A 57,671-nucleotide genomic window follows, 5' to 3' on the forward strand; every position below is an offset into this window, starting at 1 on the left:
GATTCCGATGGTCTTGCTGCGGCCGGTCACCAGAGCACGAGCGGCGGTGTTGGGGCGGTATCCGAGCTCCGAGATCGCCCGATCCACTTTCGTTCGCGTCGCCTCGGTCACGTTGGGATGACCGTTGATGACGCGGGAGACGGTCTGGTGGGACACACCTGCGAGCCGGGCGACATCGGTCATGGCTGGTCCGCGTGTCGGCGTCATCGTCGTGCAGCTCCTCTCGCGTCGTCGAAGACAATCACAGCATGCCGGGTCCCTCGGCGCCCGCGAACATACACGTCAGGTGGGTGTGTTCACCGCCGTGCCGGTCGTGGTGGGCGCAGGCTTGCCCTGCTCGGCACCGGTGAACATCTCGGCGGGCACGGGCACACCGAGATAGCTGCTCGGGGGCGCGGCTTTGTCGCCCTTGTTGCCCTTGCCGCTCGCTGCTCGACGCTTGGTCCAGATGTCGAACGCAACCGCCGCGAGCAGGACCAGGCCCTTGACCAGCTGAACGCGCTCACTGGGCGAGCCGATGAGCGACATTCCACTGTTGATCACGGCGATGATCAGCCCACCGGTGAGTGCGCCGACGATGCGGCCGACGCCGCCCTGCACTGCCGCGCCGCCGATGAAGGCCGCCGCGATGGCGTCGAGCTCGAAGCCGTTGCCCGCGGTGGGTCCGGCCTGATTGAGTCGACCGGCGAAGATGATTCCGGCCAGAGCCGAGAGCACGCCCATGTTGACGAAGATCCAGAAGGTGACCGGCTTGACCTTGATTCCGGACAGCGAGGCAGCGTGGATGTTGCCGCCGATCGCGTACACGTGCCGACCGAACACCGTCTTGCCCGCGAGGGTGGAGTAGCCCATCACCAGCACGGCGAGCAGGATCAGTACGTACGGCAGGTTCTTGAACCGCGCCAGCTGCACCGCGATGGCGAGTACGAGAGCGGCAGCGAAGGCCATCTTGATCAGGAACAGCGGCAGTGCGTCCACGGTCTGGCCGTACTTCTGCCGACCCGTGCGAGATCGCCACTGGCTGAACACGATTCCGACGACGGCCACAATGGCGACGAGCAACGTGAAGATGTCGGCCCCACCCAGTGGTCCGAGTCCCACGTTGCCGAGGAAGCCGGGCAGGAAGCCGTTGGACAGTGTGCGTACCGGTCCGGGGAACGGCCCGATGCCCTGGTTGCCGAGAACGATGAGAGTGACTGCGCGGAAGACGAGCATGCCTGCCAGCGTCACGATGAACGCCGGTATGCCGAAGTACGCGACCCAATAGCCCTGCCAGGCACCGATCAGGCCGCCGACGATCAACGTGATGAGCACCGCCAGTGGCCACGGCACGTTCTGTTGAACCATGAGGACACCGGCGATGGCACCGGTGGCCGCGACGACCGAGCCGACGGACAGGTCGATGTGGCCCGCGATGATGATCACGACCATGCCGATGGCCAGGATGAGGATGTACGAGTTCTGCACCACCATGTTGCTGATGTTCTGCGGCACCAGAAGCTGACCGCCCGTCAACACGGTGAACAGCACGATGATCAGCGCGAAGGCGATGAAGATTCCGCTCTGGCGAAGGTTGCGCGTGAGCAACCCCCGCACGGTCGACAACTGATTCATCGAAGTACTCCTGTTCCACGGGTCATGAGATGCATGAGCGATTCCTGGGTCGCGTCCTCGCGAGTGACCTCACCGGTGATACGGCCTGCCGACAGTGCGTAGATCCGGTCGCACAGCCCGAGCAGTTCGGGGAGCTCGGAGGAGATCACCAGGACCGCCTTCCCGGCGTCGGCGAGATCGTTGATGATCGAATAGATTTCGAACTTCGCGCCGACGTCGATTCCTCGTGTCGGTTCGTCGAGAATGAGCACATCGGGATCGCTGAAGATCCATTTGCTCAACACGACCTTCTGCTGATTGCCGCCGGAGAGTTTGCCGACCACGGCGGCGACGTTCGGTGCCTTGATGTTCATGCTCTTGCGGAAACCCTCGGCGACCTTGAACTCCTGGTTGTCGTCGACGAAGCCGCCCGTCACCAGCTTGTCCAGGGCGGCGGTGGAGATGTTGCGCTTGATGTCGTCGATCAGATTGAGGCCATACCGCTTTCGGTCCTCGGTGGCGTAGGCGATCCCGTGATGGATGGCATCGTTGACCGACTTGACGTGAATTTCCTTGCCGTACTTGTACAGTCGCCCCGAGATGTCGATGCCGTAGCTTCGGCCGAAGACACTCATGGCCAACTCGGTGCGTCCGGCACCCATCAAGCCGGCAAGACCGACGATCTCCCCGCGGCGCAGACTGAGATTCGCCTTGTCGACAACGGTCCGGCCGTGTTGCGTCGGACTGTGCACGGTCCAGTCCTCGATACGCAGAACTTCCTCGCCCACGGTCGATTCGTGCGGCGGAAACCGGTGCTCGAGATCGCGGCCGACCATGAGCGAGATGATGCGATCCTCGGTGACGTCCGGGTCTCGCATATCCAGGGTCTTGATGGTCCGGCCGTCACGGATGATCGTCGTCCGGTCCGCGATGGCCGCGATCTCGTTGAGCTTGTGCGAGATGATCACGCACGTGATGCCCTCGTCCCGCAGACCGCGTAGCAGGTCGAGGAGGTGAGCGGAATCCGAATCATTCAGTGCCGCAGTCGGTTCGTCGAGAATCAGCAGCGTCACGTCCTTGGACAACGCCTTGGCGATCTCGACGAGCTGCTGCTTGCCGACACCGAGGTCGCTGACGACGCTGACGGGGTTCTCCCGCAGCCCTACCCGGTTCAGTAGGGCTGCGGCCTCGGAATTGGTGCGGTTCCAGTCGATGAACCCGCGCTTGGACCGCTCGTTGCCGAGAAAGATGTTCTCGGCGATCGAGAGGTACGGACTCAGTGCGAGTTCCTGATGGATGATGACGATGCCCTCGGCCTCGCTGCCCCGGATGTCGGAGAACTCGCACGGCTTACCGTCGAACACGATGTCGCCGTCGAAGGTGTCGTGTGGGTACACACCCGACAACACCTTCATGAGCGTCGACTTGCCTGCGCCGTTCTCGCCGCAGATCGCGTGGATTTCGCCGCGATTCACCGAGAGAGTGACGTCCTGTAGAGCCTTGACGCCGGGAAAGGTCTTGGTGATGCCACGCATCTCCAGGATCGGGCTCGTCATCGCCGAACTCACTTCAACTGATCCTCGGTGTAGTAGCCACCCTCGACCAGCAGCTTCTCGTAGTTGTCCTTGTAGACGATCTCCGGCTGCAGCAGGTACGCGGGAACGACCTTGTCGCCGTTGTCGTAATCGGTGGTGTTGTTGGTCTCGGGCGTCTGACCGTCGAGCATGGCCTGAGCCATCGCGATCGTGACCTCGGCCAGCTGACGGGTGTCCTTGTAGATCGTGGAGTACTGCTCACCGGCGATGATGGACTTCACGGACGGCACCTCGGCGTCCTGTCCGGTGACGATCGGGTACGGCTGCCCTGCTGTTCCGTATCCGTTGCTCTTGAGTGCGGAGAGGATGCCGATGGACAAGCCGTCGTACGGCGAGAGCACGCCCTGCACCTTCTGGCCGGAGGAATACGTTTTGGTGAGCAGATCCTCCATGCGCTTCTGGGCGGTGGCCGGATCCCAGCGCAGTGTCGCAGCCGTCTCGAAATCGGACTCGCCGCTGCCGATCTTCAGAGTTCCCTTGTCCAGGTACGGCTTCAGGGTGTCCATGGCACCGTCGAAGAAGAAGGTGGCGTTGTTGTCGTCGGGCGAACCGGCGAAGACCTCGATGTTCAACGGGCCGGCCGGGGCATCGGCCTTGTCGGTGCCGTCCTCGTTCTTCAGGCCGAGACCGACGAGAAGCGACGTGGCCTGGTCGACGCCGACCTTGTAGTTGTCGAACGTCGCGTAGTAGTCGACGTTGGGCGAGTTACGGATGAGGCGGTCGTAGGCGATGACGCCGATGCCGTTGTCCTTGGCTTCCTGCAGCTGGGTGGTGATGGCGGTGCCGTCCACTGAGGCCACGATGAGAAGCTTTGCGCCCTGGGTGATCTGGTTCTCGATCTGGTTCACCTGGGTGGGAATGTCGTTCTCGGCGTACTGCAGATCGACCTTGTAGCCCTGCCCCTCCAGCGCGCTCTTGAGGTTGTCGCCGTCGGCGATCCATCGAGCCGAGGACTTCGTCGGCATCGTGACGCCGATCAGGGCGCCCGCGGTGCTTCCGCCTTCGGCCGGAGCCTGGTCCGCGGTCTTGGTGCTCGATCCACACGCGCCGAGCGTGAGGGTGAGCGCCACCGCGGCTGCGGCGATGGATAGGTGTCGAAACTTCATCGTTTCTCCCTGCGTAGTGGAGTAGACCGTGAAGCGGGGTCCGCCGGGGTGTCCCGTGTGGTTCGCATCACATCAAGACGAAAGTGTGAGCGATAACATCGGCATTGTCAAAGATTTCTTTTGCGCACCCACGTGACCAGTGTGAGCGCTAACATCGGCCGACTCGAAAAAGCCAGGAACGTACCCATCGGACGGGTCAGTGCAGTTCGTGCACCGACTGCTTACCGCTCTTGAGCCACCGACTCGGAAGTCGCCCGACCAGCTCTCCCAGCGGATGGACCGCGGCCGAGAGGATCTCGACGGAATCCTGCAGGATGTCGATCGAGATGCTCATCCGCTCGATGTTGGGGGCCACCGACGTCAACGTCTCCGAGAGCTTGACCAACTGATCGAGCGGGCCACCTTTGGCGGTCAGACGCTCGATGGCTCCGTCCTCGGCGAGGAGCGTTTCGAGGATGCCCTCCTCGGCGATGGCGCGTTCGATGAGGCCGTCCTGACGCGTGAGCACCTCGAGCGGACCGTCCTTGGCCGTCAGTCGTTCCAGTGGTCCGTTGGTGGCGGTGATGCGGTCCAGCAGACCGCCCTCGGCGAGCAGTCGTTCGAGCGGTCCGTCTTCGGCGAGCAGCCGGTCCAGGGGTCCGCCGGGAGCCAGGATTCGCTCGACCGGGCCGCCAGGGGACAGCAGCCGCTCGAGGGTGCCGTCCTCGGAGGTGAGGCGGTCCACGACGCCACCCTGGGCGAGCAGGCGATCGAGTGGCCCGCCTTCCTTGAGGGCGTTGCCCAGGGCGCGGTCGTCGGAGGTGAGCTGGCCGAGCTGGGCCAGCAGTTGCATCGTGCCGCCGCGCGGGTTGGCGAGCGAGGCGACACCTGCGGTGCCCGACGCACCGGTGGCCAAGGCCATCCTGGTGGTCGCCAGAGCGACCTCCGCGACGCCGATCGCCTGTTCGGCGATGGCAATTCCGGCGCGCGCGGGCAGTGTGATCGCTGACACCCAGTTCATCGTTTTACTGTAACTGCTCGTAGCCCGGAAAATCAGTGAAGAACCTTCAGTCCGACGACGCATCCGACGATGCCGACCAGAAGCGCAACCTTGAGCAGCGAGGCGGATTCTGCACCGGTGATCATGGCGTACGTGACGGTGAGGGTGGCACCGATTCCCACCCAGACGGCGTAGGCGGTGCCGGTGGGCAACGATCGCATCGCGATCGCGAGGCCGATCATGCTGAGCACCACCGCGACGCCGAAGACGACGGACGGTCCGAGTTTGGTGAAGCCCTCGGACTTACCGAGTGCGGTTGCCCAGATCGCTTCGAGGACGCCGGAGACGACGAGAATCAGCCAAGCCATGAGAAATCACTCCTTGCACCGTCTTGTCGCTGTTCGGGTACGGTGCGCTCGTCCGATTGTCGGAAGTGACTTGTACGATCGTACCAATTCGTGTGCACGGTGGCCATGGCGTCAGTAGGCGTACGTGTTCGCCGGTGCCTCGATCCGCGCGACCGCCGACACCGTCATCGTGGGTGTGAACGACGTGTCCTCGGTCGCGGTCGCCGCGTCGACCGTCCCCGAGATCTCCAGCCAGGTGCCGTCCGGAATGTCGTCGAGAGCCGCGCTACCTGCGTCGAGATGGATGCGAACGGACCTGGCGTCGGCCGCGCAACAGATGATGAGAATGCGGGCGAGGTCGAGGCCCTCTCTCGTGCCGTCGGCGCGCGGCGAGCCTCCGTTCGCGGTGGCGACGGCGAATCCGGTGACGCGAATCTCCCGTCCGTCCAGGCTGCCTTCGGTGTCCCTGACCGCGCGTTGTACGACATCGAGCAGCGGAACCTCGGGCGCGTACTCGTCCGGCAGGGGTGGAAACGCCGTCCTCTGACGATCGGCCGCCGAGGTGACGGATCGGTCACCCACTGCCGAGACTCCCAGCGCGGGCGGTGCGACGAACAGGATGACCGCGAGCGGGACCAGGAGCAGCCAGTACGGTCGCGAATCATGGTCGTGTCCGTCGTCTCCGGGCCCACCGCGGCGGATGTCGGCGACGATCGACGCGATCGCCAGGGCGGCGATCAACACCCCGGCGGTCAGCAGATACGGATGCAGTGACGGTTTGACGTATCGCACAAAGCTTCCGTCCACCGAGATCTTGACCGTGGCTCCGCCGAGGAACAGCAGCAGCAGATTCTGTACCTCGCGTCTCATCGCACACCCAGGAACACGTAGCCGCTCACCGAGGCGCACACGATCGCCACGACGAAGGTCAGGGGAGCGAAGCGAGCCACGAAGCCGCGTCCGAAGCTGCCCGCCTGCATCGCCATCAGCTTCACGTCGACAGCTGGTCCCACCACCAGGAAGACCAGCCGCGGCAGCAGCGGCAGCATCGACATGCTCGCCGCGACGAACGCGTCGGCCTCCGAGCACAGCGCCAGGACCACCGCGAGGACGGCCATCACCAGGATCGACAGCAACAACTGGCCGGCGAGATGGGCGAACACCCAGTCGGGGACCACCAGATGGAGCAACGCGGCGGCCGCTGCTCCGAACACGAGAAAGGCTCCGGCCTGCAGCAGGTCCGCACGCGCGGACTCACGGAACGTCTCCCACTTCGAGGTGCCGTGCCGGTGTTCGCGATCGGCGAGGCGAGCGGTGATCCACTCGGCCTTGCCGAACCTTGTCCACAGCCGGCCCATCACCAGAGCGGTGGCGAGCGAGCCGAAGAACCGCGCGAGAACCATCGCCGGCTCGCCGGGAAAGGCCACCGCGGTGGAGACCAGGACGACGGGGTTGATCGCCGGTGCCGAGAGCAGAAACGCCAGGGCTGCAGACGTCGGAACACCCTGATCCATCAGCCGGCGCGAAACGGGAACGGCACCGCACTCGCAACCGGGCAACGCCATTCCCGCCAGTCCGCTCACTCCGACGGCAGCGGTGGCGTTCTTCGGCACCACCTTCTGCAGCACCGCGGGCGAGACGAACGCGGCGATGCCTCCGCTGACGAGCACTCCGAGCACCAGGAACGGCGTCGCCTGCACGAAGATCCCGGTGAACACCGTCGCTCCGGTCCGCAGTGCAGGGGACGAGTCGACCCACCGGGCCACGTCGGCACCGAACGCGATGCCCAACACGAGCAGAGTTGCGAATACGTGCATGGATGACACGAGAGGCCGAACCCTGGTGCGGGTGCCCGGGTTCGCGTCGACCATGGTGCTGCCATCATGCCTCCTCGTCGGGGGCTCACAGCAACCTCACAGCGAGAGTCCAGCGAACGGGCAGCATCTCGCGCGATGATGGACACCGTGAGCGAGACACCCGAGGCCCGAGTCCTGATCGTCGACGACGAACCGACGATCGTCGAACTGCTGTCGGTCAGCCTCAGGTACCAGGGATTCGAGGTGGCGACGGCGTCGTCCGGCCCCGAGGCATTGGACAAGGCCCGCAACTTCAGGCCCGAGGCTCTCATTCTCGACGTGATGATGCCCGGCATGGACGGCTTCGGTCTGCTGCGTCGGCTGCGGGCGGACGGAATCGATGCGCCCGCACTGTTCCTGACCGCACGAGACTCCGTGGAGGACAAGGTGACCGGGCTGACCCTCGGTGCGGACGACTACGTGACCAAGCCGTTCTCGCTCGAGGAGGTGGTGGCCCGACTCCGGGTGATCCTGCGCCGTTCGGGCAAGAGTGAGGACGCGCAGCCCTCCCGAGTTGCGTTCGCGGACATCGAACTCGACGACGACACCCACGAGGTCTGGAAGGCGGGCGAGCCGGTCTCGCTCTCGCCCACCGAATTCACACTGCTGCGGTACTTCATGGTGAACGCGGGAACGGTACTGAGCAAGCCGCGAATTCTCGATCACGTGTGGCACTACGACTTCGGCGGAGAAGTGGGAGTGGTGGAGTCGTACGTGTCCTATCTGCGCCGCAAGGTCGATACGGGCGACACCCGATTGATCCACACGTTGCGGGGCGTCGGCTACGTCATGCGCCAGCCACGGTGACCGGCATTCGAGGTCGGATTCGAAGTCTGCCGCTGCGCTTCACCTTGGTCGCCGCGCTGTTGCTCCTGGTCGGTCTCGGCCTGTTGGCGTCGGGGATTGCCGTGACCTCCTCGCTCGAGACGTCGTTGATGCGTCGCCTCGATCAACAACTGATCGAGGCGTCCCGTGGGTGGGCGCAGCCCGACGCTCGCCCGCTGCCACCGGTGGACGAGCCCAATCCCGGTCGACCTCCGTCCAACTTCTTCGTTCGCTCGGTGGCCAACGACGGTACCGTCCGGGGCCCGATCAACGATGTGGCAGAGGATGTTCCGGATCTGTCGGGCACGCCGTCGGCGACCCCGACGACCGTCGGTTCCGAGGGCGACCCGTCGAAGCAGTGGCGGGTGATCACGGTGACCAACAGCGAGGGTTCCACCACCGTCGGCATGTCGCTCAACGCCAATCAGCAGACCGTCAGCAGACTCGTGGTACTCCAGTTCTACATCGGCGCAGCCGTGTTGCTGGCACTGGCCGTGATCGCCTACTTCGTGGTGCGGCGCAGCCTGCGACCGTTGCGTGAGGTGGAGACCACCGCCGCGGCCATCGCCGCCGGAGACTTGCATCGTCGAGTTCCCGAGTGGAGTGAGAAGACCGAGGTGGGCCGGTTGTCGGCGGCCCTGAACGGCATGCTCTCGCAGATTCAGCGTGCGTTCGCGGCCACTGCCGCCTCCGAGGAGGCCGCGCGCGCATCCGAGGATCGAATGCGCCGCTTCGTCGCCGATGCCAGCCACGAATTACGAACACCGCTGACGACCATTCGCGGGTTCGCCGAGCTGTACCGGCAGGGTGCGATGAGTGACATCTCGCTGCTGATGAATCGAATCGAGGGCGAGTCGGCGCGCATGGGCCTGCTCGTCGAAGACCTGTTGATGCTCGCGCGCCTCGACGCGCAACGACCTCTGGACATGCGGCGCGTCGACCTGCTGACCGTCGCCGCCGATGCCGTGCACGACGCCAAGGCCGTCTCGCCCACGCGGGACATCTCGCTGAAAGTGTTGGCGGGGCCGGGAATACCCGAAGTCCGCGGCGACGACGCGCGGCTGCGTCAGGTGCTCGCGAACCTCGTCGGAAACGCCGTACGGCACACGCCGGAATCCGCGTCGATCACCGTGTGCGTCGGGACCACCCAGTCGTCGGTGCTGCTAGAAGTACAGGACACCGGACCCGGTCTGGGCAAGGAAGAGGCGGCGCACGTCTTCGAGCGCTTCTATCGAGCCGACTCCTCGCGCACACGCGAGAGCGGGGGCAGCGGGCTCGGTCTGTCGATCGTGGCGGCTCTGGTCGCGGCGCACAGCGGAACTGTGACAGTGCAGAGCGCCCCGGGGCAGGGCGCGACCTTCCGAGTCGAATTACCCCGCGCCGACGGTTGATTCGCGTGCCGTTGCGGCCTTCTTGCGTTCGGCCAGCTTCGTGTACGCGGCTGCGGCGAGTGGCGCGGCGACGAGCATCGACACCAACCGAATCACCTGAACGCACGCGACGAAGGTGACATCCGATCCGGTCGTCGCGGACACGGCCAGCACGGCGGCCAATCCACCGGGCGTGGTCGCGAGGTAGCCGGTGAGCATGCTGACTCCGGTGATCGCAGACAGTGCCCAGCCGAACAATGCGCAGATCACCCCGATCGATACGACCAGCAGTGCAGCCCACGGGAAGATCCGACCGATCGCCCGCAGACTGGAGACGGTGAAGGCGAGCCCCGCCTGCCATCCGATGACGATGAACGCCACCGGCAGCAGCACGGCGGGTACCGAGATGTCGACCGGCCAGCCGAGCAGTTCGCAGGTGCCGGCGACGATCAGTGGTCCGAGGGTGGCGGGCGCGGGCAGTCGGATGATCCGAGCGAGAACGATTCCGGCTATGACGGCAGCGATCAGAAAGGCGGTACCGATGTACCAGGGCGTCGTCGACTGCTCGGACGATGCTGTCCCACCACCGGTGTCGGTATGGAACGCGAACGTGACGATCAGCGGCATCGTGACCACCACGAGTGCGACGCGTAGGTACTGGACCACCGCGACGATGCGCTCGTCCCCGCCGAGTTCTCGGGCGATGGACACCAGACCCGTTGCGCCACCGGCAATCAGGGACAGCGCTCCGGTGACCGGGTCGACGTCGCGATGCAGAGCCAGCAGCGCGCCGCAGCCTGCACTGACGACCAGTGTCCCCGCACCGACGAGAACTGCGGGAATCCAGTTCTCGCCCAACGCACCCAGTGTGTCGGTGTCGAGCATCAACCCGATCGTCACCGCCAGTGTGCCCTGCGCCGCCATCGATGCCGGACGGGGGACGGCAGCCGGACCGAGGCCGGTGAGTGCGAAGACCACGGCGACGACAAGTGCGGCGAACAGTGACGGTGCCGTCAGACCCAGAGTCGCGAAAAGGGCCCAGCCCCCGACGGATACGGCCGCGAGGCCGATCCATCGGAGGCTGTACCCGAGTACTCGTCTCATCGGTGTGGGAGCACTCATGCTCCGGACTTGACCAGCAGAACCGGGACCGGGATCTCGAGGAGCAGACGCTGAATGGTCTGTCCCATCAGGAACTTTCCGACCGCCGAGCGGTGCCGCGAGCCCACCACCAGGATCTCCGACTTCTGTTCCTCCACCAGGGTCAGCAGTGTGTTGACGGCGTCGGGGTCGGGCCTACCCACTGCCACGGTCCAGGAGACCGCGTCGGCGTGGTCGATGTCGGTCAGAGCGGTCTCCACCGACGTGGACACGGCCTGCGTCTCGGCGGCCTCGGCGGACGGTTCGGCCGATCCGGAGAGTGCGTGCAGGACGACCAGGTCCGTCTCGCGGATGCGTGCTTCTCGAACGGCTGCCGCCAGTGCTGCGCGGCCCTCGGGTGAATTGTTGTGCAGTACGCCAACAGTCATGACGGTTTCTCCTACGCGAGATGGGGTGGGGGATCAGCCGAACGGGATCTGGCCGAGGACGATGCCGACGGCAAGCATCGCGAGGGAGACGACCACCGCTCGCCACAGCACCTTCTTGTGGTGATCGGCCAGTGACACTCCGGCGAGGGTGACCAGCAGCAGGATGGCCGGAACCAGCGGGCTCTGCAGGTGGACGGGCTGACCGGTGATCGAGGCACGGGCCATCTCGACCGGGTCGATGCCGTACTTGCCTGCGGTCTCGGTCAGCACCGGCAGGATGCCGAAGTAGAAGGCGTCGTTGGTCATGAAGAACGTCAGCGGGATGCTCAGGATGCCGGTGATGACGGCCAGGTACGGGCCCATGCCGGACGGAATGACGTTGAGCAGCCACTCCGCCATGGCCTCGACCATGCCGGTGCCCTGGAAGACGCCGGTCAGAATTGCCGCGGCGAGCACCATGGCGACCACCGAGACGATGGACGACGAGTGCCGTGCGATCGCGTCGCCCTGCTCCTTGACCTTGGGGAAGTTGACCGTCAGGGCAATGGAGGCAGCGATCATGAACAGCACCGGGATGGGCAGGATGTCCATGACGAGGATGACGAGGAGGATGACCGTCAGAGCAGCGTTGAACCACAGCAGCTTCGGGCGCAGGGTGTCGCGGTTGGGGTCGAGACCGTCGAAGAACTGACCCGATTCGCCGTCGTCCGATCCGCCGGTGCCTGCACCGCCGGTTGCCTTGCCACCCTTGCGGATACTGCCGCCGCCACCGGAGGCCACCAACTCGGGCTCGTAGATCAGCTTGCCGATGCGTCGGCGCTCCATGATGCCCAGGTGAACGGCGAAGAGCAGCACGATGATCAGGCCGACGATCATGGAAGGAACCATCGGAACGAAGACGTCGGACGGGGAGATGCCGAGAGCGGAAGCAGCGCGAACCGTCGGGCCGCCCCACGGAATGATGTTCATCGTGCCGTTGGCGAGACCGGCGACGACCGTCAGAATGACCGGGCTGACACCGAGTTTGAGATACAGCGGCAACAGGGCGGACGTGACGATGATGAACGTGGTGGAGCCGTCACCGTCGAGCGAGACGACCATGGCCAGAATGGCCGTTCCGACAACGAGTTTCATCGGATCGTTGCGCACCAGGCGCAGAATGCCGCGCACCAGTGGGTCGAACAGTCCGACGTCGATCATGATGCCGAAGAAGATGATGGCGAAGAACAGCAGGGCCGCGGTGGGGGCCAGCGACTTGATGCCGTCGGTGATCATGTCACCGATGCCGAGCCCTGCGCCGGCCAGCAGACCGAAGATGACGGGTACGAGGGTGAGTGCGACGACGGGCGTGGCTCTCTTGGTCAGGATCAAGAACATGAAGGCGGCTACCATGAGGAAGCCGAGTATCACCAACATCGTGCACTCCTTCTCGAATGTGTGAGGTGGGTCCGGTTGGACTGCGTGTGTGACTGAAGTTACGTAACCGGCATCACATGGTCGCCGTTGTGCGCACTACCCGCGCAAGCAACGTAAAGAGCCTTTTGCGCATTGTGCTCGAGCCCGCCCGACGCATAGCCTGAACGAGTGCGATTGAGGACCCAGGTGCTGTTGTTGCAGGCAGCGCTGGTGGCGGTGGCCCTGGCTGTGGCGTTCGGGGTGTTCGCGATCAGCAGCGGCAGGCAGGCGAGCGAGGAGTACGGCGAGCGCGCGCTCGCGGTCGCCCGGACGGTGGCGTCGGACCCGGAGGTGCGCTCGCTCGTCGAGCAGTTCTCGGCAGTCGACACCGCAGGCACCGACGCCGCGCCCGCGGGAGTGCTGGCGGGCGGGGCCTTGCAGCGCGCGGCCGAGGGCGCCCGCACCCGCACCGACGCCCTGTTCGTCGTCATCACCGACGATCGCGGTCTTCGCTTGGCGCACCCCGATCCGACGGTGTTGGGCCAGCGGGTGAGTACCGATCCATCCGGTGCGCTGGCGGGCAACGAGGTGGTCGAGCAGGAGCGCGGCACCCTCGGCGACTCCGTACGCGCGAAAGTGCCTGTGCTGGCGCTCGGTTCGACCGACGTGGTGGTCGGCGAAGTGAGCGTGGGCATATCGACCACGGCCGTGCGTACCGAGCTGGTGAAGGATCTGGTCAACGGCGGGTTGGTGACCGGTGCCGTGCTGTTGCTCGGGCTGGCCGGCTCGACCCTGTTGGCGCGCAGGTGGAAACGACTGACGCTGGGGCTCGAGCCGGAGGAGCTCGCCGAATTGGTGCGTGAACAGGAGGCCGTGCTGCACGGCATCGGCGAGGGCGTGGTCGCCATCGATCCGAACGGCGTCGTCACGGTCGTCAACGACGAAGCGCGCTCGTTGCTCTCGATCGACGGTAAGCCGGGGATGCGGATCGAGGACATCGGTCTGACTCCGAGACTGCTCGAGGTCATCGAATCTCCGACGGCCGAACCCGTACTCGCGGCGGTGAACGAGGTCGTGGTCGTCGCAGCCGCTCGAAAAGTGCTGCGTGACAATCGAAATCTGGGTACGGTGCTGACCGTGCGTGACCGAACGGACGTCGAGACGCTGACGCGTCAACTCGACGCGGTGCAGTCGATGTCCGCCGTACTGCGCGCCCAGCGCCACGAGTTCGCGAACCGAATGCATCTGGTCAGCGGACTGCTGCACGAGGGCCACCCGGATCGTGCGTCGCAGTACATCGACGAAATACTCGGCGTGGGGCCGAGATCGGAAACCGTCGAGGGTATCGATGCCCTCTCCGACGCCTATCTGCGGTCGTTCCTGACCGCGAAAGCCGCGCACGCGCGTGAGAGCGGGGTGCGAATGGTGTTGGGCGAGAACACCTGGGTCGGGGGAGAGGTCGCCGTTCCTGTCGACGTGACGACTGTGCTGGGCAACCTCGTCGACAATGCGATCGATGCTGCCAGGCTGGGAGTCCGCAGGCCCGCCGAGGTGGAAGTGGAACTGGTGCAGGACGGTTCGACCCTGCACATCGTGGTCGTCGATTCCGGCGACGGTGTGGATCTGGAAGTCGATCAGGTGTTCGTGGAGGGAGTCTCGACCAAGTCGACGGCGGACTCACCGGGCGGCCGAGGGGTGGGATTGGCGCTGAGTCGGCAGATCGCACGTACCCGCGGCGGCGACGTGACGCTGGCCGATGTCGGTGGGCAGATCACCGACGAGAACGAACGAGGAGGCGCAGTGTTCATCGCGTCGATCCCGGACGCACTACTGACCGACGAGGTGTCGCAATGAGAGTACTGGTGGTGGACGACGACTTCCGGGTCGCGGATCTACATGCGGCACTGGTGAATTCGCTAGCCGACTACGAGGTGGCCGCGGTGGCGACGAGCATCGCCCAGGCGCGGGAGTTGGCGTCGACGCAGGCGTTCGATCTGGCGCTGGTCGACGTCTATCTGCCCGACGGATCGGGAATCGACCTGGTACGCGAACTCGAGTGCGACGCCGTGGTGCTCTCCGCCGCGGCGGATCAGCAGACCGTTCGATCGGCGTTGGCCGCGGGTGCCTGGACGTATCTGATCAAACCGTTTCCGCGCTCGGCGTTGGTCGATCGCCTCACCGGATACCGGACGTACCGCGGCGCTCTCGACCGTTCGGACGAGCTGAGCCAGGCCGACATCGACAGCGGACTCGACGCGTTGCGCCCGCGCGCGGCGGCACCGCTGCCGTCCTCGCAGTCCGTCACCCGTGATCTGGTGCTCGACGCCGTGCGCGCGACCGCCGATCCGATGTCCGCGGGTGAAGTTGCTGCGGCCATCGGCATTTCACGTGCGACCGCGCAGCGTTACCTGGCCACCCTCGTGTCCAAGGGGCGACTGCGTATGCAGCTGCGCTATGGGTCGACCGGCAGGCCGGAGCAGGAGTACTCGTTACCGCCGGGAGCGTGAGACCGCCACGACCACGGCTCCGACCACGGAGATCGCCGCGGTGACCAGAGCTGCGGTGTTCCACCCTTCGGTCAGCGCAGTCGTGCTGTGGCTGCTGATCGATTGGGTCATTCCGCGGGCTCCACTGCCCGCAAATTGGGTCATTCCGCGGGCTCCACTCCCGCCGGCCGGAACGGCCACCACCGCAACGACGGTGACTCCGATGGCGGAGCCGACGTAGCGCGCGGTGTTGTTGGCACCGCTGCCCATGCCGCCGCGGCCGGTGGGCACGCTGGCCACGGCCTCGCGTCCGAGAGCGGCGTTGAGTACCCCGCTGGCGACTCCTGCCACGAGCAGTCCCGGCAGCAGTCGCGGCCAGGATGCGTTCTCGGACAACCCCGTGAGCATCACCATGCCGATCGCGACGCCGACCAGACCGACGGCAAGTTGCGTCCGACCGCTCATCGATGCGGGCAGCCTGCGGGCGAGCAAGGCGGTGACCACGGACGTGGCCGACCACCCGAACAGCAGCAGGGCGGCACCGAGCGCATCGATACCCAGCGCGGTTCCGAGGAATCCGGGCATGTACGACATCAGGGCGATGATGCCGCCGCCGGTGGCCAGCGCGGCGACCGTGGCGGCCAGAAATGGTGGGTGCCGGAAGAGTGTCAGATCGAGCATCGCAGTGGCACCGCGCAATTCGAGGACAACGAACGCGGACAGCAGCAGGGCCGCGAGGACGAAGAGCACGATCGGAGTGACGGCGATCCAGCCCTGCCTGCCCTCGACCAGCGCGGCCAGCAACGCGGCGACGCCCGTGGCCAACAGCAGCGCACCGACCGGATCGAGGCCACGCGGGGCGTCGGACCTGGATTCTTCGACGAGCACATGCGCGGCGACGGCCAATGCGACCGTGGCAACCGCGAGAACCACGTAGGCCTCCCGCCAACTCGCCCAGCGATCGAGTACGGCGGCGAGCAGCGGGCCGAGAGCGATGCCTGCACCCACGCTCGCGCCCCACACCCCGCTCGCCTTCGCGCGCACCGGACCGGCCGGGTGAGTGTGCGCGATGATCCCCAGGCTCGACGCGATGACGGCCGCGCCGCCGAGACCCTGCAGGATGCGGGCGAGGACGAAGATCAGAGTGTCGGGAGAGACGGCGCAGACGATCGCACCGACGGCCAGGACCGCCGCACCGAGTGCGAAGGTGCGTCGGCGGCCGAAGTCGTCGGCGACGGTACCGGTGGTGAGCAGGGCGGCAGCGAGGCCGATGCTCATCGAACTGAGAATCCAGGTGCGTCCTGCTGCGTCGGACATCAGGTCCGCGGCGGTGCTGTTGATCGTGGCGAGTGGTGCGGTGAACGCCATCAGAGTCAGCAGGGTGCCCAGCGCTGCGATGGTGAGCGCGCGGGTGCTGTTGTCGGTGCTGACGGGCGAGGGTGCAGCGTCGGTCATCGTCGTCCTTTTGGTCTGGTGATCGAACTGTAAACGCCCAATTTGGTTCGGTCAACAGACTGTACTATCGCGTCATGGCACTCGGAATCGACTACGCCCGCCAGGACTGCTCCCTGGCCCGTGCCCTCGAACTCGTCGGCGAGCGATGGACGATGCTCATCGTGCGCGATTGCTTCTTCGGGGTCCGACGCTTCGGTGATTTCCAGGTCCACCTCGACATCTCCAAGGCGGTCCTCGCGCAACGACTCGGCGCACTGGTCGAGGCCGGCCTGCTCGAACGACGAGCCCGCGCCGTCGAGGGCGGACGCGACGACTACGTCCCCACCGCCGCCCTCGAACGACTGTGGCCCGCCGTGTTCGCCCTGAGCTACTGGGGTGAGGAACAGACGGCGAAACCCGCAGGGAAGCGTCGACGATTCCTGCACGCGACCTGCGGAACCGACCTCGGACCGTTGGGGATCTGCCCCGAATGCGGACTCGCGCCCGGTCCGCACGACATCGACACCGATATCGGCCCGGGCTACGACCCCGACACCCGATCCGACGAGGTGTCGATGCACCTGAGGACGCGTCGACGCCTGCTCACGCCTCTGCGGTGAGCGAGGTGCGTCACTCCGGGACGTGAGCCGCGTGCCCGAGTTCACGCAACGCCGCGCGCAGCTTGGTCGCTGCCTCGTCCTGCGACTCCGCCGACGGATTCGGGTCGGCACCGGAGATGTCGAAGTTGCCCATGTCGTATGCCGGAAACACATGCAGATGCAGGTGCGGCACTTCGAGCCCGGCGATCAGCAGTCCGGCGCGGGGAGCGTCGAACGCGGTCCTGACCGCCTGGCCGATGATCTGGGCAACGGCAGTGATCTTCGCGAACGCGGCACCGTCGACGTCCTGCCACTGGTCGATCTCCTCGCGCGGAACCACCAGTGTGTGGCCCTGAGTGACCGGTGCGATCGTCAGAAACGCCACCACGTCGTCGTCCTGCCAGACGAAACGCCCCGGGATTTCGCCGGCGATGATCTTGCTGAAAATGGAAGCCATGGGAACAGGATGCCCTACCCGATTCGACCGGGGCCGTTCCACCGGTCGCGTCTCCCAGGTGATTGCCAGGTTCATCGCAGGGTGGGTCCAGCTCGGGGCCCGATTCTGGTCCACATGACAACGAATTCCCTCGCACGAGCAGGCCAGCGGCCCGGCTCGAACGCCACGGCCACTCTCGAGGTGGTCATCCCGGTATACAACGAAGAGGCGGATCTCGAACAGTGCATTCGTCGTCTACACGAGCATCTGGAAGACCGGATCCCGTTCCGGTCGCGCATCACCATCGCCGACAACGCCAGTACCGACGGCACCCTCGCAGTGGCACACCGGCTGGCCGACGAGATCGAGGGAGTCCGGGTTCATCACCTGGACGAGAAGGGCCGCGGACGGGCACTCAAAGCCGTCTGGCTCGCATCGGACGCCGATGTCGTGGCCTACATGGACGTCGATCTGTCGACCGACCTCAACGCTCTGATGCCGCTGATCGCGCCGTTGATGTCCGGTCACTCGGACCTCGCCATCGGATCACGACTCAACCGATCGTCCCGGGTGGTCCGCGGCGCGAAACGCGAATTCATCTCGCGCAGTTACAATCTCATTCTGCGCACATCGCTGCGCGCACGCTTCTCGGATGCGCAGTGCGGTTTCAAGGCCATGCGCACCGACGTCGCCCGACAGCTGTTGCCGCTCGTCGAGGACACCGGATGGTTCTTCGACACCGAATTGCTCGTCATCGCAGAGAAAGTCGGCCTGCGTATCCACGAGGTGCCCGTCGACTGGGTCGACGACCCGAACAGCAGCGTCAACATCGTCGACACCGCCGTCAAGGACCTGCAGGGATGCTGGCGCGTCGGCCGCGCCCTGGCCACCGGCGTACTGCCGGTCGCCGAACTGCGTCGAAGCCTGGGACGGGAGCCGCTCGTGCCCGGAGTGCCGCACGGAATGATCAGCCAGATGGTGCGATTCGGCATCATCGGCATCGCCAGCACCGTCGCGTACGCGTTGCTGTACCTGGTGCTGCACTCGTTGATCGGCGCGCAGGCCGCGAACTTCTTCGGACTACTGATCACCGCGGTACTCAACACCGCGGCCAACCGCGCCTTCACCTTCGGCGTCCGCGGATCGGACGGCGCAGGCAAGCATCAACTGCAGGGACTGGCGATCTTCGGTTTCGCTCTGCTCGTCACCAGCGGATCGCTCGCGGTACTGCATGCCTGGGTGCCCGATGTGTCTCGGCACGTCGAACTCGCCGTCCTCATCGTCGCCAATCTCGTTGCCACGGTGTGCCGATTCGTCGCACTGCGGTGGGTCTTCCGTAGCTCCACGTCGTCCGATTCCCAGTCCGCCGGTTCGGAGAAGAATCTGTGACGACGACGATCGAACGCCCCGCCGCGGACGCCTCGGCCGCGCCCGTCACCTCCCCGCGATGGGAGTGGATCGGTCTGGTCGCGTTGCTGGTCGGCACCGGCGTCGCCTACATCTGGGGACTCGGTGCCTCGGGTTGGGCCAACTCCTTCTATTCCGCTGCGGTGCAGGCGGGTTCGGTGTCGTGGAAGGCCTTCTTCTTCGGATCCTCCGACGCCGCCAACTCGATCACCGTCGACAAGCCCCCGATGTCGCTGTGGCTGATGTCGTTGTCGGTGCGCATCTTCGGCCTCAACACCTGGGCGATGCTGGTGCCGCAGGCGCTCCTCGGAGTCGCATCGGTGGCCCTGCTGCGCGCCACCGTCAAGCGTCGCTTCGGTGGCGCGGCCGGTCTGCTCGCAGGCCTGGTGCTGGCCGTGACTCCGGTCGCCGCACTGATGTTCCGGTTCAACAATCCCGACGCGCTGCTCGTGCTGCTGATGATCGCATCGGTGTGGGCACTGCTGCGCGGCGTCGAGACCGGAAAGACCAAGTGGCTGTTGATCACCGGCATGTTCGTCGGATTCGGCTTCCTCACCAAGCAGCTCCAGGTGATGCTCGTCGTACCGCCGCTGGCGTTGACCTACCTGATCGCCGGACCGCCGAAGTTTCTCACCCGGCTGATGCAGTTGTTCGGTGCACTCGGCGCGATGATCGTCTCGGCCGGATGGTGGATTCTGATCGTGGAATTCTGGCCGGCGTCGTCGCGGCCGTGGGTCGGCGGTTCGCAGAACAATTCGATCCTCGAACTCACGCTCGGCTACAACGGATTCGGTCGGCTCAGCGGTGACGAAACCGGAAGTGTCACCCCCGGCCGCGGCGGTATGGGCGGGGGTATGGGTGCCGACATGGCCGGGGGAATGCCCGGGGGCATGCCCGGTGGTATCTGGGGAGAGACCGGCATCCTCCGCATGTTCGACGCCTCCCAGGGCGGCCAGATCGCCTGGCTTCTCCCGGCCGCGTTGATCCTGTCCGTGGTCGGACTCGTGTTGCGCGGCAGAGCACCTCGAACCGACGGGCAGCGTGCGTCGCTGATCGTGTGGGGATCGTGGTTGCTCGTGACGGGGCTGACGTTCAGTTTCATGGCCGGAATCTTCCACGCGTACTACACCGTTGCTCTCGCACCTGCCGTCGCCGCACTGATCGGCATCGGCAGCGTGGTGCTGTGGCGTCGACGCGACACGTACTGGGTACGCATCGCGATGGCCGCCGCCGTGGCGTCCACCGTGGCGATGGCGTGGGTGTTGTTGCGCCGCAGTGAGAGTTTCGTGCCGTGGTTGAAGTGGGCGATTCTCGTGGTCGGAGTTGTGGCCGTCGTGACGCTGCTCGTACCCGCGCTGACCCGGGGCAGGCTGGCGGCGGCGTCGATCCTGGCGGTGATGTTCGCCGGACTCGCCGGGCCGACGGCCTACGCGGTCGACACGATCGGTACTTCGCACACCGGCGCCATCGTCTCGGCCGGCCCGAACACCGGTATGCGCGGGTTCGGCGGTATGGGCGAGGGCCGTCGCGGTCAGGGCGGTATGCCGGGCGGAATGCAGTTGCCGGCAGGCGTCCAGCTACCGGCCGGGATGCAGCCACCGGCGGGATTCCCGGGACAGGCCGGTGCTCCCGGCCAGATGCCGGGTGGTGCCGAGATGGGCGGCATGGGCGGCGCAATGGGCGGTCTTCTCGAGGGCAGCAAGCCGACCACCGCGATCACCGAGATGCTCGAGCAGGACGCCGACTCCTACACCTGGGTGGCAGCGGCCATCGGAGCCAACACGGCGGCCGGCTATCAATTGGCCACCGAGGAGCCCGTCATGCCCGTCGGCGGGTTCAACGGCACCGACCCGTCCCCGACTCTCGCCGAGTTCCAGCAGTACGTCGCCGAGGGACAGATCCACTACTTCATCGGCGGTGGAGGGATGCCGGGAATGGAGTCGGGTACCTCGGCGGAGATCTCCGCCTGGGTCACCGAGAACTTCACCGCGACCACGGTCGACAACGTGACGTTCTACGACCTCACGCAGTAACACCGAACCACCACGAAAGAGCCCCGCACCATGACAGGTGCGGGGCGCTTTCGCGTCGAGCAGATAGTCTGATGCACTGTGCGCGTACTAGTCATTGGTTCCGGTGCTCGTGAGCACGCCCTTCTACTTGCGTTGAAGGCCGATCCGTCGGTCGAGAAGCTGTTCGTGGCTCCCGGCAACGCAGGCACCGCGAAGCTCGCCGAGCAGCACGTGGTCGACGTCGCTTCCGGTGAGGCGGTGACCGCGCTGGCGAAGAAACTCGACGCCGACCTGGTCGTCATCGGACCGGAGGTGCCCCTGGTCCTCGGTGTGGCCGACGCACTCCGCGAGGCAGGCATCGCCGCATTCGGACCGTCCGCCGACGCCGCTCGCATCGAGGGATCCAAGGCCTTCGCCAAGGACGTGATGGCAGCAGCAGGTGTCCGCACCGCGCACAGCGAAATCGTCGACTCACCCGCCCTGCTCGACGCAGCCCTCGACCGCTTCGGCCCCAACTGGGTGGTCAAGGACGACGGCCTGGCTGCAGGCAAGGGAGTTGTCGTCACCACCGACCGCCTCGTCGCGCGCGATCACGCTGCCGAACTCCTCGAGAACGGCCACCCGGTGCTGCTCGAATCGTTCCTCGACGGACCCGAGGTGTCCCTGTTCTGCCTCGTCGACGGGGAGACCGTGGTGCCTCTGCTGCCCGCGCAGGACCACAAACGCGTCGGCGACGGCGACACCGGGCCCAATACCGGCGGCATGGGCGCATACACCCCGCTGCCGTGGTTGCCCGAGGGCGCAGTCGAGGAGATCGTCCGTGACGTCGTGAAACCCGTTGCCGCCGAGATGGTGCAGCGTGGCGTGCCGTTCTCCGGTCTGCTGTACGCCGGTCTGGCGATGGGTGCCGACGGCCCGGCGGTCGTCGAATTCAACTGCCGCTTCGGTGATCCCGAGACCCAGGCGGTGCTGGCGCTGCTCGATTCCCCTCTCGGTGAGGTGCTGAACGCGACGGCGACCGGCACGCTTGCCTCACTGCCGCCGTTGCGCTGGAAGGACGGTGCGGCCGTCACCGTCGTCATCGCCGCCGAGAACTACCCCGGTCGACCGCGCACCGGTGACGAGATCCTCGGCTCCGACGGGGAAGGCGTGCTGCACGCAGGCACCGCGGTGAAGGACGGCGCAGTCGTCTCCGCGGGCGGACGCGTGCTGAGCGTGGTCGGCACCGGATTCGACCTCACCGCCGCCCGCGACGACGCATACTCCCGTATCGCGGGAATCCGATTGCCGGGCAGTCACTTCCGCACCGACATCGGCCTGGCTGCGGTGGAGGGTCGCATCTCGCTGTAGGTGCGCCGCGTCGGCCGGGTTTGTCGAGGCCGGTCGTCGGGGGCAAACGCGCGCGCATTTGTCGGATGCGAGCGGAATCGCCTCCGAAACGACGCGATTTTGCGCGCACATGGCACATGCGCGCGCGTTTGCGAAGGCGTGAGGTACCGAGCGTCCCGGGATCAGTAGGGTCGAAACAATGCACAGTGAATCCCAGCGATCGATGGTCGAGCCGTTCCACGTGATGGATGTGTTCGCCGCGGCGGCCGAGCGGGCACGCACTCACGGCGACGTGCTCTCGCTTGCTGCAGGTCAGCCCTCGACGCGAGCGCCCGAGCCGGTACGGCGCGCCACCCGCGAGGCCCTGGACGCGCAGCTGCTCGGGTACACCGAGACGCTGGGCATTCTGCCGCTGCGTCGCGCGATTGCCGAGTACCACAGCGCGCGGTACGGCATCTCCGTCGACGCCGACGACGTGGTGATCACGACCGGGTCGTCGGGCGCATTCACGTTGCTGTTCCTCGCTGCGTTCGACGCGGGGGACACGGTCGTCATGGCCAGGCCGGGTTATCCGGCGTATCGAAACACGTTGGCGGCGTTGGGCTGTCGCGTCGTCGAACTGGATTGCGTCGACGAGACGCGGTTCCAACCGGCCGTCGCCATGCTCGAGGAACTGCCCGAGCCGCCCGCCGGGCTCATCATCGCGAGCCCGGCCAACCCCACCGGCACGATCATCGACCCCGACGAGCTCGCCGCGATCGCGCGCTGGTGCGACGAGCACGGAACTCTGCTGATCTCGGACGAGATCTACCACGGCATCGCCTACGGGGACGCGCGGACGTCCAGCGCCTGGGAGACCTCCAAGGAATCCGTCGCCATCGGATCGGTGTCGAAGTACTTCTCGATGACCGGATGGCGGCTGGGCTGGATGCTGCTGCCGACGCGTTTGCGCAGAGCCGTCGAACGATTGGCGTCGAACATGACGGTCTGCCCACCGGCGATCTCCCAGGTTGCCGCCATCGCGGCGTTCACCGAGGAGTCCCGCATCGAGCTGGATTCACATGTCGAGCGCTACGCCGTCAACCGCCGCATTCTGCTCGACGGCTTGCCGGCCATGGGGATCACCGACCTCGCACCGGCCGATGGTGCCTTCTACGTGTACGCCGACATCGCGCACCTGACCGACGATTCGCGAAGTTGGTGTGCGCGAGTGCTGTCCGAGACCGGGGTCGCATTGGCACCGGGCATCGATTTCGACACCGTACGCGGGAACCACACCGTGCGATTCTCGTTCGCAGGCACCACGGCCGACGTCGAGGAGGCGTTGGAGCGCCTTCGTCGCATGTGAGTGTTTCCTCGTAGCAGGTTACGAGGCAGGAGGGGGAGCCTGCGGAACGACGGGACGGCACGGGGCTCACATGCGGCGCAGCCGCTCCAGCGCCTCCGCGATATCGGCGGCATCGACGTCGCGGTGGGTCACGAAACGCACCTTGCCCGCGACGGTCACCGCGGCGATACCCGACTCGGCCAACTCGGTGACCGTCGATGCCGGGTCGGGAACCGTTGCGAGAACGATGTTCGTCTCCGGCTCGGTCACCTCCCAACCACGCTCGCGCAAACCGGACGCGAGGGTCGATGCGTTGGCGTGATCGACGGCCAGATCACCGATCCGATCCAACGCCACGAGCCCGGCCGCAGCCAGGATGCCGCCCTGACGGACGCCGCCGCCCAACATCTTTCGTACACGCCGAGCGTCGTGAATCCTCGCGGAATCCGAGACCAACATCGAACCGACCGGCGCGCCGAGGCCCTTGCTCAGGCACACCTGCACCGTGTCCGCACCGGCAGCGAGCGAGGCGATCGGAACATCCAGGGCCACAGCGGCATTCCACAGTCGCGCCCCGTCGAGGTGCACCTTCAGCCCGCAATCACGTCCGGCGGCAACGAGATCCGACCACTCGTCCGGTCCGAACACGGTACCGCCTGCGAAATTGTGGGTGTTCTCGAGCGACAGCAGCGTGGTCCGCAGCGCGAAGTACGGTCCGTCGCCGCCGGCTTTCGCGCGCACCGTCGACGCGAGGGGACGGCCGGGCCCACCGTCGTGGGGGAGGGCGTCGGGCATTCCGCCCGCCAACCATGCGGCGGTACCGAGCTCGGACCCCAGCACATGGGCGTGCTCGGGTGCCAGGAATCGATCGCCGCGCTGCAGATGCAGCATCAGCGCGATGATGTTGCCCATCGACCCCGACGGCACCCACAGTGCCGCCTCGAATCCGAGCAGACCTGCGACGGCTTCTTCCAGTGCCGCCATCGTCGGATCGTGATCGAGGACGTCGTCGCCCACTTCGGCGTCGGCCATGGCTTTTCGCATGACCGAATCGGGTCGGGTGATGGTGTCGGAGCGGAGGTCGATCGTTCGATGTGCCACGAATACTGACAATTCCATAGCGCGAAAGCAGTCCGACGAACGGCCTCGAGCTGGCACGATGACTTGAATGTCCGCAGGTCCGACCGAGTCGCAGCACAAGGTGTCGGGTGCGACTCCGAAGGGGGTGCGCCGCCGGCAGGCACTGGCGTCGGCCGCTGCGGACCTTCTCGTCGAAGGCGGATTCGACGCGGTGCGGCACCGTTCCGTGGCCGCACGAGCCGGGCTCCCTCTTGCGTCGACCACCTACTATTTCGAGTCCCTCGGAGACCTGGTGGCCGCGGCGGTCGACGTCGTGGGCACCCGTGAGATCGATGTGATGCGCGGCCGCATCGAGGACGAGGGCAAGTGCTCGAACGAAATGGAGTCGACGGTCGACCTCATCGTCGACCTGCTGATCGGACCCCAGGACGGACACGAGCAGCTGATCGCGAGATACGAACGCTTCATCGCCTCGGCACGCCATCCCGAGCTGCGAGAGGTTCAGCTGCGCCTACGCGCCCAGATCGACGACCTGCTCACCGACGTCCTGCGCCGGTCGGGTCGGACCGTGCAGGAAGAGCAGCTTCGACGACTCGTGGCGGTGGTGGACGGAGCCGTGGTGGGCGCGCTCAGCGAAGTGGACCCCGACCCCCGCCACATGGCCCGAAGCATGTTGCTGGCCGTCATCGACATCGTCGCACCGGCGGAACAGGTGCCGGCGGACTGACTGCTACCGAGCCGAGATGTTCGGCCCCGACTCGGCCCGGTCGGTCTCGCCGGAGTCTGCGTCGATCGGTGGCACCTCGCACACGCCGTCCGTGCAGACGAGGCCGTGGTCGTCGCCGACGATCTCCAGAGGACCGCTCATGAGCCGGCAGCGGCTTTCTGCAGGACGTCGGCGAACACCGACGGGTCCTGCGCGCCGGACACACCGAACCGTCCGTCGATCACGAAGAACGGCACACCGCTGATTCCGTAGGCGATGGCCTGCTCCTTGTCCGCGCGCACCGCCGGCAGGAATTCCTCGGACTTCAGCGCCTCGACCACCTCGTCACGGTCGAGGCCGACCTCCGTGGCCAGGTCGGCGAGGTCATCGGTGCGGCCGACATGGCGCCCCTCCTCGAAATAGGCCGCCAGCAGGCGCTCCTTCATCTCGACCTGCTTGCCCTTCGACTTGGCGAAATGCAGCAGCTCGTGCGCCTTGACTGTATTGGTGTGCTGCAGGGCGTCGAAGTCGTACGCGAGCCCCTCGCCTGCGGCCAGCTCGGTCATCTGCCCCAACATCTGCGTGACCTGGGCGGCCGGCATGCCTTTGTGGGAGACGAGAAAATCGACCTCGCTGCCGTCGAAGTCGACCGGTGTGTCGGGTGCCAGCTCGAACGAGTGGAACTCCACCTCGAGCGTCCCACCCCCGGCGGTGAATTCCGCGGCACCTGCCTCGAAACGGCGCTTACCGACGAAGCACCACGGGCATGCGATATCGGACCAGATGTCGACCTTCACTGTTCGGCTCACGACGCCTCCAACAGCGGAACGCGCTGCGGTTATTCCACGCGGCGTCGACTGACGAACGAGACGCGTGCACGAACGCGGGCGGTCGGTGGTGCAGTCCTCTACGAAAGAGTGCGGTCGTCTTCCGAGGCCGACAACTGCGCCACGTAAGCTGGGTGCTCGTGAGCATCCCGAATGTCCTGGCCACCCGTTACGCGAGTCCCGAACTGGTGGAGCTGTGGTCTCCGGAGCACAAGATCGCCCTGGAACGCCAACTGTGGATCGCTGTGCTGCGCGCGCAGTCTTCCCTGGGAGTCGACGTACCCAACGCTGCGATTGCCGACTACGAAGCCGTCGTGGACCAGGTCGATCTCGCGTCCATCGCCGAGCGTGAGCGCGTCACCCGGCACGACGTGAAGGCACGCATCGAGGAGTTCAACGCCCTCGCCGGCCACGAGCACATCCACAAGGGTCTCACCAGCCGCGACCTCACCGAGAACGTCGAGCAACTGCAGATTCTGCGTTCACTCGAACACGTGCACGCGCACGGTGTCGCCGTCGCGAAACGGTTGGCCGAGCGCGCTGCCGAATACTCCTCCCTGGTGATGGCCGGCCGCAGCCACAACGTCGCAGCTCAGGCCACGACGCTGGGCAAGCGTTTCGCGTCCGCGGCGGACGAGCTGCTGCTGGCTCTGGCCCGGGTGCAGGAGCTGATCGCTCGTTATCCGCTCCGCGGAATCAAGGGGCCGATGGGCACCTCGCAGGACATGCTCGATCTCTTCGGCGGCGACTCCGCCAAGCTCGTTGCGCTCGAACGCATCGTCGCCGACCACCTCGGTTTCCGGCACACGCTCACCAGTGTCGGCCAGGTCTACCCCCGTTCGCTCGACCACGAGGTCGTCTCCGCGCTGGTCCAGATCGGTGCCGGACCGTCCTCGTTCGCCCACACCGTTCGCCTGATGGCGGGCCACGAACTCGTCACCGAGGGCTTCCAGGCGGGACAGGTCGGCTCGTCGGCGATGCCGCACAAGATGAACACTCGCTCGTGCGAACGCGTCAACGGCCTGCAGGTGGTGCTGCGCGGCTACGGCTCGATGGCCGCCGAGCTCGCCGGAGCGCAGTGGAACGAGGGCGACGTCTTCTGTTCCGTCGTGCGCCGCGTGGCGCTGCCCGACGCCTTCTTCGCCATCGACGGACTCATCGAGACATTCCTGACGGTGCTCGACGAATTCGGCGCGTACCCGGCCGTCATCGCCAAGGAACTCGACCGCTACCTGCCGTTCCTCGCGACGACCAAGGTGCTGATGGCTGCCGTGCGCGCGGGCGTCGGACGCGAAACCGCACACGAGGCGATCAAAGAACACGCCGTCGCGGTGGCGCTGGCCATGCGTGAGCAGGGACTGGAACCGGACCTGCTCGACCGTCTGGCCGCCGACGATCGCCTGCCCCTCGATCGCGCTGCCCTCGATGCGGCGCTGGCCGACAAGACGGCCTTCATCGGGGCGGCCGATGCCCAGGTCGCTGCCGTCGTCTCGGCAGTGGAGCGGCTGATCGCGAAGTTCCCGGCCGGGGCGTCGTACACGCCGTCGCCGATTCTGTAGTCAGGAGAGGACGTCGGGCAGGTCGGCGACCGAGTCGATCACGTGGTCGGGTTCCATCGCGAACTCGTCCGTGATGCGTCGATCGAGCATGTCCTGACGGAACTTTCCGGTGCGCACGAGCACTCCCGTCATCCCGACGACCTGGGCGGCGAGTACGTCGTTGTCGAGATCGTCCCCGACCATGACGACGTCGTCCGGGTCGACGCCCATTCGCTCGGACGCCGTCCGGAATCCCAGTGGTGCAGGTTTACCGATGGCCTTCGCGGTGTGCCCCGACGCCTGCTCCATACCGCCGAGGTACATGCCGGTGTCGATGCGCAGCCCGGCACCGGTGCTCCACATCAGCGATCGATGCATCGCAACGACGGGTATGCCTCGGCACAGCCAGTCGTAGACGCGGCTGAGCCGCTCGTGCGTGAACTCCGGGCCTGCGCCGCCGACGACCACGACATCGGGATCATCGGACGTCTCGTCGACGAACTCGATTCCCGGCATGTCGCCTGCGATCTCGCCGTTGTTGATCAGCACCACCCGCGCGTCGGGATAGTTCTCCCGGAGATGGTCCGCAGTGAGTGACGCGGCCGTGACGATTTCGTCCGAGTGCACGTCCAGCCCCACCTCGCGCAGTGCCGTAGCGATCTGCTCACGCGTCTTCGACGTCGTATTGGTCAGAAACGCGCGCGCAATGTCCTTGCTGTCCAGGTACTTCAGAGTGTCCGCTGCCCCTGGCACCGCCTGCCACGACGACACCAGGACGCCGTCGATGTCGAAGAGAACCCCGCCGATGCTCATCGGCAAACAGTAGTCTTCGGGTCCGGGCCCCGCAGCGTCAGCAGTCGAGCGCCTACGCTCGGTGGCTGTGAACCCCTACACGATTTTCGCCGAGATCATTGCCGGTACGGCCGAGGCGTCGCGCGTCCACGAGGACGAGACAGCGGTTGCGTTCATGGACATTCGCCCGCTCACCAGCGGACATGTGTTGGTGGTGCCCCGGCAGCAGTTCCGGACATTGGCGGAGTTGCCACCCGAAATCGGGGCGCACCTGTTCGTGGTGGGGCAGAAGGTGGCCGCCGCTGTGCGAGCGAGCAACCCGCGTGTCGCGGGCGTCAACTTCTTTCTCGCCGACGGCACGGTGGCCGGTCAGGAAATCTTCCACGTGCACCTGCACGTCATCCCCCGCATGATCGGCGACGGCTTCGGCCTCCGTGCTCGACCGTCGTCGCCGCAGCGATCCGAACTGGACAGGCAGGCCGCCGAGATCGCCGCTGCACTGTAGAGCGAGGCGCATCACGGGACCACCGGCGGATGGGCACCGGTGGTCCCGTGTGTGGTCGTGTCTGCTACTCGGCGCTGACCTTCTTCGCCCTGGACAGTCCGTCGGGGGTCTGCCGGTCCGATGTCCTGGGCGGGTGGTGCAGGTCCGACCACTCCTCCGGGCGGACAGATGTTAGCCTGCTGAGGGTCGACTAAGCGAGGGTAGCCTTTCCTTATGCATCTGGGTGGCAAACCTCCTGGCCGCGACCGGTACGACGCACAGCAGCCGATCGAAGGGGATGCACCGAATGGATCAGCAGGGAACAGGGCTCGACGAACTGCGAACGTCGGTCGCAAAGCTGATCGGCTCCGAGCCCGACGCTGTGCCGGTCGATGCGAACCTGTTCGAGTTGGGGCTGGAATCGATCGTGCTGATGCGGTTGGTCGGTAGGTTTCGCAAACAGGGCAGTGCGGTGACGTTCGCCGACCTCGCGGCGCAGCCGACGATATCGGCGTGGTGCGAATTGGTCGGTGCCGCAGACGAACCGGCACCCCGGACTCCCGTCCCCGAGGCGGTAACGGCCGCGCGCACGCTCGACACGGACAGCTTCGATCTCGCTGTACTGCAGCATGCCTACTGGATCGGTCGCAGCGCTGAGCAGCGGTTCGGTGGCGTCTCGCCGCACCTCTACACCGAGTTCGACGGCAGCGCAGTCGATCCCGATCGACTGCGCGTAGCACTCGAAGCCGTGGCCCGCAGGCACGACATGCTGCGGGCTCGGATCACCGACAACGGACAGCAGGTGATCGAGTCCACGCCAGGGTGGCGCGGGTTGACGGTGCACGATCTGCGGAGCGAGGACGACGCAACGGACGAGCTGGAACGAACTCGTCAACGCCTGACGCACCAGATGCTCGACATCGAAGCCGGAGAGGTGTTCTCGGCCGATCTGTCGTTGCTCCCGGACGGTCGAACGCGACTGCATCTCGACATGGACATGATTGCGGGCGACGCCGTCAGCTTCAGAATCCTGGTCGCAGATCTGGCCAAGGCATACGACGGACAGGTGCTTCCCACCGTCGATTACAGCTATGCGCGCTACCTCGCCGACCGCCCGCAGGATCGCCGCGAGGCGCGAGCGCAGGCACAGCGATACTGGACCGATCGACTCGACGCGCTGCCCGGTGCACCCACTCTGCCTCTGCTGGAACATCATTCGGGATCTCCGTCGGCGACCAGGCGGTCGTTTCACCTCGATGCGCAGAACTATTCGCTGTTGCAGTCGCGGGCTCGCGCACATGGCGTCACCCCGGCGGTAGCGGTGGCATCGGCGTTCGCCGAGGTGGTCGGGGCCTGGTCACGTGAGCAGCGATTTCTGCTCAACGTTCCGATGTTCGACCGCGCCCCGACGCACCCCGCTGTCGGTGATCTCGTCGGCGACTTCTCGTCCTCGGTCATGCTGGACGTCGATCTGAGCGAGAACCTGTCGTTCGCCGAGCGGTCCCGGCAACTGAGGGCTCGACTGCACGAGGATGCCTCGCACGTCGACTACTCCGGAGTCGAGGTTCTCCGTGACCTCGGCCGTCGTCGGGGAGAACCGGTACTCGCGCCCGTGGTCTTCACCAGTGCGCTCGGGTTGGGCGAGTTGTTCGACGCCCGCGCGCGGGAGATTTTCGGGGACCCGGTGTGGATCATGTCGCAGGGACCGCAGGTCGTACTGGACGCCCAGATCACCGAGCTCGACGGCGGCGTGCTGGTCAACTGGGACATTCGCGAGAACGAGTTCCTACCTGGGGTTTCCGAGGCGATGTTCGACGCTTTCGAGGCGCTGGTTCGCGGACTCGTCGTCGACGGTGACGCCGTGTGGTCGGAACCGGTGGGTCGGCTGGTTCCGCCGCGTCAGCTGGTCTCACGAACTCCGTCGGCCGATGTACCCCGAACGGACGCGTCGCAGGCAGTCGGGAACGAGTCCCTGCACCGCGCCTTCTTCGATCGCGCGTCGCAGAATCCCGATGCGGTGGCGCTCGAGTGGGGCGAGAACGAGTCGATGACGTACGGCGATCTGTGTGACCGAGCGCTGAGAGTGGCTGCGACACTGAAGGATCGAGATGTGGCAGTGGGCGACACCGTAGGGGTGACGCTGCCGAAGGGGCCCGATCAAGTGGTCGCCGTTCTCGGTGTGCTCGCCGCGGGCGGGGTGTACGTCCCGATCGGCGTCGACCAACCGGCGAGTCGCGCTGCACTGATCGCGCGAAAAGCAGGGTTCGCGGTGACGATCGGAGGATCGGGTGGCGACGGCCTCGCGGTGTCCGACGCGGTCCTCGGTGACGCTCTGCCCGCCCCACATCTCGGACCCGACACCGCTCCCGCGTACATGATCTTCACCTCCGGTTCGACGGGGGAGCCCAAGGGTGTGGTCGTGTCGCATCGTGCGGCGATGAACACGATCGGCGACTTGGTCGACCGATTCGCGCTGGACGAGCGCTACCGCCCGTTGTGCCTGTCCGAGTTGGATTTCGACCTCTGCACGTTCGACCTGTTCTCGGTGTTCGCCGCCGGCGGCAGCGCCGTGCTCGTCCAGGAGCACGAGCGCAAGGATCCGCAGCGGTGGGCCGCTCTGATTCGTGCACATCGAGTCACGGTGATCAGCTGCGTACCGCCGCTGCTGGACATGATCCTCTCCGCCGGTGAGGATCTGGGTGACTCGCTGCAGGTCGTCATGCTCGGCGGCGACAAGGTCGGTGTCGATCTCTACCGCCGACTGAGGGCAGCCGTTCCGGAATGCCGATTCGCCGGACTCGGCGGCGCAACCGAAACGGCCATCCACAACAGCATCTGCGAGGTCGTCGAGGTCGATCCGCACTGGCGTACGGTGCCGTTCGGACTGCCGCTGCGTTCGATGGCGTTGCGGGTCGTCGATGCGCGCGGGTATCCGGTGCCGGACTGGGTGCCCGGCGAGCTGTGGGTGGCAGGAACAGGATTGGCCGACGGTTACCTGGACGACCCCGAGCGCACGAGCGAACGCTTCGTCGAGGTCGAGGGATATCGCTGGTACCGCACCGGCGACCTGGTTCGCTACGGCACGGACTCGATGGTGGAATTCATCGGCCGCGTCGACAATCAGATCAAGATCAACGGGTTTCGCATCGAGCTGGGAGAGATCGAGTCGGTCCTGGTCGGCGATCCCGACGTAGCCGCCGCCGCGGCAGTTGTCGATCGCTCGGGCGCTGCGGTAGTGATGGCAGCGGTGGTGCTCGGCGATTCCGACGCGGATTCCGACGAGACCGTCGCGGGCATCACCGCCAGGGTTGCCGACCGTTTGCCTGCCCACATGGTGCCGGACCGGATGGTGGCACTGCGAGCCCTGCCGCTGACCGTCAACGGGAAGATCGATTCGGCGGAAATCGTCCGACTGTGCCGGGCGGCAGGTGATACCGAGCGGGTCAGGGCTCGTGTCGCGCCTCGAACTCGACTCGAGGGTGCACTCGCCCTGATCTGGCAGAGCGTGCTCGGTGCCGAGGAGGTGGGAGTCACCGACACCCTGTTCGCGCTGGGCGGCGACTCCGTGCTCGCGACCACCATCGTCGCTCGAATCCGCGCGGCCTTCGACATCACCTCCGTCACGGTGAGGATGCTGTTCTCCGCGCCGACCGTGTCGGGTCTGGCGGAGTCGATGATCGCAGCCGAAGGTGACGCCGAACTGCTGGAGGCGACCGCAGAGATCTACGTATCGATCGAATCCATGACGGAGGACCAACTGCTGGCCGCACTCGACCACCAGCACACCCCCTGAATCGACATGCCCACCCACTCCTTCCACGATCGGGAATCCACAGTGCACCCAGTCATCGAGCACAACGCTGACTTCGTACCGTTCGACCGGGGCCGCTCCCGAACGTACCTCGACGCCGGACTCTGGCGCGAGACAACACTTCCCGACGTGTTCACCTCGTGGGTGCACCGCTTCGGCTCCAGACGCGCGGTAGTGGACGAATCCGAGGAGCTGACGTACGACGAGCTGTATTCGCGAGTACGAGCGACCGCAGCAGGGTTTGCCGACCGCGGCATCGGGCCGGGGGATCGAGTGGTGGTGCAACTACCCAATTCGGTGTCGTTCGCGGTGGTACTGCTGGCGTTGCTCGAGTGCGGCGCGGTCCCGGTACTGACTCTCCCCGCACATCGCCGACGCGAAATCATCCATCTGGCAGCCACATCGAAGGCCGTGGCGTACGTGATCGCCGACCGGGACGGACAGTTCGACTACCGTGCGCTCGCCGACGAGACAGTGGCGGCGGTACCGAGCATTCGGGACGTCTTCGTCGATGGATCGTGCGGCTCGCACAGTCCGTTGTCCGAGGTCGTCGGTACGCCACGGGATCTTCCGCGCGCGGCCCCTGCGGATATCGCGGTGCTGTTGGTATCCGGCGGAACGACGGGTCTGCCGAAGTTGATTCCGCGTACCCACAACGACTACGAGTACAACGCACGGGCCAGCGCGGAGGTCTGTGAGCTGACGGCCGAGGACGTGTATCTCGCGGTTCTGCCTGCCGCGCACAACTTTCCGCTGGCCTGTCCTGGTCTGCTCGGTGCTCTCGGGGTCGGAGCAACAGTGGTGTTCTCCCGTACCCCCAGTCCCGATCAGGTGTTCACGGTGATCGAGCGGCATCGGGTCACGGTCACCGCGCTGGTTCCGACGTTGACACATCTGTGGTGCGAGGCGACGGACTGGGAAGAGGCGGACCTGTCCAGCCTGCGCTTGTTGCAGGTCGGGGGAGCGAAGCTGACACCCGAGATCGCCAAGATCGTCGAACCGTCGCTCGGGTGCCGGTTGCAGCAGGTGTTCGGGATGGCCGAGGGGCTCTTGAACTACACACGGACCGACGACGCACCGGAGCTGGTGATCGGCACCCAAGGACGTCCCCTGTCCGAGCACGACGAGATCCGGATCGTCGACGCCGACGGTCACGACGTCCCAGCAGGGCAGACGGGCGAGCTGCTCACCCGCGGCCCGTACACCATCAACGGCTACTACGCTGCGGCAGAGCACAATACGACGGCCATCACCCCCGACGGTTTCTACCGCAGCGGAGATCAGGTTCGACGATTGCCTTCCGGTCACCTGGTCGTCACCGGCCGGATCAAGGACGTCATCACCCGCAACGGGGAGAACGTCGCGGCCGACGAGCTCGAGGATCTCCTGCTCACCCATCCCGGAGTCGCCCGAGCCGCGGTGATCGGAGTACCCGATCCCGATGTGGGTGAGAGCATCTGCGCCGTGATCGTGCCGAACGACAGTGCTCGGAACGACAGCGCTGGAAACGACAGCGCTCCGACCGTCGCCGAGGTGCGAGCATTCCTCACGGCCGCAGGCTGCGCGGGGTTCAAGCTGCCCGACCGCGTGGTGACCCGACCGTCGCTGCCCGTGACGGCAATCGGCAAAGTGGACAAGTCCTTGCTCGTCACGCAGTCCTCCGAACGGCAGGCGACTCGATGAAGGCGACGGATCTCGACGACATCAAGCGCCGGTTGCTGGCGGATCGGCTCCGGCGCGCCCGGGGTGGCGAGACCGCCGAGATCGAGCGCGGTCCTCTCGCCGACCTCGAATCGCCCGAATTCGGTGCGCTGAAAGCACGATTCGGCTCCGTCGACGATGTATGGCCGTTGTCTGCGCTGCAGCTCGGGCTGGTGTATCAGGTCGGCGTGGATGCGGACGCCACCGAGCTCTACACCGTTCGTACCGTGGTCGAGGTGAACCGGGTTCTGGACGGCGACAGGGTTCGTCGTGCCCTGCAGTCGGTGGTCGACTCCACTGCGGCGCTGCGCATGGCATTCGTCACTCCCGACGGCGGCATGCCGGTGCAAGTGGTTCTGTCGACGGTGCAGGCACCGTTGACGGTGGTGGACCTCGGTAGCTGCTCGGCGAGCGAGATCGACCAGCAGTGGAACCGGATACTCGCCGACGACCGGCAGCGGTCGTTCGACATCGTTGCGCCGCCACTGTTCCGGGTCACGCTCGTGCACTTTCCCGACGGTGTCGATCGCCTGTTGACGACCTACTGGTTCGGGTGTTTCGACGGCGGGTCCTCGGCGTTGTTGGTCTCGCGTGTCCTGGAGCAGTACGACGGCGCGAGCCCGAACCTCGATCACGGCTACCGGGAGTATCTGCGCTGGTTGGCCTCTCGCGACCGGGTCGAGTCCGAGCGGGCATGGCAGCGCTGGTTCGGCGATGTCGACACGCCCACACTGGTGGCCGAATCGGGTCAGGGCGGCGACGAGGCTCCTCGACGCGTCGAACGGAGACTGTCGCAGGCGGTCTCCGGACGACTGGATTCGATTGCGCGCGAATCCGGGTCGACGCTCTTCACCGTGTTGGCGGCCGCGTGGGCCGGCGTGCTCATGCGCATATCCGGTCGGTCCGACGTGGTGTTCGGTACCGCCGTTGCCGGGCGCCCGATGGAGGTGCCGGGCTCGGAGCATGCCATCGGCGCGTTCATCAGTACCGTTCCCCTCCGGGTCACGGCGGGCGGATCCGACACCGTCGCGGGCATCGCTGCGCGAGTGCAAGATCAGCGCCTGGATCTGATGGCACACGACACCCTCGGTCTCGGCGGAATTCAGAAGGCGATCGGTGCCGGTGCGCTGTTCGACACCCTGCTGGTGCTGCGCAACGCGGCCGGTCCTGCAGTCGACACCGGTGCTCCGTCGGAGCATCGGGTACGACACGTCTCGACCGTCGACGGCTCGGAGTTCCCGGTGTCGATTGCCGTCGACCCGGGTAGCGAGCTGAACCTGTCGGTGACGTACCTGCCCGACTCGGTGGACGACGATCGCGCACGGTATCTACTCGACTCCTTCGAGAACGCTCTGAAAACCGTTGCCGAGCAGCCCGATCTGCCGATATCGCAGTGGCCGTCACCGGCCGCCGAATCGGTGAGCATCGTGGACAACGGTTTCGACGACAGGCTCGAGCGACTGGGCGATTCCACGATCGCCGAGTTGCTCGCCGACCGGGCCGCATCCGTGCCCGACGCGACCGCGCTGGTGTTCGGGGCCGAACGAGTGACGTTCGGAGACTTGGACGCGCGCGTCGGTGCGTGCGCACGGGCACTCCTGCGCCGAGGTGCCGGTCCGGAACGCATCGTCGCCCTCGCGCTGCCGCGGTCGGTGGAGATGGTGGTGGCCCTGTTCGCGGTACTGCGCACCGGCTCGGCCTATCTGCCCCTCGAACTCGACTATCCGAGCGATCGCCTCGACCTGATGTTGGCCGACGCACGGCCCACGATCCTGGTGACGACCACCGAGACACAGGCCCGAGGACTGACGACCGACGCCACCGAGATGATCGTCGACGATCCCGCCGTGGCAGCCGAATTGGCGGAACGCATCGAGCCGTTGGAGTTCGACTCGGGGCCGTTCGCGCCGGGGACACCCGGCCGCCTCGAGCACCCGGCCTACGTCATCTACACCTCGGGCTCGACCGGCACGCCCAAAGGCGTCGTCACCCCGTACCGGGGTCTGACGAACATGCAGATCAACCACCGAGACGAGATCTTCGTTCCGACCATCGCCGCGGCCGGGGATCGGACGCTGCGGATCGCGCACACCGTTTCGTTCTCCTTCGACATGTCGTGGGAAGAGCTGCTGTGGCTGGTCGAGGGCCACGAGGTGCATGTCTGCGACGAGGAATTGCGCCGTGACGGTGAAGCATTGGCGCGATACTGCGAGCAGAACCTGATCGACGTGGTGAACGTGACGCCCACGTACGCCGGGCACCTGCTGGACCTGGGATTGCTGAACGAGCACGACGGACATCGGATTCCGCTGGTGCTCCTCGGCGGGGAAGCGGTACCCGATTCGTTGTGGCAGCAGCTCGGCGGTGTCGGCTACAACCTCTACGGACCTACCGAGTACACGATCAATGCGCTCGGTGCGGGTACCCGAGACAGTGACACCCCGTCGATCGGTGCACCGATCCTCGGAACTCGCGCGTACGTTCTGGATCAGTGGCTACGTCCCGTCCCCGTGGGATCTGTCGGTGAGCTGCATCTGTCGGGTGTGGGTCTGGCCCGCGGTTACCTGCACCGATACGCGCATACGGCAACCAGTTTCGTCGCCGATCCCTGGTCGCCGGGCGAGCGGATGTACCGCACCGGCGATCTGGTGCGGATCAGGCCCGATGGCCTGTTCGACTATCTGGGCCGTGCCGACGACCAGGTCAAGATCCGCGGATATCGCGTGGAGACCGCGGAAGTCGAGCGGGCAGTGACGAACTGCGACGCGGTTGCCGGTGCGGTGGTGCGAGCGGTGGAGATCGGCGCGGGTACCCGGGCGCTCGCCGCGTACGTGGTTCCCCGCGATGCCGCTGCTGGCGAGGACCATTCCGCGTTGTTCGGATCCATTCGGGACGAGCTTGCGGCCGTCCTGCCGGAGTACATGGTGCCCACGCTGTTCGCCGCTCTGGAACGCGTTCCGATGACGATCAACGGCAAGCTCGACGTACGAGCTCTGCCCGCCGTCGACGCCGCGGGCGGCGATACGTTCGTGCCGCCACGAACACCGGTGGAGACGATGTTGTGCGAGATCGTCGAGGCGGTTCTCGGGGTCGGCCGGGTGGGTATCGACGACGATTTCTTCGCCCTCGGCGGTGACAGCATCACCTCCCTCGCCGTGGCATCGCGGGCGCGCAAGGCCTCGATACCGCTGGCACCGCGTGAGGTGATGCGCAAGCGAACAGTGCGGATGTTCGGTGCGGAGCTCGTCACCGACGACTCCGCCCGGCCTGCGGTCTCTGCTGCGGCGGTCACCGTGGATCTGTCCCAGGACGAGCTCGACGAATTCGAAAGCAGTATCTGAGTGACCGAGACGACGACCGAGACCGCGGCTGCTCCGCAATCCAAGATCGCCGCTGTCCTCCCGCTGACGGCGCTGCAGACCGGCATGTACCTGCAGTCGAGTCTTGCTGCGGCGACACAGGACCCGTATCTGTCGCAGACAGTGCTCGACCTGTCTGCTCCGGTGGATCGCGGCCGTCTCACCCGCGCCCTCGAACACCTGCTCGAGCGTCATCCGAACATCAAAGCGCAGCTGCGCCAGCGCCGTAACGGCGACCTGGTGTGGGTGGTTCCGCGCGCATCGACACCGGAACCGACACCTGTCGTCGGAGAGTGGAACGATCATCTGGGCCGCGACAGGTCCGCCGGATTCGCGTTCTTCGAAGGTCCGTTGATCCGATTCGCGTACTCCACCGATCCTCGGTCGCCACGGGTACTGATCACCTACCATCACGCCCTGATGGACGGATGGTCCGAGGCCATCTTCGTTCGTGAATTGATCGCCCTCTACACATCGGTGGAGTCGGCTGCTCTGCCCCCTGCTCCGGACTTTTCCGACTACCTGGCCTGGACGGCCGGTCAGGATCGTGATGCGGCGCTGGCGCGGTGGGCGAAGTATCTCGACGGCTTCGATTCTCCGACCCTGATCGCAGACGGCGCACCGTCACAGGCGAATTCATCCTCCCGTATCGATCTCGACATCGACGACCGGCTGGGACGACGCGTCGCCGACTACGCGCGGAGCCGCGGAGCGACTACGAACGTGGTGGTGCAGGTGGCGTGGGCGTCGATGCTGGCGGCTCGCACCGGAGCAGTCGACGTGTCGTTCGGAATGGCGAGCTCCATCAGGCCGTTCGATCTGGACGGGGCCGAGGCGATGGTCGGTCTGCTGCTCAACACCGTGCCCGTGCGGCTTCGGTTCGATTCGACGTCGGCGGTCGCAGAGGTGGTCGACGGCCTACAGGCAGACCATCTCGACCTGGACGAGCACCGATTCCTCGGCCTGTCCGACATCGCCGGAACCGTCGGTGGCGGTGAATTGTTCGACACCATCGTCGTGTATCAGAACTATCCGGCACCGGTCCCGAATGCGAGCGAGCCGGCCGTCGAGCACCCCGTCGTGGACGAGGTCACGGTACTGGGCGCGCACATGAGTTTTCCGATGGCTCTGATCGTCGGGCCCGACCCGACGCTGTGGGCATTCGTCCTGCACGACGACTCAGCCGTCGATCATCGTTCGGCCACGGTGTGCGCCGAGACCTTCGTCGAGATGCTGGACCGACTGACGAGCCGTCCGGACGTCGATGTGCCGCAGCTCTTGTCGGCCCCGGACGGCCAGGGATACAGCATCGGGCCACACCGGTCGGTGCCGACGCTGGAAGCGGCCCTTGCAGACAGGTTCGCGCGGTCGAGCGAGGACATCGCGCTGGTGGTCGGCGACAATGAGACGACGTATGGCCGACTCCGGACTCGGGTGTCCGAGGTGTCGGCGCTCCTGCGCGCCCACGGCGTCGGGACCGAGAGCCGTGTCGCTATCGCCCTCGGCAGGGGTACGGACATGGTGGCCGCGCTGCTGGCGACCATCGACGTGGGTGCGGTGTTCGTTCCCATCGACATTCGCTACCCGCGCGAGCGTATCGACCACCTGTTGTCGGATTCGTGCCACGACATCCTGTTGGTCGACGACGCCACACCTGCCGCGCTGGCCGAACTCGAGACCGCGACGAGAACCCGTTCGAGTTCGGCTACGGGGGCGGTGGAAGAACCCTTCGCCCTGAGCATTCCGGGCGACTGCGGGGCATATCTCGTCTACACCTCGGGTTCGACAGGTACACCCAAGGGTGTGCTCGGCTCGAGGAACGCGCTCGCCAATCGCCTGCACTGGGCGACCGAGCGATGGGGCGGACCCACGAGTCGGATTGCCAAGAGCTCGCTGTCGTTCATCGACGGGGCCACGGAACTGCTCACCGGAATCCTCGCGGGTCAACGAGTGGTGTTGGCGCAGGACCACGAGTACGCCGACGCGGGCGCGTTGGCTGCGCTCCTCGAACGATCCGGTGCCGAGCAGATCACCGCCGTCGGGTCACTCGCTGCGGCATTGGCAACCACCTCGACGCCGGAATGCCGTTCGCTGACCGGTTGGATACTCAGCGGAGAGCCGTTGACCAGCAGCACGATCGACGCCATCGGACACGCCACGCCCCACGCCTCGGTACACAACTCCTACGGCTCGTCCGAGGTGGCCGGGGACGTCGCGGTGCATCGCGTCGCAGGTGATCCGACGGTCATCGGAACGGCAGTGAACAACACGGTCCTCGGGTTGCTCGACGGCCGCTTGCTCCCGGTACGGACGGGCGTCGGCGGCGACATCTACGTCTCGGGAGCCCAACTTGCCCGCGGGTACGCCGGCAGGCCTGCGGACACCGCGGCTCGCTTCGTCGCGGACCCTCGCGTCGACGGTGGGCGAATGTATCGCACCGGTGACCGCGCCCGCATCGTCGACGACGGAGCGCTGGAATTCCTGGGACGCGACGACAGGCAAGTCAAGGTCCGGGGACATCGCGTCGAGCTCGGTGAGGTCGAGAACCTCACGGCCGACAGCGAATCCGTGAACGAATGCGCGGTGGTGGCGGTGACGGACAGCGCAGGCGCGACCGTGCTCGTTGCTTACCTGACCCCCGAGAGTGTCGATACCGCGGCAGTACGCGACGCTCTGCGCGCCCGTGTACCCGACTACCTGGTGCCGACGTTTTGGGTGCCGCTCGACCGACTGCCGAACACTCCCAACGGCAAGACGGACCGGATCGCTCTGGTACAGAGAGGAATTCCGGACAGCGAACCCAGCCGCTCACGTGCAGCTGCCACCGACGACGAGCGTTGCCTCGTCGGCCTTTTCGTCGACGCCACTCGTGCGGGTGCCGAGTCCATCGGCGTCGACGACGACTTCTTCGCACTCGGCGGCGACAGCATCACCGCCATCACGCTCGTGTATCACGCGCGGGGAGCCGGGTTGGCCATCACCACGGCGGACGTTTTCGAATGCCGTACCGTCTCCGGACTCGTCCGACGAGCCCGACAGGCCGAATGTGCCGTCGGCGCAGCGGAACCCGACAGCACTACCCCGTTGCTCGATGCAGACGATCTGGCCGAACTGAGCCGACTCGGTGTCGACGCCGATCTCGCACGTCCGGCGACTCCGCTGCAGCAGGGTCTGGCATTCCAGTCCGTTGCCGCCGGGGACGGAGTCGAGGAGATCTACGTCATCGCCACCGAGTTCGAGGTGCGCGGCGAGCTACGCACCGATCGACTCGACGCCGCGCTGGACGCGCTGCTCGATCGTCATCCAGCTCTGCGCTCACGCTTTCTCACGCTGAGTACGGGGACCACCGTCGCCGTGCGTGATGCGGGTCGGGTGCAGGTCGTCAGGCACGCGGTGGACGATCCTAATTCGTACTCGGCGCGCGCATCGGTGCTCGACGATCGCCGTACCTTCGATATCGAGCACGATCCGCTCGTGCGAATTCTCGTGCTGGACTGCGGAGAACAGCTGCACCGAGTGGTGCTGACCGTGCACCATCTGCTCGTCGACGGGTGGTCCATGGGTACCGTCGGCACCGAGTTGTTCATGCTGTACCGAGGCCGAGATCTACCGGCTCCGGCTCCGTTCGACGACTACCTGCAGTGGCTGTCGCGTCGGGACGACTCGTCGATCGATGTATGGCGCGAGGCGCTCGGCCCGGACCTCGCTCCCACGACCATCGCGCCGTCCGCACCGCTGACCTCGAACGACCGGTCCGAGGTTCGGGAGATCGAGATCGGCTGGGATGCCGACGACACTGCTCGCCTCACCGACTCCGCCCGTCGGCGATCGGTGACGGCGAGCGAGCTGATCAATGCGGCATGGGCCGTGGTTCTGTCGTCCTTCACCGACAGCGAATCGGTCGTGTTCGGGTCGACGGTATCCGGCCGCCCGACGGACCTGGACCGTGTCGGGGACATGGTCGGGTTGTTCATCAACACCATCCCGGTGCGCGCCGAGGTCGGTCGCGATGCCACCCTGTCGTCGATTCTCGCAGGCCTGCGCGAGTTCTCCATCGCCGTTGCCGCGCATCATCACGTCGGCCTGTCGGACATCCAGAAGGCAGTCGGCCGGGGGACACTGTTCGACACCCTCGTGGTGTTCGAGAACTTCGCCACCGCCGAAACGAACGGTATCGACTCGGAGGACTTCTCGGTCTCGGTCGCCCGGTTCCATACGGTGACTCATTACCCACTGACGTTGACGGTGTTCCCCGGCGAAAGACTGCGGCTGGTGCTCGAATACCGCAGCGACGCCGTGTCGGCGGAGCGCGCACATGCGGTGGCGTCGGCCATGACGGCAGTGCTTCGAACGTTCGCCGAGCCGGGCGACCCGCCCATCGCATCGGTGTCCCTCGTGGACGAGTCGACGGCGGCTCGGCTGACCTCGGAGTGCGCCGGCATCGAGCGCGCCTACCCTGACGTAACAATGGTCGACCTGTTCACCGATCGTGTTGCGCAGCAGCCCGATTCGATCGCTGTTCAGGACGACACCACGGTGTGGACGTTCGCGGAGTTGGATCGCGTGTCCAATCGAATTGCACGATCGCTCATCGGATCCGGAATCGGCGCCGAGGACATCGTGGCCGTCGAGGCCCCGCGCACGGCGACGACGATGGCAGCGATCCTCGGCGTGATGAAGTCGGGGGCTGCCTACCTGCCGATGGATCCGAACTGGCCGGTCGAGCGTACTCGCCAGATCCTCGACGAAGCACAGCCGGTGGTCACCGTGACCACGGATTCCGTTGCGGCGCTGCAGCCGTCGTCCACGGATTCCGTCGCCGTGACCGATGCGGAGCGTCGGGCATCGTTGCATCCCGATCATCCGGTGTACACGATCTACACCTCCGGTACGACGGGTGTGCCCAAGGGCGTTCTGGTCTCGCATCGAGGCCTGGCCAATCTGTACCACTCGCACCGCGAGAACGTGCACACTCCGGCGATCGCTCGCGCGGGCAAGCCCACCCTGAACGTTGCGCACGCGTGGTCGATGGCCTTCGACGCGTCCTGGCAACCGCAGCTGTGGCTGTTCGGCGGTCACACACTTCATCTGATCGATCCGGGGACCGTCCTCGACCCGGTGGAACTGGCAGCCCGGCTGACGGAGCTGGCGGCGGACTTTGTCGAGGTCGTGCCGTCGTTGCTCGAGCAGATGATGCGAGTGGGATCGATCGACACGCTGTCCACGGTCGGGGTCGGCGGAGAAGCGGTATCTGCGGACTTGTGGAATCGACTGCGCACCAGCGAAACCCTGGTGGCATACAACTTCTACGGCCCGACCGAGGCGACGGTGGATGCGGTGTACACCTCCACCGAACTGGTGAGCGAGCCGGTGATCGGTAGGCCGGTGACCAACATGCGGGCATACGTGCTGGACCGCAACCTGCGGCTGGTCCCGCCCGGCGTGCTCGGCGAGCTCTACCTGGCCGGTCCCGGAGTCGCGCGGGGCTACCGACACGCACCGGGGCGTACGGCTCACCGCTTCGTTGCCGATCCCTTCGCTGCAGACGGCACGCGGTTGTACCGGACCGGAGATCTCGTGGCGTGGACCGAGAATGCTGCGCTGCGATACGGCGGCCGCTCGGACGATCAGGTCAAGATTCGTGGCCACCGAGTGGAGGTGGGGGAGGTCGAGGCTCGATTGCGCGACCTCGACGCAGTCGCCGACGCGCGAGTGGTGGTCCGAGGTGCCGATACCGGGAACGCCACGCTCGCCGGGTATCTGGTTGCGGCGTCGGATCGCGAGCTCGACACGAATCTTGCCCGTGCCCGGTTGCGGGGTCTGCTGCCGTCGTACATGGTGCCGGTGTCACTGACCGTGCTCGATGCTTTTCCGCTGTTGCCGAACGGCAAGGTCGATGCCTCCGCATTGCCCGAGCCCGTGTTCTCCACACGGACCGGGCGTGCTCCACGTACCGATGCCGAGCGGCGGATCTGCGCTGCCGTGGCCGAGGTGTTGCACCTGCCCCAGGTCGGTGCCGACGACGATTTCTTCGATCTGGGCGGCGACAGCATCATGGCGATGGAGCTGTCCGCGAGGCTCCGATCGGCCGGCGTCGGGGTGTCACCGCGGCACATCGTGTCGCTCCGTACGCCGGAAACCATTGCAGGTCAGCTCGAGTCGAGCGAACCGTCGAACGCAACCCCTGCTGTCGGCCCCTACGGGGACGTTCCGCTGACACCGATCGTCCGGTGGATGGACGCACTCGACGGGCCCATCGACGAGATCTCGCAGGCGGTGTTGCTCGATGCTCCGGCGTCGCTCACCGAGGACTCGCTGACGCAGCTCCTCGTCCGCCTCGTTGCTCGGCATCCGATTCTGCATTCTCGATTCCAGCGGAGCCCGGGTTCGGAGTCCAGCTTCACGGTGTTGCCGGACGGCACCGCCGATGTGACCGAGTGGATTCGCATCGAGGATTGCGACGGAACGACCGAGTCCGAGCCGGCGGATCGGGTCGCTGCCGAATCACGTTCTGCACGTGCGCGATTGAATCCGGCCGCGGCGAGGATGGTCGATGTCGTGTGGCTGCGGCACGGACGCGATCCCGCGTCGTCGGGAGAGCTGCTGATCACGCTGCATCACCTCGTGGTCGACGGAGTGAGTTGGCGGATACTGTTGCCCGATCTGGTCGGTTGCTGGACGCAGGCCGCCGTCGAGCGAAACCCCGTCGGTCCGTCGATGCGGCAGTGGGCGTACGAGATGCGCAGTCTCGCAGACTCGCCCGAGGTGCTCGCCGATCTCGACTACTGGGCGAGCATCGGTGACGGAGCGGCGCAGATTCCGTCGACGCGGCCACTCGACCCGTCGATCGACACCGGTGCCCGCGTGCGTACCACTCTCTTCGCCCTGTCGCAGGACGAGAGTGCAGGGCTGATATCGGCGGCTCGTACTCACCTCGGGGTCTCCGTCGAACACCTGCTGTTGGCGACTTTCGCTGCGGCAGCGGCACACTGGACGAATCCCGATGCGGTGGACCCGCAGTCGTTCGTCGTCGATGTCGAAGGTCACGGACGCTCGGGAGCGGCCTCCGACCGAGTGGACGGCTCGGCCGTGGTCGGATGGCTCACTGCGGTGTTCCCGCTCCGTCTGACCGCGAAGCCTCGGGATCACCGCACGTTGACCGCGCACGAGGGGAATCTCCCTGCGGCAGAGTCCGTTCTGCGTGAACTGACAACCGCCGCCAAGGCGTCCAGGGACTCGGTGCCGGGAGACGGATCGACCTATGGACTGTTGCGGTGGATGGGCGGCGACGCCGGCGAGACTCTGCGCGGAACACCCGGTGCAGACATCGAATTCAACTACCTCGGTCGTTTCGACGCGACAACCGACGGGCCGTTCGGTGCCAGTCGGCTGCGCAGCAGCCTCGACTCGACCCCCGGGGTGAACACCCCCTGCGGCTACGCCTTGATCGTGGACAGTTACATCAACGACCTCCGTGGCTCGTCCGTGCTGGGTGTGACGATGAGCTGGCCGGAGGGGGTGCTGTCCGGTGTCGAGGAACTCGCAGGGCTGTGGCACGACGCGTTGTCGGCCACGTGCCGAATACTCGCTGCCGGCGCTCCTAGTGAGGCAAGGGTTACCTCATAAGTGTTACCTTGTCAGTCGCCTCACCCGGTCGGGTGTTGGACGCCGAAGCGCGTGGTCGAGTCGAGAGGTACCGAGCAACGATGAAGGTTCGTACGAAGTGGATGAGGAGCGCCGCGTCGATCGCGCTCGCCGGAGGGCTGACCATCGCCCTCGCCGCCGGGTGCAGCAGTGGTACCGACGAGGCACCCACAGCCGAATCCACGACTGCTGCGCAGGAATCGGCATTCCCGGTCACCATCGATTCCGCACTCGGATCCGCGACGATCCCCGAGGCACCCGAGCGGATCGCCACCTGGGGTTGGTCCAACCAGGACGCCATTCTCGCCCTCGGTGTCGTGCCCGTCGCCATGCCGACCTTCGACGGCGCTCAGTACGGCGCGGACGACCGCGGCATTCTGCAGTGGGACGCGAAGGCGCTCGCCGACCTGGGCGGCGAAACACCCACGCTGCTCTCCGGTGACGGAACCGGCGCGGTCCCGGTCGAGCAGTTCGCCGCCGCCGCCCCCGATCTCATCTTCGCTCCGTACTCGGGACTGACTCAGGAGGAGTTCGACCAGCTCTCCGACATCGCGCCGGTCGTCGCCTACCCCGACGAGCAGTGGACGACGTCGTGGGAGGACCAGCTGACCATTGCGGGCAAGGCCCTGGGCAAGGAGAAGGAGGCTGCCGATCTGGTGTCCGGAGTCGAGGGTTCCATCGCCGACGCGGCTGCGAAATATCCGGCGCTGAAGGGTAAGACGGTCACCATCGCGCTGCCCAACGCTCCGGGCACGTTCGCGGTCAGCAAGGACGACGACGTGCGCGTCGAGTTCCTCGAACAGCTCGGTCTGGTCAACGAGCCCACCATCCAGGAAGCCGACCCGGTCGAGGATCCCGATGCCGTGTACTTCGAGCTCAGCCTCGAGCAGGCCTCGCTGCTGAAGTCGGATGTGTTGTTCGTCGTCGCCTACGACAAGGAATCGCTGGGTGCCTTCCTCGTCGAACCGGCCGTGGCCTCGCAGCCCGTGCTGGCACAGGGGCGCACTGCATCGACCGAGAACCTCAGTGCAGACAAGAACTTCGCGTTCGGCGGCCTGACGGTGCTCACCATTCCGTACATCCTCGACGACGTGGCATCGGCGCTGAACACCGCCGCCGAGAACGTCCAGGGCTGATCCGAGCGCAGGCCCACCCGACGCACCGCAGACGTGCATTCATCCGAGAAGGAGCGTGTTTCACCGTGGCAAGGTCCCACCGACTTCAGGTCGTCTTTCCCGAAGTCATCCGTACGGCCACCGTGATCGACACGCGGCAACTCGGTCCTGGAATGCGCAGGATCGTGTTGGGTGGGCCGCAGCTGCGTGAGTTCACGCGTGACGGATTCGAGTTCCCGGCGCTGCGCAGTGAAGGATTCGACGATTTCGTTCGCCTGTTCTTTCCCCTCGACGACATGGGCACGATGGCGCTGCCCGTCCAGCACGAGCGCGCGGTGGAGTGGCCGCGCGACCCGCGGCCGGTTACTCGCAACTACACCGTGCGCAGCGTCGATACCGACAGTGCGGAACTGACGCTCGATTTCGTCACCCACGACACCGGAATTGCATCGACGTGGGGGCGTCGCTGCTCGGTGGGTGACTCCATCCCGCTGCTCGGTCCGGTGCGGTCGGGTCATGCACCCGCCGAGGTGGATTGGGTGTTGCTCGTCGGCGACGAGACAGCGTTGCCTGCCGTTGCTCGCTATCTCGACGAGGCCGCGGCGGGGGAGCGAATCCGGGTGTTCGTCGAGGTGGCCGACGCCGAGCGAGAACTACCGCTGCCGACGGCCGCCGACGCCGAGATCACCTGGGTCCACCGCGACGGCGCAGTTGCAGGCACCGGGGATCTGCTCGAAACGGCCGTGCGCAGAGCACCCTGGTGGGACGGAACCGTGTTCGCCTGGGTCGCAGGCGAATCCACAGCGCTCAAGGGCATCAGGCGATACCTGCGGGAGGATCGCGCCCTGCCGCCCGAAATGGTCGAGGTCACCGGATACTGGCGTCGCGCAGAGGTACTCACTCGCACGGACGATCCGGAAGTTCCCGATCTGACCGCCCGCGAATCCGAGCCGTTCGACAGGCTCGCCGAACGTGCGGAGTTGTTCTCGCCCTTCGCAATCAGAGCGGCCAACACGTTGCGCATTCCGCTGCATGTCTCGCGCGGCGTACGCACCGTTGGTGAACTGGCGACGGTCACCGGCACCGACGTGCGAGCCTTGGCAAAATTCGTCCGCTATCTGCGGGCCGTCGACGTGCTCGGCGTGGACTCGGACGGCGGTGTGGTCCTCGCCGATATCGGTGAGGCCATGCTCGGTGACGACTGGATCTCGCATTGGCTGGATCTCGAGGGAATCGAGGCGCGAGTGGAACTGTCGATCACCGGCCTCGTGGAGAGCCTGCGCACCGGCGGTGCCAGCGCCAGCCTGCTCACCGGCAGGACGTTGAGTGAGGACCTCGCAGGTTCGCCGCGGCTGACCGAACTGCATCACAACCACATCGCCGACGAGGCTGCGTTCCTCGGTCCGGCCCTCGTGCAGGACTATTCGTTCGACGACGTGTCGACGTTGGCGGTGACCGGTGCGGCCTCCGGTGTGGTGCTCGGCTCGATCCTGACGGCCCACGACGCGATGTCGGCAACCGTTCTCGGATTGCCCAGCGAGCTCGACCTCGTCCGACGTGATCTGCAGACGAGGCCGGAACTTCCGGCGCGTGTGACCGAGTGCGCTCAGAGCGTCGTGTCCGAACCGCGTACGACCCCGGCCGGTGGATTCGACGCGTATCTGTTGCTCGAGGTCACCGGGCACTACCGCGACGACGATCTGGCGTTGCTGCTGGCGAGTGCCGCATCGGGCGTCTCCGAGAGCGGTAAACTGATTGTGGTGGAACGGCTGTCGGACGAGCAGTCGATCAACGAGGACCAGGCCGAGTTCGATCTGCTGATGCTGTGCATGCACGGCAGCGGAGTGCGAACCAGAGCCGAGTTCGACTCGGTGGCAGCCGCAGCGGGACTGACGGTGACCGCGTCTCGACTGGTCGGTTGGGGTATCGCCGTACTCGACCTGCGGCGTGCGTCCGAAGCCGTTGTGCGCGAGGTCTAGTTAGGTTAGCGTTGCCTACTGAAGGCGCGCGGCGATGCTCTCGGCATGTCGGTTGCGCGCGATGCGCGGTCTCGGACCGATTCACCGTCAGGAGTGCACATACACATGACCGTTGTCGAAGAAACGGTGTCGGGCACGGCCGATACCACCATCCTGCAGCGCGGGTTGCAGACGGTGGTCACGTTGGCAGAGTCCGGCTTGTTCGACGAGTACGTCGTGTACGAGGACAGAGGACGCTGGGTGTTCGCGGGTGGCGTGGTCGCTCGCATCGTTCTGCAGCCGGATGTCGTCACGACAACGTGGGGGAGCGGCGTGCCGACGGTGCGTCGGTGGTCCGGCAACCCGGCGGCGGCGTTGCGTGAGGCCTGCGACGGTCTCACTTGCGAATCCTGGAATGCGTACGGCTACGTCGGATTCGGGTTCGCAGCCCACCTGCACAACGCCGTCGCCGAGTCCGAGTCCGACGAGGTGCTCGCCCACTTGGTCGTGCCGCGAGTCGAGGTCCGATTCGGACATGACTGCGACGACATCGAGGTCACCGGGACCGAGGAGGACCGCGCCGCGGTGTTCGCCGTACTCACCGCCGCCTCCGTTGACGAGCCACCGACGGTCCACCCGCTCGATGTCGGCGGCGACCTCGACGACTATCGCGGTCGGGTGGCGCAAGCTGTTGCAGAGATTCACCGAGGTGAGTACGCTAAGGTCATTCTCTCTCGCACGGTGCGTATTCCGTTCGATCTGGACATGCCGGGTACCTACCGGGCGGGGCGAGCAGCGAACACTCCGGCTCGCTCGTTCCTTCTGCACCTCGGTGACCTACGTGCCTCGGGTTTCAGCCCGGAGCTGGTTGCGTCCGTCGACGCACGTGGTGTGGTCACCACCGAACCGTTGGCAGGCACGCGGGCCTTCGGCTTGGGTTCCGATGCCGACTCCGCAGCGAAAACCGATCTCGAGCAGGATCCCAAGGAAATCACCGAACACGCTGTGTCCGTTCGTACCTCGTTCGAGGAGCTGGAATCGATCGCACGACCCGGGTCGACCGCCGTGTCGGACTTCATGAGTGTGCGAGAGCGCGGAAGCGTCCAGCACCTCGCGTCGACCGTGCGGGCACGCCTGCGTGACGACCTGTCCTGCTGGGACGCTTTCGGGGCCCTGTTCCCGGCCGTCACGGCATCGGGCATTCCCAAACGTGAGGCCATCGAGGCGATAGGGCGGCTCGACGACCCGCCTCGCGGCCTGTACTCGGGGGCCGTCGTGAAGGCGTCGTCCACGGGGGAACTCGAAGCGGCGCTCGTGCTTCGAGCTGTGTACGAACAGCGCGGATCGGCATGGCTGCGTGCCGGTGCCGGCATCGTCGGCCAGTCGACTCCCGATCGTGAATTCGACGAAACCTGCGAGAAACTCGGCAGCGTCGCCCCGTATCTCGTCCGTAAGAAGGAGGAAGACGCCTGATGCATCGCACCATGTTGGGTGGAAAGATCCACCGCGCCACTGTCACTCACGCCGACCTGCACTACGTCGGTTCGATCACCATCGACTCCACTTTGATGCACGCCGCCGACCTGATCGAGGGCGAACAGGTTCACGTCGTCGACATCACCAACGGAGCGCGCCTGGTGACGTATGTGATCGAAGGGCACCCCGGTTCCGGTGCCATCGGAATCAACGGCGCAGCAGCGCATCTGGTGTCCCCAGGTGATCTGGTGATCATCATGTCGTTCCGACAGGTGGAAGACTCCGAGCTGTCCTCGCACACCCCGTCGGTGGTGCACGTCGATTCTGCCAACGAGATCGTCGCTCTCGGAGTCGACCCGTCCGAGCCGGTTCCGGGTGCCGTCGATCAGATGTCGGGGGCGAGCGTTCGATGACGTCGCACGAGAACTACGACATCGTCGGCGTCGGATTCGGGCCCTCCAATCTGGGACTGGCCATCGCGATCGAGGAGCACAACCGAACCTGCGCTCCCACAGAACGGTTGACGGCCTGCTTCGTCGAGTCCAAGGACGAGTTCGCCTGGCACCCCGGCATGCTGTTGCCGGGGACGACGATGCAGATCTCGTTTCTCAAGGACCTGGCGACCCAGCGCAATGCAGGCAGCGAGTACACCTTTCTGGCGTACCTGTCGGAGCACGGTCGACTCAATCACTTCATCAACCTGCAGACGTTCTTCCCCAGCAGGCTCGAGTTCCACGACTACCTGACGTGGGCTGCCGGAAAGGTCGACGCGACGGTGCACTACGGCACCCGGGCAGTGGACGTCGTCGACACCGGTGACGGTTACGGCGTCCGAACCGAGGGACGACGAACCGGGACCGTGCGGGGTCGCAACATCGTGCTCGCCGGCGGTTTGACGGCCACCCTGCCGGACGGGGTGACGGCGTCGGCGCGGCAGTTCCACAACCACGATCTCCTCGGGCACCTGGACCGCCTGCCGTCGCGGACGCATCGCACGTTCGTCGTCGTCGGTGCCGGGCAGAGCGCGGCCGAGGTGGTGGACTACCTGCACTCGTCTTACGGCGATTCCTCCGTGCACGCGGTGCTGCGCAAGTACGGGTACAGCCCGGCCGACGACAGCCCCTATGCCAATCGCATCTTCGATCCGACGGCCGTCGACGACTTCTATTCGTCGTCCCACACGCTGCGCGAGCAGCTGCTGCAGTATCACCGCGGTACCAATTACTCCGCCGTCGACCTGCCCCTGATCGAGGAGCTGTACTCGCGCGAGTACGCGGAGCGGGTCAGCGGGCAGCGCAGGCTGTTCGTGCACGGTGCATCTCGAGTGGTCGACGCCGTCGAGGAGCCGTCCGGCGTCCGGGTCGCCGTCGAGCACGGCCCGACGGGTCTGGCCGAGGACATACTGTGCGACGCTGTCGTCTATGCCACCGGCTTCACGTCCCTCGATCTACCCGAGATCCTCGGTCCGCTGTTCGACGCCGTCGAATACGACTCCCGCGGTCCTCGCGTGACGCGGGACTACCGACTCGTGACGCGCGAACCGAGTGCGGGTTCGATCTACCTGCAGGGCGGCACCGAGCACACGCACGGTCTGACCTCGTCGTTGCTGTCGAACATCGCTGTTCGCAGCGGTGAGATCGTGAAGTCCGCAGTGAGCGCGAGGGTGCGATCGGTGGTGTGAATCGGGTGAGTGCGAGCGTGGGCGACGAGCCGGAACAGCGAGATGTTCCGGCCGAAGTCGGTGGTCTCGCTCGCACCGATGCGCGTCGGGCCGCAGGGTTGTTCGTCGTCCTGGGTGTTCTGGCAGCGCTGTGCTTGGTGAGCATTTCGGTGGGCACCGAGTACATCCCGATCGGTCGGGTGTGGCACGGGCTGCTGCAGGCCGACGGATCCACCGAATCCGTGATCGTCCGCGAACTGCGGCTTCCGCGTACGGTTCTGGGTTTGCTCGTCGGACTCGCCCTCGGGGTCGCCGGTGCGCTGATTCAGGCGATGACGCGAAATCCGCTGGCCGACCCGGGGATTCTCGGCGTCAACGCCGGGGCGGCGTTCTTCGTCGCGATCGCCGTCGGCGTGTTCGGTTTCACCGGAATTGGCTCGTACATCTGGTTCGCGTTCGCCGGGGCGGTGTTCGCAACGATCGTGGTGTACGCGCTGGGGTCACTGGGGCGCGCCGGAGCCACTCCGATTCGCTTGACGCTCTCCGGAATTGCGCTCGGTGCGGTACTGGGCGGCGTCACCTCGGGCATGCTGCTGCTCGATCCGGATGCCTTCGACAGGATGAGGTTATGGGGCGCGGGGTCGTTGGCCGGTCGAGGCCTGGACATCGCGTCCGAGGTTGCCCCGTTCATCGCGCTCGGAGTCTTTCTGGCGGCCCTGATCGCTCGTCCCCTCAATGCGATATCGCTTGGCGACGATCTGGCCCGGTCACTGGGAGCGAACGTGGTTCGGACGCGAATCGTCGGCGTCGTCGCTGTGACTCTGCTCGCCGGAGCCGCGACGGCGGCGGCCGGGCCCATCGGATTCGTCGGACTGATGATCCCGCACATGGTGCGTTGGATCGTCGGACCGGACCAGCGTTGGATTCTGATCTACACGGTGTTCGCGGCACCGGGATTGCTGCTGCTCTCGGACGTGGTCGGCCGCATCGTGATCAGGCCGGGGGAGTTGCAGGTCGGTATCGTCACCGCGTTCGTCGGCGCACCGGTGCTGATCGTGCTGGTTCGCCGGAAGAAGGCGAGCGGACTGTGATCGGTGAGCAACGCGGCGGGAACATCGATTTCGGCCGAAAGTTGTGGGTCGTGCGAGTGCGGGATCGAGTGGACGGCCGCATCGGCATCCGAACGGTGGGCGTCTGCGCGGCCCTGCTTGCCGTGACGGCGGTGGTCTCCATCGTCGCCGTCGGGACCGGCGACCTCTACATTCCGCCGAACGAGGTGCTCGCCGCAGTGTTCGGCGATGCTCCACGCCTGACCGAGATCGTGGTGATGGAGTGGCGGTTTCCCCGAGTGGCACTGGCCTTCCTGTTCGGTGCCGCCCTCGGTGTATCGGGCGCGGTCTTTCAATCCTTGACGCGAAATCCGTTGGGCAGCCCGGACATCATCGGGTTCGGTACCGGTTCCTACACCGGCGCGCTCGTCGTCATCCTCACTCTCGGTGGTGGCTACTACCGGACCGGAGCAGGCGCGCTCGTCGGCGGACTCGCAACGGCCGTCGTGGTCTACCTGCTCGCGTACCGGCGCGGGGTGCAGGGCTTTCGGTTGATCATCGTCGGGATCGCGGTCAGCGCCGTGCTGGCCTCCGTCAACACCTGGCTGGTGATCAGGGCCGATCTGGACGACGCCATCGCGGCCGCCGTGTGGGGTGCGGGCACCCTGAACGGGCTGGGGTGGTCGCAGGTGGGGCCTGTACTGGCAGTGTCGGTCGTCATCGCGTCGTGCTCGGCGGTGCTCTCGCGTCGGCTGCCGATGTTGGAGATGGGGGACGACGCGGCGAGGGCGCTCGGCGTGCGCGCCGAGCCGACCCGTCTGATGCTGGTGTTTCTGGGTGTCGCGTTGATCGCGATGGTCACCGCGGCCGCGGGACCCATCTCCTTCATCGCGCTCGCTGCGCCGCAGTTGGCTCGCCGCCTCACCGGCACATCGTCGGTGGCGCTGATGCCTGCCGCGTGCATGGGAGCGCTGCTGCTGGTCGTGAGCGACGTTGTCGCGCAGCGCGTGTTCGCTCCCACCCAGCTGCCGGTGGGTGTGGTGACCGTATCGGTCGGCGGCGCATACTTCGTGTGGTTGTTGGCGCGAGAAGGCAGGAAGCAGTGACGAAGCCTCGATTGCACACCGACGAGATCACGGTCGGATACGACAGCAGCGTCATCAGCGAGAACCTGACCGTCGAGATTCCCGACGGCAAGTTCACCGTCGTCGTGGGACCGAATGCCTGTGGTAAGTCGACTCTGCTGCGGGCGCTCTCGCGGCTGCTGAAGCCGACGCACGGAACCGTTCTGCTGGATGGGAAGGCGATCTCGTCGTATCCCGCGAAAGAAGTTGCCCGACGCCTCGGCCTGCTTCCGCAGACCTCCATCGCGCCCGACGGGATCTCGGTGGCCGATCTCGTTGCGCGGGGCCGTTATCCGCATCAGAAGTTGATCCGGCAGTGGTCGGCGGTGGACGAGGCTGCGGTGATCGAGGCCATGAACGCAACGGCAGTGACATCGCTGTCGGCTCGTCCGGTGGACGAACTGTCCGGCGGACAGCAGCAACGCGTCTGGGTGGCAATGGTTCTGGCGCAGCAGACACCGCTGCTGCTGTTGGACGAACCGACCACCTTTCTCGACATCGCCCACCAGATCGAACTGCTCGACCTGTTGGCCACTCTGAACCGCGAGAACGGCCGCACTCTCGTCGCCGTGCTGCACGACCTCAACCACGCCTGCCGGTACGCCGACCACATCATCGCGATGAAGGACGGCGCAGTGGTCACCGAGGGCGCGCCCGCCGACGTCGTCACCGCCGAGCTGGTCGAGGCGGTCTTCGGGCTGCCGTGCCGCATCATCGACGATCCGGAATCGCACACTCCGCTGGTGATCCCCAAGGTGGTCGGTCGCAGGCTAGGCAAGGCTTAGTTTAAAGTTGAGGGAGAACGGCCCCGAGTCGGCCCTGAGGGTTTCTCGCAGGAGTGACGTCGAGATATGTATCGAGGACGAAGATGAGTGAACAACCGCGTGGCTTCCACTACGCCGACGTCGTTGCGGTGGAACGACTCACGGTGCACATGGTGCGTGTGACCTTCGGCGGCGAGCACGTCGCCGGCTACCGCACGCTCGGGGTGCCCGACGAATGCGTCGGAGTCTATTTCCCCAGGGCAGGCGAGGTGATCCCGCCGCCGATGACCGAGGTCGACGGTCTCTGGTGGTTCCACGGTCTCGACGACGCTCCCGAAGGTCGCAACTACACCATTCGCCGCCTCGACGAGGAGCGCGGTGAGCTGACCATCGACTTCTTCGCACACGAGGGCGGTGTCGCATCGACCTGGGCCCAGCAGGCCGCCCCGGGGCAGACGGTGCTGTTCACCCGCCCGCGCTCCTGGTACTCACCGCCCGCCGACGTCGAATGGCTGCTGTTGGTCGCGGACATGACCGGGTTGCCCGCACTCGGTCGTCTCGTCGAGCAGTTGCCCGCCGGAACGCGTGCGCACGCGATCGTCGAGGTGCTCGAGCGCGGCGACATCCAATCCTTCGAGACCCCCGCCGACGTGACGTTCGATTGGCGTATCGGATCCGGAAACGGCGACAGCGCAAGCGTTCTCGACGACGCGGTGTTGGCGTACCCATTGCCCGAGGGGCGTGGCTACGTGTGGTTCGCCGGCGAGGCGTCGTCCTCGCGTCGGGTGCGCAAGCACTTCCGCAAGGAATTGGGCTACGACATCGCGTATTTCGACATCATCGGATACTGGCGCGCCGACTCCGAGAAGTGGCTCGAGAAGTACAAGCAATACCAGGAGGAGGCGCTGGCGGTGTACAACGGCGTCATCGAATCCGGCCGCTCGGAGCAGGAAGCCAGCGAGGCCTTCGATGCGCTGCTGGAACGTGTCGGACTGTAGGTGAGCAGAACTTCGTAGCAGGGGTCGAATTACCGCTCACGTGGGGCTGCGTCGAACTCGTAATCCGGCAGCTCTAGCGTCGCCGCGTCGGGACCGAGGAACTTGCTGGTCACGGCCTGTACAGGCTTGGATCCGGCCAGGCGAAGTACGGTGCGGAATGCAGCGACTCCTGCCGAGGTCTTCGGATGCGCGACGCGAGGCACGCCGGGTGGGAGTTTCTGCGCCTGCTCGACGAACGGACGCATACGCGCCTCGAAGGCCTCGAATCCGGCGCGATGATCATTCGCCCGCGCGAGCTCGCCCGCGAGCACGTACGCGCCGGTGACCGACAACGTTGTTCCCATGCCGCTCAACGGCGTTGCGCACCAGGCGGCATCGCCGAGCATGCCGATTCTGCCGTCGGACCAGCGCGGGGCCTTCACCTGCGCCAGGTAGTCGACGTACAGTTCCGAGTCCGGTCCCAGCGAGTCCAGGATCCGGGGCACTTCCCAACCGACATCGGCGAATGTCGAACGCAGGGCGGCGATGACGCGTTCGGTGGACGCCCCCTCGTAGCCGCTGTCGTCGGACACCCAGGACAGGCTGAATCGCGTCGTGCCGAGGTTGTCCGGTCGTAGATTCGCCACGCGAGATCCGGGGGCGTTGTACCAGCGCCACCAGCCGTCGTCGCTCGGTCCCTTCGGCAGTACGCCGTAGGCGGTGTACAGGCCGACGGGTGTGGTCTCGGCCTCCCCGGAGAACACCAGTTCCCTGCTGCTGGAACGTATTCCGTCGGCGAAGAGAACGAGGTCGAACCTTTCCGCTGCGCCCGTTGCGAATGTCACATCGACTCCGTCGGCATCCTGGACCACGCCGACGACGCGATCGCCGTAGCGATACTCGGTCCGTGGTCCGGCGGACTCGACGAGGATCCGTGCGAACTCGCCGCGCAGAATCTCCAACTCCGCCGTCGGCCCGTCATGGGTTCCGTCGCCGGCCGGGAAGGCCGCGATGGTGGCGTCGGCGTCGTCGACGAATCGGGTGCCCTTCTCGGTGGTGCCGTTCGCGAGGAGGGTCGCGTCCAGGCCCATGCGCTGCAGCACCTTGCGGCCGGAGCCGCGAACGTCGATGTTCTGGCCGCCGAGTCGCAGTTGCGGTGAGCGTTCGAGGACGGTGACCTCGAAGCCGGCTCGGTCCAGCCAGAACGCCACGGTGGGACCGGCGATGCTGGCACCGGTGACGAGAACACGAGAAGTCATGGGGCGCGCATGCCCGGGCGGCCGGTCGTTCAATCCCGGAGGGAAAGTAGCTGAGCCTCACCTTTGTGGTGTACTTTCATCGAATTGTCTTCAATGTCCCGTTTTCGTCAGGAGAACCGTGTTCACCGTTCGCCGTCTGGCGCTGCTCTCGATCAGCGCAACCCTCGCCCTCGGTCTCATCGCATGCAGCTCGGACGGCTCGTCCGACGACGGCACGTCCACCTCCGAGTCCGCCTCCGCTGAGTCTGCCCTCGTGGTCTACTCCGGCCGCGGTGAAGAGCTCGTCGACCCCCTGATCGAGCGCATCGGCGGCGGTATCGAGGTCGATTACTCCGGCAACACCAACGCCCAGGCCGCAAAGATCCTCGAAGAGGGCGACGCGACCCCGGCGGACGTCTTCTACGGACAGGACGCAGGAGCACTCGGTGCCCTCGACGAGGCGGGCGCTCTCGCACCGCTGCCCGAGGACATCCTCTCCCTGGTCCCCGAGCAGTACCGCGGTGCCGACGGCACCTGGGTCGCCACCTCCGCGCGGGCTCGTGTGCTGGCCTACAACTCCGATTCGGTGCAGGCAGCCGACCTGCCCACCGGCATCGACGGACTGCTCGACCCACGCTGGCGCGGACAAATCGGCTACGCACCGACCAACGCCTCGTTCCAGGCCTTCGTCACCGCCCTGCGCGTGCAGCGCGGCGAGGACGGTGCCCGCACCTGGCTCGAGG

At 66.1% G+C, this 57,671-nt stretch carries 44 protein-coding genes and 1 riboswitch (2 of these 45 running past the window's edge); of the genes, 26 read left to right on the forward strand and 18 right to left on the reverse strand.

The window, feature by feature from the left end; all coding sequences use genetic code 11:
• From CH274_RS00750 to CH274_RS00785, 8 genes are all read right to left on the reverse strand, one after another.
• On the reverse strand, nt 1–207 hold the start of the coding sequence (locus CH274_RS00750) for a LacI family DNA-binding transcriptional regulator (protein WP_094656526.1). 804 nt of this gene lie to the left of the window's left edge; the window shows 207 of its 1,011 coding nt (coding positions 1–207); the start codon lies at nt 205–207; its stop codon lies beyond the left edge, outside the window.
• 75 nt (nt 208–282) lie between these two features.
• Nucleotides 283–1,614, reverse strand: a complete 1,332-nt coding sequence (mmsB, locus tag CH274_RS00755; protein WP_094656527.1) for a multiple monosaccharide ABC transporter permease — start codon at nt 1,612–1,614, stop codon at nt 283–285.
• A complete protein-coding gene (mmsA, locus tag CH274_RS00760; RefSeq protein WP_094645844.1) occupies nt 1,611–3,149 on the reverse strand; it encodes a multiple monosaccharide ABC transporter ATP-binding protein in 1,539 nt (512 codons plus the stop codon). Before mmsA ends, mmsB begins: the two co-directional genes overlap by 4 nt.
• An 8-nt stretch (nt 3,150–3,157) precedes the next feature.
• Nucleotides 3,158–4,294 (reverse strand): multiple monosaccharide ABC transporter substrate-binding protein, encoded by a 1,137-nt coding sequence (gene chvE / locus CH274_RS00765; RefSeq protein WP_032395966.1) that lies wholly within the window; start codon nt 4,292–4,294, stop codon nt 3,158–3,160.
• Nucleotides 4,295–4,490: 196 nt separating this feature from the next.
• On the reverse strand, nt 4,491–5,294 hold the full coding sequence (locus CH274_RS00770) for a hypothetical protein (RefSeq protein WP_037194493.1): 804 nt from the start codon (nt 5,292–5,294) through the stop codon (nt 4,491–4,493).
• Between the two features lie 32 nt (nt 5,295–5,326).
• Nucleotides 5,327–5,641: a DMT family transporter gene (locus CH274_RS00775; RefSeq protein WP_032395964.1), complete on the reverse strand. Its 315-nt coding sequence runs from the start codon at nt 5,639–5,641 to the stop codon at nt 5,327–5,329.
• Between the two features lie 12 nt (nt 5,642–5,653).
• Nucleotides 5,654–5,716: riboswitch (guanidine-III (ykkC-III) riboswitch) on the reverse strand.
• 36 nt (nt 5,717–5,752) lie between these two features.
• The gene (locus tag CH274_RS00780) at nt 5,753–6,490 is read right to left on the reverse strand and encodes a TIGR03943 family putative permease subunit (protein ID WP_094656528.1); all 738 of its coding nucleotides are present in this window, start codon (nt 6,488–6,490) and stop codon (nt 5,753–5,755) included.
• Nucleotides 6,487–7,437: a permease gene (locus tag CH274_RS00785; protein ID WP_256981029.1), complete on the reverse strand. Its 951-nt coding sequence runs from the start codon at nt 7,435–7,437 to the stop codon at nt 6,487–6,489. The genes CH274_RS00780 and CH274_RS00785 overlap by 4 nt, the downstream gene beginning before the upstream one ends.
• 135 nt (nt 7,438–7,572) lie before the next feature.
• On the opposite strand from CH274_RS00785, the gene CH274_RS00790 reads away from it, so the two are divergent.
• A complete protein-coding gene (locus tag CH274_RS00790; RefSeq protein WP_045200320.1) occupies nt 7,573–8,283 on the forward strand; it encodes a response regulator transcription factor in 711 nt (236 codons plus the stop codon).
• Between the two features lie 26 nt (nt 8,284–8,309).
• Nucleotides 8,310–9,692: a sensor histidine kinase gene (locus CH274_RS00795; RefSeq protein WP_094656550.1), complete on the forward strand. Its 1,383-nt coding sequence runs from the start codon at nt 8,310–8,312 to the stop codon at nt 9,690–9,692.
• Here the strand turns inward: CH274_RS00795 and CH274_RS00800 are convergent.
• The 3 genes from CH274_RS00800 to CH274_RS00810 are packed head-to-tail and all read right to left on the reverse strand — an operon-like array spanning nt 9,672 to nt 12,616.
• Nucleotides 9,672–10,793: an AbrB family transcriptional regulator gene (locus CH274_RS00800; RefSeq protein WP_094656529.1), complete on the reverse strand. Its 1,122-nt coding sequence runs from the start codon at nt 10,791–10,793 to the stop codon at nt 9,672–9,674. The genes CH274_RS00795 and CH274_RS00800 overlap by 21 nt on opposite strands.
• Nucleotides 10,790–11,200 (reverse strand): universal stress protein, encoded by a 411-nt coding sequence (locus CH274_RS00805; RefSeq protein WP_032395960.1) that lies wholly within the window; start codon nt 11,198–11,200, stop codon nt 10,790–10,792. Before CH274_RS00805 ends, CH274_RS00800 begins: the two co-directional genes overlap by 4 nt.
• Nucleotides 11,201–11,233: 33 nt before the next feature.
• Complete coding sequence (locus tag CH274_RS00810) at nt 11,234–12,616, reverse strand: CitMHS family transporter (protein WP_032395959.1); 1,383 nt, start codon at nt 12,614–12,616, stop codon at nt 11,234–11,236.
• Between the two features lie 168 nt (nt 12,617–12,784).
• Between CH274_RS00810 and CH274_RS00815 the strand changes: the two genes are divergently transcribed.
• Nucleotides 12,785–14,449, forward strand: coding sequence for a sensor histidine kinase (locus CH274_RS00815; protein ID WP_094630418.1), 1,665 nt, complete (start codon nt 12,785–12,787; stop codon nt 14,447–14,449).
• On the forward strand, nt 14,446–15,102 hold the full coding sequence (locus tag CH274_RS00820; protein ID WP_094645751.1) for a response regulator: 657 nt from the start codon (nt 14,446–14,448) through the stop codon (nt 15,100–15,102). The genes CH274_RS00815 and CH274_RS00820 overlap by 4 nt, the downstream gene beginning before the upstream one ends.
• Here CH274_RS00820 and CH274_RS00825 read toward each other — a convergent pair.
• Nucleotides 15,085–16,536 (reverse strand): MFS transporter, encoded by a 1,452-nt coding sequence (locus CH274_RS00825; RefSeq protein ID WP_094656530.1) that lies wholly within the window; start codon nt 16,534–16,536, stop codon nt 15,085–15,087. The genes CH274_RS00820 and CH274_RS00825 overlap by 18 nt on opposite strands.
• Before the next feature lie 74 nt (nt 16,537–16,610).
• On the opposite strand from CH274_RS00825, the gene CH274_RS00830 reads away from it, so the two are divergent.
• Nucleotides 16,611–17,135, forward strand: a complete 525-nt coding sequence (locus tag CH274_RS00830; protein WP_094656531.1) for a winged helix-turn-helix transcriptional regulator — start codon at nt 16,611–16,613, stop codon at nt 17,133–17,135.
• Between the two features lie 10 nt (nt 17,136–17,145).
• Here the strand turns inward: CH274_RS00830 and CH274_RS00835 are convergent, their stop codons facing one another.
• A complete protein-coding gene (locus tag CH274_RS00835; protein ID WP_094656532.1) occupies nt 17,146–17,571 on the reverse strand; it encodes an HIT family protein in 426 nt (141 codons plus the stop codon).
• Nucleotides 17,572–17,685: 114 nt separating this feature from the next.
• On the opposite strand from CH274_RS00835, the gene CH274_RS00840 reads away from it, so the two are divergent.
• The 4 genes from CH274_RS00840 (at nt 17,686) to CH274_RS00855 (ending at nt 23,646) form a co-directional block, all read left to right on the forward strand.
• Complete coding sequence (locus CH274_RS00840) at nt 17,686–18,939, forward strand: bifunctional glycosyltransferase family 2/GtrA family protein (RefSeq protein ID WP_032395953.1); 1,254 nt, start codon at nt 17,686–17,688, stop codon at nt 18,937–18,939.
• Complete coding sequence (locus tag CH274_RS00845; RefSeq protein WP_094656533.1) at nt 18,936–20,990, forward strand: ArnT family glycosyltransferase; 2,055 nt, start codon at nt 18,936–18,938, stop codon at nt 20,988–20,990. Before CH274_RS00840 ends, CH274_RS00845 begins: the two co-directional genes overlap by 4 nt.
• A 78-nt stretch (nt 20,991–21,068) precedes the next feature.
• Nucleotides 21,069–22,319: a phosphoribosylamine--glycine ligase gene (gene purD / locus CH274_RS00850; RefSeq protein ID WP_094645746.1), complete on the forward strand. Its 1,251-nt coding sequence runs from the start codon at nt 21,069–21,071 to the stop codon at nt 22,317–22,319.
• A gap of 178 nt (nt 22,320–22,497) precedes the next feature.
• The gene (locus CH274_RS00855; protein WP_094656534.1) at nt 22,498–23,646 is read left to right on the forward strand and encodes a pyridoxal phosphate-dependent aminotransferase; all 1,149 of its coding nucleotides are present in this window, start codon (nt 22,498–22,500) and stop codon (nt 23,644–23,646) included.
• Nucleotides 23,647–23,712: 66 nt separating this feature from the next.
• Here CH274_RS00855 and CH274_RS00860 read toward each other — a convergent pair whose 3' ends face one another.
• Nucleotides 23,713–24,726, reverse strand: coding sequence for a GntG family PLP-dependent aldolase (locus CH274_RS00860; RefSeq protein WP_256993445.1), 1,014 nt, complete (start codon nt 24,724–24,726; stop codon nt 23,713–23,715).
• Between the two features lie 67 nt (nt 24,727–24,793).
• Between CH274_RS00860 and CH274_RS00865 the strand changes: the two genes are divergently transcribed.
• Nucleotides 24,794–25,432, forward strand: coding sequence for a TetR/AcrR family transcriptional regulator (locus CH274_RS00865; RefSeq protein ID WP_045196709.1), 639 nt, complete (start codon nt 24,794–24,796; stop codon nt 25,430–25,432).
• A 3-nt stretch (nt 25,433–25,435) separates the two neighbouring features.
• Here CH274_RS00865 and CH274_RS29015 read toward each other — a convergent pair whose 3' ends face one another.
• Together CH274_RS29015 and CH274_RS00870 are read right to left on the reverse strand one after the other, a co-directional pair.
• Nucleotides 25,436–25,573, reverse strand: coding sequence for a hypothetical protein (locus CH274_RS29015; RefSeq protein ID WP_176459131.1), 138 nt, complete (start codon nt 25,571–25,573; stop codon nt 25,436–25,438).
• Nucleotides 25,570–26,220, reverse strand: a complete 651-nt coding sequence (locus tag CH274_RS00870; protein WP_094630428.1) for a DsbA family oxidoreductase — start codon at nt 26,218–26,220, stop codon at nt 25,570–25,572. The genes CH274_RS29015 and CH274_RS00870 overlap by 4 nt, the downstream gene beginning before the upstream one ends.
• A 158-nt stretch (nt 26,221–26,378) precedes the next feature.
• On the opposite strand from CH274_RS00870, the gene purB reads away from it, so the two are divergent.
• A complete protein-coding gene (purB, locus tag CH274_RS00875) occupies nt 26,379–27,797 on the forward strand; it encodes an adenylosuccinate lyase (RefSeq protein ID WP_045200318.1) in 1,419 nt (472 codons plus the stop codon).
• Here purB and CH274_RS00880 read toward each other — a convergent pair whose 3' ends face one another.
• Nucleotides 27,798–28,589 (reverse strand): HAD-IIA family hydrolase, encoded by a 792-nt coding sequence (locus tag CH274_RS00880; RefSeq protein WP_094656536.1) that lies wholly within the window; start codon nt 28,587–28,589, stop codon nt 27,798–27,800.
• Between the two features lie 67 nt (nt 28,590–28,656).
• On the opposite strand from CH274_RS00880, the gene CH274_RS00885 reads away from it, so the two are divergent.
• The 14 genes from CH274_RS00885 (at nt 28,657) to CH274_RS00950 (ending at nt 55,711) form a co-directional block, all read left to right on the forward strand.
• Complete coding sequence (locus tag CH274_RS00885) at nt 28,657–29,073, forward strand: HIT family protein (RefSeq protein WP_094656537.1); 417 nt, start codon at nt 28,657–28,659, stop codon at nt 29,071–29,073.
• A gap of 286 nt (nt 29,074–29,359) precedes the next feature.
• Nucleotides 29,360–32,845 carry a non-ribosomal peptide synthetase gene (locus CH274_RS00890; protein ID WP_094656538.1) on the forward strand — a complete coding sequence of 1,162 codons (3,486 nt, stop codon included), beginning with the start codon at nt 29,360–29,362 and terminating at the stop codon, nt 32,843–32,845.
• Nucleotides 32,846–32,851: 6 nt separating this feature from the next.
• Nucleotides 32,852–34,546 (forward strand): (2,3-dihydroxybenzoyl)adenylate synthase, encoded by a 1,695-nt coding sequence (locus tag CH274_RS00895; RefSeq protein ID WP_179275608.1) that lies wholly within the window; start codon nt 32,852–32,854, stop codon nt 34,544–34,546.
• On the forward strand, nt 34,543–37,905 hold the full coding sequence (locus CH274_RS00900; RefSeq protein WP_094656539.1) for a non-ribosomal peptide synthetase: 3,363 nt from the start codon (nt 34,543–34,545) through the stop codon (nt 37,903–37,905). Before CH274_RS00895 ends, CH274_RS00900 begins: the two co-directional genes overlap by 4 nt.
• On the forward strand, nt 37,906–45,549 hold the full coding sequence (locus CH274_RS00905; RefSeq protein WP_094656540.1) for a non-ribosomal peptide synthetase: 7,644 nt from the start codon (nt 37,906–37,908) through the stop codon (nt 45,547–45,549).
• Nucleotides 45,550–45,629: 80 nt separating this feature from the next.
• Complete coding sequence (locus CH274_RS00910; RefSeq protein WP_032395940.1) at nt 45,630–46,703, forward strand: ABC transporter substrate-binding protein; 1,074 nt, start codon at nt 45,630–45,632, stop codon at nt 46,701–46,703.
• A 65-nt stretch (nt 46,704–46,768) separates the two neighbouring features.
• Complete coding sequence (locus CH274_RS00915; protein ID WP_143546509.1) at nt 46,769–48,661, forward strand: siderophore-interacting protein; 1,893 nt, start codon at nt 46,769–46,771, stop codon at nt 48,659–48,661.
• A gap of 105 nt (nt 48,662–48,766) precedes the next feature.
• On the forward strand, nt 48,767–50,113 hold the full coding sequence (locus CH274_RS00920; protein ID WP_094656542.1) for a salicylate synthase: 1,347 nt from the start codon (nt 48,767–48,769) through the stop codon (nt 50,111–50,113).
• Nucleotides 50,113–50,529: an aspartate 1-decarboxylase gene (panD, locus tag CH274_RS00925; protein WP_094656543.1), complete on the forward strand. Its 417-nt coding sequence runs from the start codon at nt 50,113–50,115 to the stop codon at nt 50,527–50,529. Before CH274_RS00920 ends, panD begins: the two co-directional genes overlap by 1 nt.
• Nucleotides 50,526–51,797, forward strand: a complete 1,272-nt coding sequence (locus CH274_RS00930; RefSeq protein ID WP_045196691.1) for a lysine N(6)-hydroxylase/L-ornithine N(5)-oxygenase family protein — start codon at nt 50,526–50,528, stop codon at nt 51,795–51,797. Before panD ends, CH274_RS00930 begins: the two co-directional genes overlap by 4 nt.
• A 5-nt stretch (nt 51,798–51,802) precedes the next feature.
• A complete protein-coding gene (locus CH274_RS00935) occupies nt 51,803–52,867 on the forward strand; it encodes an iron chelate uptake ABC transporter family permease subunit (RefSeq protein ID WP_094656552.1) in 1,065 nt (354 codons plus the stop codon).
• Nucleotides 52,867–53,931, forward strand: a complete 1,065-nt coding sequence (locus tag CH274_RS00940) for a FecCD family ABC transporter permease (protein ID WP_094656553.1) — start codon at nt 52,867–52,869, stop codon at nt 53,929–53,931. Before CH274_RS00935 ends, CH274_RS00940 begins: the two co-directional genes overlap by 1 nt.
• Nucleotides 53,928–54,734: an ABC transporter ATP-binding protein gene (locus CH274_RS00945; protein WP_094656544.1), complete on the forward strand. Its 807-nt coding sequence runs from the start codon at nt 53,928–53,930 to the stop codon at nt 54,732–54,734. Before CH274_RS00940 ends, CH274_RS00945 begins: the two co-directional genes overlap by 4 nt.
• Before the next feature lie 83 nt (nt 54,735–54,817).
• Nucleotides 54,818–55,711 (forward strand): siderophore-interacting protein, encoded by an 894-nt coding sequence (locus CH274_RS00950; RefSeq protein ID WP_094645736.1) that lies wholly within the window; start codon nt 54,818–54,820, stop codon nt 55,709–55,711.
• 29 nt (nt 55,712–55,740) lie between these two features.
• Here CH274_RS00950 and CH274_RS00955 read toward each other — a convergent pair whose 3' ends face one another.
• Nucleotides 55,741–56,949, reverse strand: a complete 1,209-nt coding sequence (locus CH274_RS00955) for an FAD-dependent monooxygenase (protein WP_094645735.1) — start codon at nt 56,947–56,949, stop codon at nt 55,741–55,743.
• Nucleotides 56,950–57,067: 118 nt separating this feature from the next.
• On the opposite strand from CH274_RS00955, the gene CH274_RS00960 reads away from it, so the two are divergent.
• On the forward strand, nt 57,068–57,671 hold the 5' portion of the coding sequence (locus tag CH274_RS00960) for an iron ABC transporter substrate-binding protein (protein ID WP_094645734.1). Its footprint extends 440 nt past the window's final position; only the first 604 of its 1,044 coding nucleotides appear in the window; the start codon lies at nt 57,068–57,070; the stop codon falls past the right edge of the window.

The organism is Rhodococcus sp. 06-418-5, from assembly GCF_002258285.1.
Lineage (GTDB): Bacteria > Actinomycetota > Actinomycetes > Mycobacteriales > Mycobacteriaceae > Rhodococcoides.

Coding starts and splice junctions, on each gene's coding strand:
- mmsB (WP_094656527.1), bottom strand. CDS start 1,614: ATGAATCAGTTGTCGACCGTGCGGGGGTTGCTCACGCGCAACCTTCGC.
- mmsA (WP_094645844.1), bottom strand. CDS start 3,149: ATGACGAGCCCGATCCTGGAGATGCGTGGCATCACCAAGACCTTTCCC.
- chvE (WP_032395966.1), bottom strand. CDS start 4,294: ATGAAGTTTCGACACCTATCCATCGCCGCAGCCGCGGTGGCGCTCACC.
- CH274_RS00770 (WP_037194493.1), bottom strand. CDS start 5,294: ATGAACTGGGTGTCAGCGATCACACTGCCCGCGCGCGCCGGAATTGCC.
- CH274_RS00775 (WP_032395964.1), bottom strand. CDS start 5,641: ATGGCTTGGCTGATTCTCGTCGTCTCCGGCGTCCTCGAAGCGATCTGG.
- CH274_RS00780 (WP_094656528.1), bottom strand. CDS start 6,490: ATGAGACGCGAGGTACAGAATCTGCTGCTGCTGTTCCTCGGCGGAGCC.
- CH274_RS00785 (WP_256981029.1), bottom strand. CDS start 7,437: ATGCACGTATTCGCAACTCTGCTCGTGTTGGGCATCGCGTTCGGTGCC.
- CH274_RS00790 (WP_045200320.1), top strand. CDS start 7,573: ATGATGGACACCGTGAGCGAGACACCCGAGGCCCGAGTCCTGATCGTC.
- CH274_RS00800 (WP_094656529.1), bottom strand. CDS start 10,793: ATGAGTGCTCCCACACCGATGAGACGAGTACTCGGGTACAGCCTCCGA.
- CH274_RS00805 (WP_032395960.1), bottom strand. CDS start 11,200: ATGACTGTTGGCGTACTGCACAACAATTCACCCGAGGGCCGCGCAGCA.
- CH274_RS00810 (WP_032395959.1), bottom strand. CDS start 12,616: ATGTTGGTGATACTCGGCTTCCTCATGGTAGCCGCCTTCATGTTCTTG.
- CH274_RS00820 (WP_094645751.1), top strand. CDS start 14,446: ATGAGAGTACTGGTGGTGGACGACGACTTCCGGGTCGCGGATCTACAT.
- CH274_RS00825 (WP_094656530.1), bottom strand. CDS start 16,536: ATGACCGACGCTGCACCCTCGCCCGTCAGCACCGACAACAGCACCCGC.
- CH274_RS00830 (WP_094656531.1), top strand. CDS start 16,611: ATGGCACTCGGAATCGACTACGCCCGCCAGGACTGCTCCCTGGCCCGT.
- CH274_RS00835 (WP_094656532.1), bottom strand. CDS start 17,571: ATGGCTTCCATTTTCAGCAAGATCATCGCCGGCGAAATCCCGGGGCGT.
- CH274_RS00840 (WP_032395953.1), top strand. CDS start 17,686: ATGACAACGAATTCCCTCGCACGAGCAGGCCAGCGGCCCGGCTCGAAC.
- CH274_RS00855 (WP_094656534.1), top strand. CDS start 22,498: ATGCACAGTGAATCCCAGCGATCGATGGTCGAGCCGTTCCACGTGATG.
- CH274_RS00865 (WP_045196709.1), top strand. CDS start 24,794: ATGTCCGCAGGTCCGACCGAGTCGCAGCACAAGGTGTCGGGTGCGACT.
- CH274_RS29015 (WP_176459131.1), bottom strand. CDS start 25,573: ATGAGCGGTCCTCTGGAGATCGTCGGCGACGACCACGGCCTCGTCTGC.
- CH274_RS00880 (WP_094656536.1), bottom strand. CDS start 28,589: ATGAGCATCGGCGGGGTTCTCTTCGACATCGACGGCGTCCTGGTGTCG.
- CH274_RS00890 (WP_094656538.1), top strand. CDS start 29,360: ATGGATCAGCAGGGAACAGGGCTCGACGAACTGCGAACGTCGGTCGCA.
- CH274_RS00895 (WP_179275608.1), top strand. CDS start 32,852: ATGCCCACCCACTCCTTCCACGATCGGGAATCCACAGTGCACCCAGTC.
- CH274_RS00900 (WP_094656539.1), top strand. CDS start 34,543: ATGAAGGCGACGGATCTCGACGACATCAAGCGCCGGTTGCTGGCGGAT.
- CH274_RS00910 (WP_032395940.1), top strand. CDS start 45,630: ATGAAGGTTCGTACGAAGTGGATGAGGAGCGCCGCGTCGATCGCGCTC.
- CH274_RS00920 (WP_094656542.1), top strand. CDS start 48,767: ATGACCGTTGTCGAAGAAACGGTGTCGGGCACGGCCGATACCACCATC.
- panD (WP_094656543.1), top strand. CDS start 50,113: ATGCATCGCACCATGTTGGGTGGAAAGATCCACCGCGCCACTGTCACT.
- CH274_RS00930 (WP_045196691.1), top strand. CDS start 50,526: ATGACGTCGCACGAGAACTACGACATCGTCGGCGTCGGATTCGGGCCC.
- CH274_RS00950 (WP_094645736.1), top strand. CDS start 54,818: ATGAGTGAACAACCGCGTGGCTTCCACTACGCCGACGTCGTTGCGGTG.
- CH274_RS00955 (WP_094645735.1), bottom strand. CDS start 56,949: ATGACTTCTCGTGTTCTCGTCACCGGTGCCAGCATCGCCGGTCCCACC.